Consider the following 48,365-nt stretch of genomic DNA (forward strand, 5'->3'; position numbering starts at 1 on the left):
CCTCCCCACCCCGGCGGCCGCGCCCCGGGGAAACCCCTGGGGCACACCCCTGAACAACCACTGAATCCAGCACCGTTGCTCCCCTTAGGGGATGTCACAGCTCGGCAGCAAAGCGGTGCGCGAACGTCGGCCCCGGCACGTCACTCGACGGGACCAGGTACGTTCGAAGACGTGGCTGGATTCAGGATCGGACGCGGCGGCCGGGACAACCGCGCCCCGCAAACGCGACCGCAACACCCTCCGTACGGGCAGCAGGCGCCCCAGGGACCGGCGCGGCCCTCGGGCCCGGCGGGTCCCTCAGGGCCCGCGGGCCCCTCGGGGCCGTCCTACGGCTACCCGTCTGCCCAGCAGCCGTACCCGCCGCAGCGGCCGCAGTACGGCGGCGCGGGGGGCGGCCAGTGGCCGCAGGCCAACGGCGGCGGTCACGGCGGCCGCAACGGCGACGAGCCGGAGTACTTCGGCGGCGACGCCCCCTACGGGGCGCCCGGCGGTCCCGGCGCCGGCGGCGCCCCGCACGACCCGTACGCCGCGAACAACCCGGGCCACACCCAGGCCTTCTCGATCGACGAGCACAACCGCTACGACCAGTACAACCAGGGCGGCACGTACCACGCCGGCTCGGCCCCGGCCGGCCCCGTCGGTCCGCGCCTGCACTGGAAGGAACTGATCAGGGGCGTCGTCCTCGCCCCCCAGCAGACCTTCCTGCGGATGCGGGACTACACGATGTGGGGCCCCGCCCTCGTCGTCACGTTCCTCTACGGTCTGCTCGCCGTCTTCGGCTTCGACGGCGCACGCGAGGACGCGATCAACGCGACCCTCTCCAACGCCATCCCCATCGTCCTGACGACGGCCGTCGCGATGGTGCTGAGCTCGTTCATCCTGGGCGTGGTCACCCACACCCTGGCCCGGCAGCTCGGCGGAGACGGCGCCTGGCAGCCCACGGTCGGCCTCTCCATGCTGATCATGTCCCTCACGGACGCGCCGCGCCTCGTCTTCGCGATGTTCTTCGGCGGCGACGCCTCGTTCGTCCAGCTGCTGGGCTGGGCGACCTGGGTGGCGGCCGGCGCCCTCCTCACCCTCATGGTGAGCCGCTCCCACGACCTCCCGTGGCCGAAGGCGCTGGGCGCGTCGTCGATCCAGCTGATCGCCCTGCTGTCGATCGTGAAGCTGGGCACCTTCTAGCACGCGGTCACCCGAGAGGCCCCCGAGGACGATGTCCCGGGGGCCTTGTCCATGCCCGGTTCCCCGCACACAGGATGACGCTCCGCAACTCACACACGCCCATTCAGGTCACATAAGCCGCATGTCGCATCACCATGACTACGGAGGGTCAGATAACGTGACCACTCCCTTCGCCTACCGCTCGTCTCCCGGGGAGTGCACGTGAAATCTCGCTTCGGCACAGGACGGTTCGGCTTCACCCGCTCGAGACGGTGGCCGGTGCTCGTCGCGGCCCTGCTGGTCGCCCTCGTCTCGGCGTTCCTTCCGGGCCCGGCCTCGGCCGGCACCGACGACGGCCGCACCCCGGTGGACCACTGGGGCGTGATCACGCGCAACACGATCGGCTCGCCCGTCGCCGCGCTCCGCAACGGCCCCTACGGCTCCTTCGACGTGACGGGCACCTCCGCGAGACCGCCGTACGGCCGGGGCAGCCTCGGCATCGAGGTCGCGGACAGATCCACCACGCTGTCACCGCCCAGCGAGAAGGTGGACTTCGGCAACGAGGTCGACTTCCGCGGCAAGTCGCTGCTGGGGCTGCGACGGGTCGGCTTCCACGTGTTCCAGACGGGCGAGAACGTCTCCTACGGCGGCCCGACGAACATGCCGAACATCAGGTTCGAGATCGACCCGAACGTGAACTCCACCGACGACTACTCCACGGCGGTGTGGGTGCCGGCCGCCTCCCCGGTGACCAACGCCTGGAGCCCGTTCCTCGACGCCACGACGACCGGCTACTGGTACCTCACGGGCAACACCGGCACCACCACGGGCTGCACCCAGGCCGCCCGCTGCACCTTCGCCGCACTGAAGGCCGCGTTCACGACCCGCAACGCCAGGCCGACCGTCTACACGGTCGCCGTGGGCAAGGGCCGCGACTTCCTCTGGGTCGGCGCGGTCGACGGCCTCCGCCTCAACGACTACGTCTACGACTTCGAACCGGACGGCGTCAGAACGCTGCACAAGAGGTGACGCCCACGAGCCCGGCGCCCGCCCGCCCGTCCGTCCCGGACGAACGCCCGGTCAGAGAGCTTCGCGGGACGGCGTGACCGGCTCCCCGGACCTGCGCACCACTGGCAGGACACTCCACGGGAAGTTGATCCAGTCGTCCGTGCGCTTCCACACGTACTCGCACTTCACGAGCGACTGGGTCTTCTCGTAGACGACGGCGCTGCGCACCTCCGCGACGGCGTCCAGGCAGAAGTCGCGCACCAGCTTCAGCGTCTTGCCCGTGTCGGCGACGTCGTCGGTGATGAGGACCTTCTTGTCGGAGAAGTCGATCACGTCGGGGACGGGCGCGAGCATGACGGGCATGTCCAGCGTGGTCCCGACGCCGGTGTAGAACTCCACGTTAAAGTCCAGAGGCGCAATCACCAGGCAGTTTGCCTAGCAATTGCGCCTCAACTCAGCACCTACTCAGCACACCTTGCCGAGTCAGCACCACCTACGCCGAGCGGATCCGGCTGAGCGACTCGGAGAGATCACGGGCGACTGCCCGCGCCACGGCGCCCTTGATCCGCTCCTCAGCACCGGGCAGAAGATGGATGTACACCGTCTCAGTGGTCTTGCTGCTGGCGTGCCCCATCCACACCGCAAGCTCCGGGAGCGGGACGCCGGCCGCGATCGCCACCGAGGCGAAGTAGTGCCGGAGGGACTTCGGGGTGAGGCCCCGATGCTTCAGCCCCGCATCCTCGGTCGCCTTGTTCCACCGGTCGGCGAAGGTCGTCCGCGACGGGAAGCGGTTAGCGTACGTCTCGGACTCGTAGAACCACCCCTCATCCCCCCAGGTGCCATACGTGGCGATGTGGGTGCGCCATGCCTCATCAGTGATCTCCGGAACCGGAACTCTGCGGCCCGTCCTGGACCACTTCACCTCTTCCCGGATCGCCGTTCCCCGTCCTGCACCCTCGTTCGCGCCGAACGTGGAGAGCTGGGCGTTGACCTTCACGAACCCGGTGCCTTGCTCCCACTTCTGCTCGCACAGCGCCAACGCCTCACCGACACGGAGGCCGCATCCCGCCATGCTCCAGACGACCGAACGGTAGTAGGGCTTGATCTCCTCGAAGATCGCCTCAACCTCACCGGTCGTCGGCACTTCGGCCGGATCGATCGGACGGTAGGCGGGTCCCTTGCGCTTACGTGCCTCTGCCTTCTTGCAGGGGTTGCGCGGGATGATCTCGGCCGTCCACGCGTACTTGAAGAGCGAGGCCAGGACGACCTTTCGCGTGTGGATGCCGTACGGCTTGTACCCCCGCTCCTTCTGAAGCGTCTCCCACCTGGCGATGTCGCTTGCCGTGATGGCACCGATGGGACGGGGGCCGAAGAACTCCGCGTAATGGTTCTTGAAGATGCTCGCGTACTGCGCGCGCGACGATGGGGCCAACTGGTCCTCGTCCGACCCCGCGTTCAGCCACTCGTCCCAGACGTCGGCGAACGTCCGCTTGGACTGCTCGGGTTCGATGTACGACCCGGTGTCCTTGTCGCGTTCGACCTTCCGTTCCCACTTGACGGCTAACTTCTTGCCGGTTGCCCCTGACTCGAACGACTTCTCCCGCTGCCGCCCCGAGCGACCGCCAGGCTCACGCCAGCGCGTTATCCAGGGATGCGGACACCGGTCCCATGCCGTGACGGGACAGTCGCATCGCTTGATGATCGAACCCATGAGAGGGCCCCCTTCGTTCGACCTACTCAGCACCAATATTCTATACGTGCTAGTTGACGATGCGTTGGCTTAACCAAGATTCCAAGTCCCTTTCGCGGAAGCGGAGATGCTTGCCAACGCGGTAGCCAGTCAGCCCCCACCTCCTCCAACTGCCGTAGAGGGTGTGCAGGGACACGCCCAGGAACTCGGCAGTCTGAGCAGGCGTCAGAAGCCGGTTCGAGCCGCCTCTCATGCGCGCTCACCCCCCTTGCACGCGTCGCGGGCGGCTTCTCGGTTGGAGGCGAGATCTTCGGCGACTCCGGCCGCGATGAGGGCCGCGCCGGGGGTGTGGCCGGAGCCGACGTAGCGCCAGTTGCGTTCTGTGATCGCTTCGGGGGTGTCGGAGTGGCCCACGTGATGGGCGCGTTCAGCGCGCAGCGCGGCGTACGTCGTGGAGTAGGCGCGGGATTTGGTGAGGATGTGGCCCCGGTAGCCGAGGGTGTGAGTCCAGGCCCGGAGACGGAGAGGCTCGTACTCGGGGAGGCCGCCAAGACGCCAACACGTCCCCATGAGCATGCGGACGTGTGCGCTGACAGGTGCCGACCTGACTTCGGCCCAGGTGGTGAGCGGATGGTCGAGGCCGGCGCCGGTCTCACTCGCCCCCTTGGTCACGTACTTGGCGACGTAAGCGGCCACAGCGTCGTCATCAGGCCCGTCACCGTCGCTGTGCAGTGGCCGGGCGTCGATCTGATCACCCCAACGCAAGGCCTGTTCACCAACTGCAGGGCTATAGGACGAGCAAACCAGGACCCGCCGGGCAGACTTGCGCACCGCATCGGTGAGGAGTCGCACGGTGGCCCAGGCGGGGGGTTCGTCGGCGGATCCGGCCGGTCCGTCGAGGCGGACAACCGCATGGACGTGGACGGCCGCCCGCTTCTGATACTCGGCGACGCGGGCGAAGGAGAGTCGGGCGTGGTCGGCGAAGTGGGACTGAACAAGGCCGACGGAGGAGGCGAGCCGCCGCCGCACGTCGATCACGAACCGGTCCCACAACTTGGAGGCGTACGCGTGCCAGAGGACGTGGCCGGTGTAGTCGTAGCAGTCGGAGCAGAGCGGTTGGCCCACGATCGGGGCATCCGAGGCGTGGAGCGTGCCGCAGCCGAGGGGGCGTCCGTGCTCACAGGTGCCGCCGTCGCGACGGGGGCGGCACTGTCCCCCAGCACGGTGGACGGGGCCGAAGGAGGGGGCAGTAAGGGTGACGAACAGCCGAGGCCGGTACCGGACGGCGGCGGGAACGCTCCTGCCGCCAAGGAGGCCGGCGCGGACGAGGTGATAGGTGTCTCCAGCGTGGAGGCGGGAGCAGGCCGGGCAAATGGTCGCGCGGCGGTTGCGGCAGCGGACGAGGAGCCGTTCGCCAGGTTCGTTGCTGGTGTCGTAGTGATGGAGGATTTCACCGGTCGCGCCGTCCAGGGTGGTGGTGTAGCCGGAGAGGTGGACGGGGTGAGCGCATCCGCCCGTGGCGGTGATCTGCTCCAGCCAACGGGAGAACTGCGGATCTTGTGCGAGGCGGATCGCGTCACGGTCGGTTTCGGGGAGCTGACGCAGGCGCGCCGCGCGGTCGAGAACGGCGCGCCTGTCAGCCGGGGTGTAGTGCGGGGTGATGGTGGTGGCCTTCCGGAGTGGGCCGCCGCAGCGGCAGGGATGTAGGTGGGTGGTGCGAGGAGGGGCATGGGGATCACTCCCTACGTCGTCGGGTGTGGTGGCGGGGGGTTCAGCGGATGGTGCCGGTACCGCGGCAGACGCGGCAGCGCCGGACCCGTCCGGTCCAGGTCTTGCGGGCACCGTCCCCCTTGCAGTGGGGGCACCTCACGCGAGGCATGGGCATGGTCGGGGTGTCCTCTCTGCTCAGGTGTGGGAGAAGCCGCTGATGAACCAGGTCACGAGCCCGTGGATGGTGAAGACCACAGGGGTCTGTCCGAGGTAGACGCCGAAGAGGCCGACGCAGACCGCTTCCCAGGCGCGTACGTCGCGGGAGCGGACGAGGAGGACGGTGATGATCCCGAAGATCACCGCGAACGTGAATGCCGTACCTTCGCTGATCACTTGCTCTCTCCTTCCAGGACCGCGAGCGCGCGGCCGACGAGGGGCAGTTCCGGGGTCATCGCGCTGTACTTCCGGGCCGTGGCCACGGCCTCATCGGTGGGGGTGAGGTGGGAGCGGGCACGGCTCCATCCGCCGTCCGGCCCGGTGCACACGGCCACCCCGCGCTCTTCCGGGGTGATGGCTTGGGCGACGGCGACGGCGTCTTTGTTGAGATCGCCGAGGGTCATTTCGGCGGTGCCGGGGTCGTTGACCCGGTGGCAGATCCGGCCCCCGAGCTGGGCCCGGAGTGCGGTGACGCCGGGGCCGAGGTCGGATCCGACGCGTTGGCCAGCCACGACCAGGTGAATGCCGAGAGCGGCACCGAGCTGGGCGAGGCGTAGCAGGAGGGTGGAGCACTGTTCGGCTTCCGCTTTGCTTTCGCGGGTGACGTCGGACAGGTACAGCTCTGCGATCTCGTCGATCAGGACGACGACCGGGACCGGGCGGAGCTTGTCCGGGAGCTCCCAGATGGAGCGGACCCCGGCCGACCGGCAGGCACTCATCCGGTCCTGCATGTCGACGACGAGGGCGGCGAGCACCGCGACTGCCTCACGGCGACACGTGGCCAGTGCGCTAAGTCGTCCGGCGAAGAGGCCGAGTTCCATGCCGCCCTTGCAGTCGATGCCGACCAGGGCGACGCGCTGTGTGGCGAGTTGGGTGATGAGCCGGGCCAACAACGTCGACTTGCCCGAGCGGGTAGCCCCGGTGATGAGCCAGTGCGGGACCAGGCGCAGGTTCATCACCCATGCCCCGCCGGTCTCCAGTGCGCCGATGAGGGCGGACAGGAGTTCGGCCGGGGCGGTAGCTAAGCCGGGCCGCTGAAGAGGGTCATGGGCCATGGCGGTCAGCAGCACGAGCCCGCGCTCGGGCGAGGTGACCCGCACCGCGTGCATCTTCCATGCGTGCACGAAGGCGTCCGCCGCCTTCAGGTACGTCGCCGGGGTCTGGCCCGCGTGCAGCCGCACCACCACGGACAACCCCATGGGGGTGACGCGCGGGAAGGAGCAGCGCGGAGCCACCGGGCGCACCGGGTCCCCCTTGACCAGCAGGTGACCGACGAGGGTCCGAGCCGGGAGCCGCGACACGGCCAGGTCGTTGAGGACGGCGACCCGCCGCCAGGTGAACACCACCCGCCAGGCAGTCACTGGGTAGCCGACGACGTACCAGTGCCAGACCGGGCGGTGCCGGCGCACCAGGTCACCGACGACGAGCATCCAGGCGAGCACGGCCAGGGCGAAGGCGAGCACGATCGGTCCCATCAGGCGCCACCGCCCTTGACCTGTGCCGCCGGGGTGCCGTGCACGGGGGTGATGGCGTCGGCTCGGAAGCTGACGCCGTGCCGGTCGCCCATGGCCCACATGAACGCCACCAGGCCGGTGACCTTCACGATCTGTCCCTCGTCGATGCCCTTCGGTTCGCCGCTGACGGCGATCTCGATCACGGAGATCCGCCGCCGGTCCTGCCGCACAGTTACGGCCACGGTGTAGACGGGGTTGCCGTCGCGGTCCTTCTTCACCTCCTGCGTCTCGGTGTTGCTGATCTTCACTTCCGGAGCGATGGCGCACCGCAGTACGCCCAGCCGCGCCGTGTCCACGGGAATGGACTGCATTTCTTCGGCCTCCCTGGCCATCAGACGTCGGTCATATGCTGACGTCACTTGTTCTTACGAGTGACGAGTTTGGAGTGCTGTACGGCAAGAGTGCAACTACTTATGCTGACGAGTGACGTCGCATGAGCGACGTGCCTACGACCCCGACCCGTCGGAGATGCCCAAATGTCGGAGATCCAGCGCCCCGGAGCCCTCTACCAGCAGGTGGCCGCGGCCATCCGCGAAGCGATCCTGTCGGGTGAGTTCGCCCCCGAGTCGCTGTTGCCGTCCGAAGCACAGCTCATGGCCCGCTACGCCGTATCCCGCCCGACTGTCCGCAACGCCATCGCAGCTCTGCGCGCGGAAGGACTGATCGCTGTCCAGCACGGCAAGGGCAGCTTCGTACGCTCCGACGGACAGCCGGCGCTGACGCTGGAACGTCGTATCAGCCGCACGTCGGATGGGAAGTTCGTCATGCCCAACGGTGACGTCTGGCAGGAGACCGAAGAAGCGAGCGCCTACCGGACCCACACCACCAAGGCCACCGGCCGACTTCTGCAACTCGCCAAAGAGGAAGCCCTGTTTGGATGTGATCGGCTGCTGTTCGACCCGAGCAGCGGCACACGGGCGATGCACCGCACACTCATCCCGTTCGCCGTCGCCGAAACGGTTCCGATGCTGGCCGAGGAGCCGTGTAAGCGCCCGGCCGCGTTCTACCGGCAGCTCACCGACGACGGCCACAAGCTCACCTGGTCCGAGACCGTACGCGCCCGCATGCCCCTGCCCGACGAGCGCACCACGCTCCAGCTCCCCGACGCGACCCCGATCCTGCACCTGGCCCGCGTCACCCACGACACCGACGACCGGCCCCTGATCCTCGAAGAACTCCGCATCGGAGCCGACCGTGCCGAACTCGCCTACCGGCTCACCGCCGACAAGCAGCCCGCACGACGCACCAAGGCCTGAGCGGCGAGCCCCATCGGTCGAAACAGCCTTTACTTCCTCAAGGGCGCGCCTGCGGCGCGCCGGGACGCCCGGCCGCCCCGGCCGGGCATGCGGCGTGACCGCCGGTCCCGGCCGAGCGCCGGACGCCCCACACGACGGCCCGCCCGAGGAGTCGAGGCGACGAACCGCAGCCGAAGGCCGGCGCCCACGGGGCTGGGGGTCGCCAGCCTCCGAGACTTTAGGCAGCCACCATGGGGCGAGCCTCGAAGAACAGGGGGCCAATCGGGCACAACCGCGGGCAGGTGGACTACCTGCCCGATTCGCCGGGCGAGCGTAAGGCCCCCTGTTCACTCGCCCCATGGCAGCTCCCGCCCAAAGTCTCTCCGGCCGGCGACGTGCCCACGCCCACCGCTCACCAGCAGAAATGCCCCTCACAGCTCACCGCCGTCACTGTCGACGAGCCCCGCGAGAAGCTCCGCGAGGCGCACGGCCGCACCGGGCGCGCCCACCAGACGAACCACCCCGTGCCCCACGTCGTCCGTCGAAGCGACAGCGCGTAACTGTGACGGCTCGAACTCCGCCGCGAGCAGCGCCAGGTTCACCTGATCGGCAGCCGCACGCGCCACACGCCAGCCCGCCATGTAGTCCACACCACGCACCCAAAGGCCGTGATCAACCCCTGTCATGCCGGGTCCGTCGTCCGGCCCGTTCTCGCCAACACCGATTGCCTTGCTCACTTGGACCCCGATCTAGGTAACGGATCGTCAACTTCCTTCGACCGGGGCAGAAACGCAGCACGACGGCCCCGGTACCATCAGGCACCGGGAACCGCGTGTTCCCAACCGGGTCACCCTCCGCTTTTCCAGGGCATAGGGGGTGGCCCGGTCTCGGTATGTGGTTGTGAAGCGCGGCCCCTGCTCAGAGGGAATGGGAGAGCCCCGAGAAGGGGCCGCGCCTCTTGGCTGGAGTGGTCACCTCCAGCCGGAGCCGGGCCGTCGTCCGCTCCCGATCGCGTGGGAGTGGCAGGGGTGACGGCCCGGAGATCAGCCGGACTTTCGCTCGGCGGTAGCGCCATCACGGTCGAATCGGCACCAGACGGTCTTGCCGCCCAGGTCGCCGGGACGCCACCACACCGACGAGGCCAGGCGCTGGACGATGAACAGGCCACGGCCGTTGTCCGGCAGAACCGCTTCCGACAGCTCACCGGCCAGACCGGGCGAGAACGCCTCTCCAAGCGGCAGGAGCGGGGGCGAGGAGTCCTCATCTGCAACGCCGATGAACACCCACTTGGGCCAGACCTTGAACGTCATGTCGATACGCCGGGCACCGCCGGGACGAGCGAGACCGCGTTCCGGCACCACGTGGTTCACCACGTTGCCGACCAGCTCGGACACGACCAGCCGGGCGTCATCCACGAACTCAGCCGCGCCCGCGTCCGTCAGGAACACGGCCGTCATGTCACGGGCGACCCGTGCCGTGTTCGGTGACTCGGCGAACAGCGAGGCCGTCAGGAAGTACCCACCGTCCGACGGATTCGACGCCGCGAACCAGTGGTCGAACGCGTCCACCTCGCGCGCAAGGCGTGCAGCTCTTCTTGCCTCCATCACGTCCCTCTCCGGGCCCTGTGCGACCCCTCATGACACCGCTTGCACACGCAAGCCAGTACACGGGCAGACAGGCGGGACCGGCAGCGTTCACCAGGGGGTTCACGTGAACATGGGCACGGTGCAAGGGGGTTCACCAATGAACCCCCTTGGGTGAAACTCCTGTGACAGGATGAACACTCGCCGTCATTCTCGGGTTGGCAGGGGAGCATGAACCGGGAGCCGAACGCGCACTTAATCGCAGCCATGACCGAGGCTCAGGTCTCGAACAAGGGCCTTGCCAAGCGCATGCAGGATGCCGCCGCCCAACGCGGCATCAATCTCGGTACAACCCACATCGCAGTCCAGAGATGGCGCGACGGCTCCGGCATCAAGCCCGAGACGGCAGCGATCATGGCCGACGTTCTCTCAGCCAAGCTCGGACGCCGCATCTCCCCCGGCGATCTCGGTTTCTTCGACCACACCAAGGCAAGCGCACCGGAACCGACCAGCTACCCGAGCACGCTCCCAGAAGCCCTTGACGTGCTCGACGGACTCGCCCAGGAGCGCGCCGACGCAACTACGACAGACCATCTGATCGTCTCGGACGCCGACCTCAGCTCAGCGGTCCTGTCATGGATGATCGCCCGTCCCGACGACATCGAGACCGATCGGCCGGCACAACAGCGCGTCGGCATGCGCGACGTGCGCGCGATCAGAGACGCCGCCGCCACCTTCATGCAGCTGGACTTCAAATACGGCGGAGGCCACGGCCACCGGGCATTGCGCCACTACTTCCGCTACGAGGTCCTGCCCCTGCTGAACGTGAGCTACAGCACGAAGGTGGGAACGGCCCTGTTCGGTGCCGCTGCCGAGGTCTCCCAGCTACTGGCATGGACTGCGTACGACACCGGCAACCACCGACTCGCCCACCGCTACCTCACGTCCACCCTGCGCCTGTCCCAAGTCATCGACGACCGCATGTTCGGAGCCCGCATCCTCGGCAACCTCAGCCACCAGGCGAACTATCTCGGCAACCACGCCCAAGCCATCCAGCTTGCCCGCGCCGCAGTCGAGGGTGCCAAGGGACGAGCCACCCCACGCGCCATGGCGAACTACGCAGCCATGGAAGCCCGCGCCCTGTCCAATGCAGGCGACCGCATCGCAGCCACCCGCGCAATGAACGAGGCCGCACGACACTTCGAGCGCGCCGACTCCGCCGAGGACCCAGCCTGGCTCGCCTACTTCGACGAAGCCGAACTCATGGGCGAACTGTGCCACTGCTTCCGCGACCTCAAGATGCGACGTGAAGCCGCCGAGCAGGCCCAACGAGCCGTGGACAGCACCGACCCGAAGTACGCCCGAACCCTCGGCTTCTGCCGCATGGTGCTGGCCCAGAGCCAGCTACTGAACGGTGAGGTGGAAGCCGCCCTCACTACCGCGAGCCTCGCAGTCGAGGGCGGCGACTCCCTTCAGTCCTCACGCTTCCAGCGCTACGTCACCGACTTCCAGCGCGAGATCGGCATACACGCGACGAGCCCGGCCGTGGCCGCCTTCAACGAGAGGGTGAGCGACGCGTTCGCCCGCCTGGACGAGGACGACTGACAGCTACCAGGGCCGCCAGTCCCGAGGCCCCTGATCATCCCGGAGGCCGGCGATGCGCCGCCGGTACTCAGCCGCAGTCTCCTCGTTCTCCCGCACGTTCTGCATGAGCCATGTCGTCATGCCGAACTCTTGCAGCCCACGCAGGGTCTCGTACCCGTGCCAGTCGTACAGGTCCCGCCCGTACGCGGCGACGAAGTCGCCGTACTGCGCATCGGTCTGCCAGCCGAGGCTGTGATGCTCCACCGCGGTCACCATGAGATCCCACTCAGGATGGTCGAAGCAGAACGCCTCGAAGTCGATCAGGACCACCCGTCCCTGGTCATCCACCATGAGATTCTGCACGTGCGCATCCCCGTGTACCGGCCCCTTAGGCGACTCGTACTGCAGCTCCGCGTACTTGTCCCGCAGCTCCCGCCACCGCTTCCGCAGGAAGGCCCGGTCATCCTCCGGGATCGCAGCCCTGTCTATCCGCAGTTCCTGCTTCCCGAAGGGATCGAACGACGGCAGGTCGAGGCCGACGGGAACTGTCAGGGAGTGCAGATCCCGCAGGACGGCGCCCAGCTCCCCGTACGTCGCCTTGCGGTCCCCCTCAACGATCAGATGCCAGAACGTCACAGGATGCCCGTCAATCAGGAGCGGCTGTTTCACCTCCTCAACGACGCGAGCAGCCAAGAACCCCTCCGCCGCCAGCCACCGGGCCACAGCCACCTCTTTGCGAGCCGTGGACACCCATTCCTTGCCCCGCGCGATACGCACGACCACTGGCGCTGACGCCAGCCGGAACAGCGCGTTCTCCCCGAAGCGGATTAGCTCCGCGCCCCTGTCGTCGAGCCCCGCCCTCTGGCACGCGGCACGTAACACCCGCGCAGCCCCAGCCGACGTGAACCCCTCATCCGTGCGAGCAGCGTCAAGCGCCATGCCCGTACCAGCTCCCCTAGTCGCGCGCGATCAACCAGCGCACGCCCGCAGGTGACCAACCCGGCGCACGCCAGACACGACAATGACCGTACCCACGGAGGCTTCGCCAACGCGAGCTACTAGCCTCCGCTTCAGTGCGTTGATCGCAACTTCCAGAAAAGGAAATCCCGGTCAGGTCAAGCTACTCTGTGTCAATATCGGCTACCCCTACCAACTCGATCGAATAGCGATCACTGTAAGAAGCTATAAATTTCTGCTCCCTTCGCGCAAGCTCATCGGCACGCAAATCGATGAATCCGGAATCATCGCCACGCCTCAGACAATCATAGGCTTCCTGGGGGATTCCGTGACTGGCCAGGGCTTCCCGCAAGTGCTCATCCGGGATTTCAAGCAACGCTCGCTTTACAGAGACTCCGGGACCTGTTCGCATTACGATTCTGTTTGCCGGACTCGAAACGCTCTCAAGGCCCCGTTGATTGCTGACATGTCGATAGGCAGCCGTGTCAGCCTGAGCTAGGAGTTCCACAGCGTCCAGCGAGTTCCCACCCGGGCTCCACCTCTGCGGAAATGCATGCAGTTCCCAGATCAGAAAAGACCGGATACGTGCGCTTCGAAGATCGAAACGGTCAGGGAAAGGGCGAGCCCGCTGCTCTGCTAGATCAAGTACGCCCTGACCGATGGCGAACTTTTTCATTTCACGAAGAGCTTGCTTAATCTGGGTAGTGTTGGCACCCGCGAAGAATCCAGACCATGACGTAACCCAAAACCAGCGGGTGAGGTCATTGATCTGCTCCTCGCTCGGATCAGGTCGCAGATCAAAGAATGCCGTCAACAACATCAATTGGGCATTGTACGGCACGAGGCGAGCAAGTGGCACGCGGACACATCGTTGAAGGAATTCAACAGCACGCCCAAGGGCTTTATCTGTCTTCTCCACCGCTTCGAGTAGGTCGCCCTCCACTCGTCGCGCCAAGGCGTCCCATCGGGCATCTTGGACGTCTTCTTCGCCAGTAACCGCGAGAATCGCTCGAAAGATTGTTGTTGACGAGACATCGCCAAATCCTGTACTTGCAATCCTTTCGCGAATTGCCTCAATTCGATCAGCCAGGCTATCGGGCCCGGTGGTTTCATACGTCAGGGCGCTGACCATTTGATCGGGGGTCATGGCCTGACCACTACTATTTACGCGCGAGAAGACTTCCACCGCTTGCTTCAGCGAGCCACCAACGAGCTTAACGACGGCCATTTTATAAGACTTTACACGCTGCGCAACCAATTCCGCTTCACTAACAAGATTGTCATAGTTTCCAGACGGTTCAACCCGAGATCCCAAGTCTCGCGCAAACGCAAGGAAATCCATAGTCCTTAGGATGGAGCGCATCGGCAAGTAATCTGCCGGCGGACTCTCGGCAGACTTCCAGTGGCGATACCTATTAGCCCGATCATCGCTTTCTCGCAAAGCTCTATACACCCACCACATCCAGTCATGCTGGTTGGCGGACCGCCGAGCATCTGCGGGACGCCGAAGGGTGCCAAAGAGAGTGGAAAGCCGCTGGTGACCATCGAGCAAATATGAAACGGTTGTGTTGGGCTTAGGAGACGGAACCCTCAAGCCGCCGATTTCATCAAGGCTTGCCAAGCGCTCGGTGGTCTCCCAAACAAGGAGGCTACCAATGGGATAACCTCGCTCGATACTGTCGAAGAGGTCCAACATTTGCTCGGGCCGCCACACGAACGAACGCTGAAATTTGGGAACACGTAGCTTTCCCGAAGCAATGTCACTTAGAACCGTTTCAAGGAGTTGGATTTCAGGCTGAACCGTGATCTCATCATTCTCGTTGCCCATGATGCTCTCCTAGACGATTTCTCTTACCATCTTGAGCAAACTATGAAGTTCGCTTGAAACGGATGCTCCAATTCCCGAAACGTGCTCCTGGCTGACTTTCCCAGTCTGCGTCTGCTTATCCAACTCCATATTCAACTGGGCACCGAACCCATGGGTTAGCTTCCTAATTACGTCACTCGGCACATTTTTGTAGAGGTCAACCTGCTGGTGAGGAACTACCGGCCGGCCCGCCTCGTCGACCTTGAACCCCTTCTTCATGTCGAAGTAGGCACGTTGCTCAGGTGACAACTTCTTGAGACTATCAATGAGCTTCGATTTTTCGCGAAATGGTTTGATTGCCTGAAGCACGTGATTGGGAACGTAATTTTCAGTCTCGCGATACTCAAGGACATGACTCTTCACGCCTCGTCGATTGAGACGCTTAGCGATCGCGTGACACTTAGTTTCTTCGGTCGCTGTCAGGCGATCGCTGTCAAGCATGATGGCCACACGAAGTATCTGGCTAAACTTTTCTACTTCTTCCCGCGCGCAAGCCTCTGCTCTATCCTTTCCACCGCCATGGCGCACTTGAAGCCAATCTGAATCGATCGCTTCGATGATCTCGGGATAATTAAATGCTCGCGCGACGGCTCGAATAAAGTAGCCGTCTGAGACGAAGTCCTCAACCACCAGAATCGCCGGTCGGCTTAGGTCTTCTACTTGTTCATCCAGAATTTCAGGCTCCAAATCGACAGGACCGGAAGCGCTATTTCTTGCCTGCCAAATCTGACTTACCGCACTCTCTTCAGCAAGCTTGATATATGCCTGAGCCATTGATGGGAAGTGAGTGTGGAAAAATGTAGAGACGTCGGCAAGCGCTCGTGGGTCCGACGCCCACTGATGCCGCCCTTTTGCAAATTGGCGGATAAGTGCGAGAAGCGTGTCAGGAGCCTCACATGAAGCAAAAATTGAGCCGCCGATCTTAACTCGCATTTGAATCCGTCCGGTCAATCTGAGCAGAAACAAGTGCGCGCGTTTCTTCAAGATCCTCGGAAAAGATCCCGCGGGGCCAGTAGTCCAGGTTCCCAAGGGGATCGATTTCGATCAGCCGAGCTGTTGCAGAGCCACCAAGGTCTTCCACGAAATAGATGGCGACGTTTTCAGGGGACAGGCCTTCGGCGATTCTACGTCGGAGCCGTAGCAGCAAAGTCTCGCTGTGCGTTTCGATAAGAAACCTTACGCCCGATGTACGGGCTGCAGCCAAGTAAAGATCTGCCAGCAAAGCGTGGGCGGAAGGGTGAAGGTGGAGTTCCGGCTCCTCAATGATCTCCAGAGTGTCGCGATTGGGTGGTTGAAGGACATCCATGGCTCGCTGTACGAAAATGGGCAGAGCCTGCGCCACTCCGGTGCCCACATCACTGACATTCACCGCGATGGTTTTATCAACTCTAGAACGGAACAGAATGGAATACATTTCACCACTCTCGGTCACCTCCACGGTCCAACCAGGTAGATTTTCACTCAGGAAATCATTCACCTGAGAAATCAGTTCACCTTGGCCGCGCGCCATGTCGTTAGCCAGCATTCCTGCAGCTGATTCCCCATGAGGTCCGACTTCTTGCGGCATTCGAGACGGCAGTTTGTGCAACCGTGCGGGACGCTCTCGAAAGGGACCCAAGTAGCGAACTCTGCTGAACTCAGACCTAGCTCGCGCTGCGACACTGATAACGGCTTCAGCTAGTTCGGACTTTTCAGCAATACCTACCGGAAGCAGCCCCTCGAATCTGATTGCCGTAGCAGCGATGCTACTGGCACCCGAGGTCACCTTGTAAACCCTTTCATCGGGCCGAGGATCACTCGTCGGAATCCATTCAAGGAAAATCTCGTGATCTGGTGTCGTAAGCTTTAGGGAACTTACCACTTGAAGCTTCCATTCATCGATGTTCTGAATCGAAGCTTCAAGATGCAAACTAGGGGAGCCGTCCCTCGTGAATTCGAGACCGATCTTAATGTTCCCGTGAGGACGCATTCCGTGGATCAAGTCGATGAAAGATGGGGCCGCAATTTCATTTTCCAGCTGATCCAAGTCAAGCGGCAGCGGTGAATCCGTCATGATTCCTTTGGAAAGCACAAGAGGTGACCTCGCCAGCGCACTCTTTCCAGAGTTATTCCTACCCAGAATCACAGTGATGGGTCGCAGCTCTAGGGCTTGCCTGGCAGCGAAGCAGCGGTAGTTTTCGATCGAGACACTGGCCAAGGTCATAGTTCATGCTATACGGCGGACCGCACTTGGGGCAGTGGTCACGGGGTGTCCCGACCCGCTAAAGAGCCGCGCCACGCCCAGCTTGAGTGCATGCCAGCATGTGATAGCCCAGGGGAGTCGCTCCCCTCACTGACCCTCTTCGAGCTGGCCACCGATCGGGTGACGGTGATGTAGCAGAAAGAGCAGTCCCCGAGCTCTTGACCGAGATGTCTGACATCTCAACCCCGCGGCTCGGAAGCTCGCGTTGGTCATCTATCTGGGCGCACTCGACCAGCCCCGGGCGCCCGTGCAGTGGGCCACGACATCAGATGTTGCGGCAGATTCGCGGTAACCCCAGAGTGATGCCGCCTCTCAGCGCACGCCTGCGCGCCACATTCAACCTGCGCCAGACACAACCATGACCGCCCTCAGACACGATGAGGGCGGTTTGAGCTGGCGCTGCCAAGTCAGCACCAGCTCAGCACATGGACCATGATCAGCAGCAATCAAGGCAAACGAACAGCAAGAGCAAACCAGACCTACAGATACCCTCATCTGCTAGTTTGCCAATGTCAGGCACTGACTGCTAAGCAGCCAGCCCGAAGTACTCCACGTTGACCAGGTGGATGTTCTTGCAGTCGAGGGCGTAGGCCAGACCACCGGCGACGAAGACGCCGCCGCGGGCGATGCTGAGGATGACGTCGGGGACGTAACCGTCGTCGGCGACGGCCTGGGCGAGCTCGCGGACGGCCGTCCCGAACTGCTCGTAGGTGAGGTTCTCCCGCGCCGGCTCGACACCGCCGCCCGCACCGCCGTCCCTACCGCCGCCGTCCCTACCGCCGCCGTCCCTACCGCTGCTCACACCTGGGTCCGGTGGAAGTTCATGAAGGAGCGGGAGGCCGTCGGGCCGCGCTGCCCCTGGTACCGGGATCCGTACCGCTCGCTGCCGTACGGGGACTCGGCGGGCGAGGTCAGCCGGAACATGCACAGCTGGCCGATCTTCATTCCCGGCCAGAGCTTGATCGGCAGGGTGGCGAGGTTGGACAGCTCGAGCGTCACGTGCCCGGAGAACCCGGGGTCGATGAACCCGGCGGTGGAGTGGGTGACCAGCCCGAGCCTGCCGAGCGAGCTCTTGCCCTCGAGCCGGGAGGCGAGGTCGTCGGGAAGCGAGATGACCTCGTACGTGGAGGCGAGCACGAACTCCCCCGGGTGGAGGATGAACGGCTCGTCGCCCTCGGGCTCCACGAGCCGGGTCAGGTCGACCTGCTCCACGGAGGGGTCGATGTGCGGATACCGGTGGTTCTCGAACACCCGGAAGTACCGGTCGAGCCGGACATCGATGCTCGACGGCTGCACCATGGATTCGTCGTAGGGATCGATCCGTACTCGTCCGGCGTCGATCTCGGCCCGGATGTCCTTGTCTGAGAGAAGCACGTCCCGAGGATACGCAAGGCGCGCGGAGCCGCCGTCATCGGAGGACTCCACGCGCCGCACCGCGAGACCGCCGGCCACCTGCCACGGCGACCGGGGCCGGCCGGCTCGCCGGACCCGCGGGCCCGGCGAGCCGGCTGCCGCCGACTACCGCTCTCCGGCGGCCAGGGCTTCCTCACGACGACGCCGGTCGAGCGTCACCGGCACGGCGTTGCGCAACCGGGCGCAACGAGGACACCGGACGAGCCGTCCGGGACCGAGCCGCAAGGCCTGCTGCATCGGGAACGAAGCGGTGCTGAACACGTGCCCATCGGCACAACGGACGAGGGTGCGCTCCATCAAGTCCTGTAGTCCCTTCCCCAAGAGCCGCGTCCGGCTGCTGCTCGCCGGACACTGAAAGCCACATTACGGGACGAACAGAACGACCTCGCAGGCGGCACTCCGGCCCCGCCGGCCCCACTCGCACCGCACCACCGTACGCCCCAACTCCAGCCTCGTGTAGCCGGATCCCTCCCCCTGAAACGCACTCGGACCCCGGGGCTTCAGCGCCCGAGGTCCGGCATGAGGTAGAGTGACGGAGCGTTCCGACACCGGTCCTGACCGGCGTCTTACGCGGGTGTAGTTTAATGGTAGAACATCAGCTTCCCAAGCTGAGAGCGCGAGTTCGATTCTCGTCACCCGCTCCACGAAGAAGGCCCAGCTCAGAGAGCCGGGCCTTTTTGCTGTCTTTTGCGATCACTCGCCGCGTGCCAGATTCGTGCCAGATTGCTTGTCCGGGGCCCTCCCGACTGCGGCTGCCCGCGCCTTCCGCACGGTGGCGTCGAGACCGGCGGCGACTTCCTGCTGTCGATCGTCGTCGGAGTGCTGATAGATCAGCGCGGCCTTCTCGGAAGACTGGCCGGCGCGGACCATCGTGTCCTTGAGGGTGGCACCGGATCGCGTGGACAGAGTGTGCCCCGTATGGCGGAGGTCGTAGAACCGGAAGCCCTCGGGCATGCCGACGGTCTCCCGAGCCTTACGCCACCTTCGCCCGAAAGTGCTGCGCCGGAAGGGAGCACCCTTCTCTCCCACGAACAGCAGCCCGTCGGGCCCCGGCTCCGCGAATGACTCCAGATGCCAACGGAGCTCCCGGTGGAGGAACGCGGGAAGGATCACAGTCCGGGTCCCGGCCTCCGACTTGGTGTCGCCCTGGACGCGCCGCCCGTTCATCCGTTCCGGCTCGGCGAGGCGTACACGGACGCGAAGGTTGTCGAGGTCGACGTCACGGCGGCGAAGGCCGGCCAGTTCCTCGGGCCGCATCGGACCGTAGGCACCGAGGTAGACCATGAGCCGCCATCGCATCCCCACCGCTTCGGCGAGCGCGTCGACCTGGGCGACAGTGGCGATACGCCGCTCAGCCGCCCTCTCCTTGCCTGCGCCCTTGATCCGGCACGGATTGCGCTGGATCAGCTCGTCGTCCACGGCCGTCTCCATGACAGCCTTGAGGAGCCGGTACGCCTTGGCGGTGATCGTCTTGGCACCCGTGCCCCGCAGCCGGTCGGCACGCCACTCACGAACGCGCGGGGCGGTGATCTCGTCCAGGTCCAAGTCCGCGAAGGCGAACAGGTGCTTGTCGAGGAGGTACCGGTACAGGTCCCGTGTGAGCGGGGCGAGTTCGCGTTCCTCCACCCACTTGTCCGCGTAGGCCCGGAAGCTCACCGCACCCGCTTCGGGGTCCCGCCAGTCTCCCCGACGGATCTCCGTCTGCTTCTCGGCAAGCCAGTCGTCGGCATCGGCGATCGTCTCGAAAGTGAACGGAGCTGGCCGCATGACGCCGTCCGGGCCGGGATAGCGCGCCTGGTACCGGCCGGAGGGAAGCCGCCGGATCGCACCGAAGCGGCGCCGCCGCCCCTTGTCGTTCGCCATCAGGCAGCCCTCCCGTAGCGGGCACGGGGCCGCCTCAACGGCTGCACCGTGTGCGAGTCGACGAACTCCGACACGGCGCTCTCGGGGATACGGACGTGCCGGCCGACCTTCACGTAGCGGATGCGCCGTTCCTCGATGAGCCGCCGGGGGAAGCGGGTGGAGGTGCCGAGCAGCTCGGCGACCTGGTCGACGGAGAGGTAGCGGTCATTCATGTAGTCGGTTCTCCTTCCGTTCCGGGAGCGGGTTCGAGGGATGCGGAAAGCCAGGCTTCGGCGCGGGAGAGGCCGGTTCCGGCGAAGGCCCAGTGCGAGAGGACGAGGGTCGTTTCCGTCGGCTCTGTCTCGACCACCGGGGCGACCTGCGCGCGTCGCCAGTCGGCACGGGCCGTGCGCAGCGCGCCGAGGGTGGTGGAGTAGCGGCGGGACTTGGTGGAGAAGTGGCCGCGGAAGCCGAGCATGTGGGCCCAGGCGCGTAGACGGAGATCGGCGAGTTCGGGGCGTGCGCCGAGGGTCCAGGCGACGCGGATCATGCGTCGGGCGTGGTCGGATATGCGTGCCTGGGCGAGCTCAGCAAGGAACTTCAGCGGGCGGTCGAGGGTGCCGGTCGCCGTCTCGGCACCCTTTGTCGCGTACTTCGCGATGTACGAGGCGACGGCCCGTTCGGTGAGCTCCTGGCCGTCGTCGAAGTCGGCGGATCGGATCGTGCGGACGTCGAGTTGGCGGCCGAAGGCGAAGGTGTGCGCGCGTCCGTCAACGGTCGGGCCGTCGACGCGGGCGGCGGTGGCCGCGGCCCGGACGGCGTCCGTCAGGAGCTCCGCCGTCGCCCAGGCGGGCGGAGCCGTGTCGCCACCATCCGGGCCGTCGATGCGGATGACGGCATGGAAGTGCACAGCCCCGCGCTTCTGGTACTCGGCGACCTTGGCGAAGGAGACGCGGGCATGGTCGCGGAAGGTGCGTTGGGTGAGGCCGGCGCGCTTGGCGATCTCCCGACGGAGGTAGATGGAGAAGCGCCGCCAAATGTGTCCGGCGTGGGCGTTCCAGAGCACGGCCGCTTCGTAGTCGTAGCGGTCCGGGTCGAGGGGCGTGCCTAATCTGCTGTCGTTCTCGTCGTGGCGGGCACCGCAGCGGCAGGGGTGCCCGTCGCTGCGGCGGTTGTGGACGGGGCCGAAGCCGGGGGCGGTGAAGGTGGCGAAGACGCGCGGATGTGTGGCGACCTGGTCCGAGGTGCCTTTGCCGCCGCGCAGTCCGGCGGTGATCAGGTGATAGGTGTCGCGGCGGTAGGTCTCGGCACAGGCCGGGCAGCGGGTCGCGCGGCGGTTGTTGCAGCGGACGAGGAGTTGGCCAGCCGGGAGGGCGGTCGAGTCGAGGTGGTGCAGGGTGCGGCCAATCTCGCCGGTTGTCGTGTCGACGGCGTATTCGGTGCGGTGGCCGTCGAGGCGGACAGGGTGGGTGCAGCCGCCCAGGCCGGAGAGTTGGCGGGCCAGTTCGGGCATGGTGCCGAGGGAGGCCAGCATGGAGAGTTCCGCCAGCGGGGGCGGAGTCTGCCGGGTGATGATGGTGGTTCCTTTCGGCTGTTTCTGCGGTTGGGAGGGATGGCCCCGGGGCGGCGGGATGCTTGGCGGCGTTTGCCGCCCCGGCGGCCGGTCAGCGCCTGTTGGTGCTCTTGAGGAGCGAGCGCAGGACCACGGCGGCGATGGCCACGGAGATGGCCGTGATGGCGACGGCCGCCAGGAGCGCGGTGAGGACGACTCCGCCGACGAGGACGGCGGCGACCGGGCCCGCGTAGGGGCTGAGCGAGCGGCCGGCGGCGGTCGGAGCCGGGTTGTGCTGGTGGTGCTGCTGCGGGATGAGGGTCGGCGGCGGAGTCGGGACGTCGGGCAGCTTGGGGCGGAACATGGCGGAGCTCCTTTCAGCGGTTGTCGCCGTTGACGACGCCGACCCCGGAACGGGTGCCGGACTCGATGGCGGGGGCGAGGAAGGTGTGGGAGAGCCAGAAGCCGAAGAGAGCGATCACGACGGCGACCCACATGCGCACGCCGAGGAACTTGATTGCGGCCCAGGCGATGACGCCCAGGACGAAGACGAGCGGGAGCGAGACGGTCACAGGGGTCTCCTCAGCGGACGCGGCAGCGGTGGGTGCGGGCGGCGAGCTCGGCGGCGGCGCGGGTGTCGAAGTCGTTGGAGAAGGCGCAGCGCGGTGCGGTGCAGACGGCGGTGTGCTTCTCGCGGCCGCGGCCGTCGTAAGCGGTGCCGACCTGGACGGGTCCGATGCGGACGACTCGGCGGAAGCGGCGGTTGGCGGGCATCAGGGCAGCTCCTTTTGTTCGTCGTGGTTCTGGTTCTCGTCGGTGAAGTCGGCGACGTGGTCGAGCAGCCAGCGCCGGATCTCCGCGCCCTCGTACTCGTCGGCGGTGAGGATCACGGGTTCGGCGATGAGCATTGCTTCGGTGAGGCGGTTCTGACGGGTCAGCTCGGCGGCGCGGTTGAGCGTGCGGAGCGTGGACGGGCGCAAGGTGGAAAGTCCTCCGGGGTCAGGTGAGTTGGGCGGCGATGGCTTCAGCGAGCGTGAGCGGAACGCCGAGGCGGGTGCGAAGGGTTGGGGTGTCGATGTCAGTCCCGGTCCGGGTCCGGTGGTCGTCGGCGACCTTGCGAGCGAGGGCGACGAGGGCGGGCGGGACGGGGGCGGCCGTGGGCTGCGCGGCCGGACGTGGAGCAGCGGCGGGCAGCTCAGGGGCGGTCGTCGTGACGGGCGTGGCGGGTGTCTCGTCCTGGTCCGACACCGGCGCCTCGTCGCGATCGGGGGTGCCGTGCGCGAGGAGTGTTCCGCCGAGGAAGGCGACCGCGGGCCATCCGGCGACGAGGATGCGCAGCCAGGCCGGGACGTCGCCGAGGTCGAGCAGGCCGGCGGTGGCGACGTTCGCGCCCAGCGACGCGACCAGGGCGACGACGAACCAGCACCAGCCCGCGGCTTTCGCCGTACCGGAGCGCAGCCGCCGCCAGGCCGCAACGAGGAGCAGGTCAACGCTGATCGGATAGGCCCACGCCTTCCAACCGTCCTGCCCGGCCGCCGCAGCGAGGTCGTGCAAGTGGGCGAAGGAGAGCGCCGCGGCGATGGCCGCTTGGATCAGGATGGGGTCCATGCGGATGCCGGGGGTGCGCATCGATCAGTCCCCCTGTGTGTCGGAGGCGAGGCGCGCGGTAGGTACCGGTTCGGGGCGGTCGAGGGCGACAGGCGGGACGTACGGCCGGAAGGGCGTGAGCGCCGGAACGTCCGGGGTGAGGTGGGCCGTCTCGCGGCAGGTGGCCGCAGCAGCGGCGAGGGACAGGTACGGGGTGCGGATGCGGGACCAGCCGCCGGAGGTGTCACCGGCCACAGCCAGGCCCGGCAGCTCGGCGGCGATGGCGCAGGAGGCCTCGACCGCTTCAGGGGCGATGTCCCCCAAAGCCATCTTGGCCGACGCTTCGTCGTTGACGCGGTGGCAGACACGGCCGGTGAGCTGGGCCCGGAGCATGGTGGCGCCCTTGCCCAGCTCGGCACCGAAGCGCTGCCCGCAGACCTCCAGGTAGATGCCGGCCGCCCGGCCCAGCTGGGCGAGGCGGATGAGGTGAGTGACCATCTCGTCGCGGCGTTCCTCGTCCTTTCGGGTCGCGACGAGGAAGAGTTCGGCCACCTCGTCGACGAACAGCACGATGGGGGTGGGCCGTTCGCTCTCAGGCAGGCCCCAGATGTCCGAGGTGATCTCCTCGTCGCGGGTACCGGGAGCGATGCCCTGCCGGAACTTGATGAAGTCGTATCGGTCCTCCATTTCCTGGACCAGGACGGGCAGCAGTTCGGCCGCCTCGTCCGGGTCGGTGGCCAGCGCGGTGAAGCGGGAGGCGAACGGGGCAAGCTCGACGCCCCGCTTGCAGTCGACGCCGACCAGGGCGACAGGCTGTCGCGCGAGCCCGGCAATGAGGTTCCGCAGGTACATGGACTTGCCCGACAGCGTCGCGCCGAGGACGAGTCCATGCGGCACAGCGCGGTAGTCCCGTAAGAACGCGGTCGCGTCCTCCCTCAAGGCCACCGGCACTTTGAGGAATCCGCCCTCGGTCCGCCGCGGCATGCGCACCTTGCGCAGGACGTCGAAGCCGATAAGGCACAGTTCGACGACACCGGGCTTGACGTCCTTCACATACACGCCGTGCACGCCCCAGGCGTGGCGGAGCCGTTCCGCCGAGGCGGCGACATCGGCCGGTTCCTGGCCGGGAGCGAGGCGGAGCCGGACGCGCAGGCCGGTCGAAGTGGGCCGGATTATGCCCCGCCGAGGCGGGACCGGCCGGATCTCACGTCGGCTGGTCGCCTTGATGGCTAACACCCGCAACCGGGACGGCTCGACGGTCAGACCGCAGGCGTCCATGGTCGAGGAGTACGAGGCCAGCAGCCGGGCCACCGAAACCGGCAGCCCGACCGTGGACCAGTACGCGGCCGGGTTGGCGTGCCGGACGTAGGCCGCGCCGCCTATCGCAGCGAGGGGCCCGCCCAGCTCGGCCAACGTGATCAGGTCCGTCACGACGATCAGCCCGCCTGAGCGACCGGGACCGGGAAGGCACCCGGCGCGATCGCGGTAGCGCGGTAGGCGATGCCATGCCGCTGCTGGCCGTTGAACACGCTCTCCCACGGCCGGGCGATGAGCCCCGGCAGGGACACGGGAGCGCCGACGGTCAGCCCCTCCGTCACACCGCTTTCGGGAACGGTGACTTGGATGAGCGACGAGTCCCCCTCGTCGATGAAGACGACGCCGACGGTCATCAGCGCCTCACCGCTCACGGCGTCCTTGGCGATCTCACCGGTCTGCCGGTCACGCACCTTCGGTGCCGGCGCTTCGGTGAGCAGGATCGTCGCGGTCGAGGCGTCAACGCGGATCACACGCACAGAGAGTTCTCCTTCTGAGATGGATCAACCCGTCACCTGACAGGTTGACTTAGCAAGTTCGAAGTTAGGGATGCCAAGTTGACTTGTCAAGTGGCTTAGGCGGTCGTCAACGAGCGGACGCGGTAACGCCAGCGCACCATGAAGCCAGCCACACGGAGGAGGGCGGACATGGGCGGAGAACGCCGTGCTCAGGAGCCGCAGTCGTGGGATCCACGCGAGCCGCAGACACCCGCACGGCAACCGGATGGCTGGGCAGCACCGCCACAAGGCCCCCAGGCGGGCAGTCCGCACCAGGGCGGAACACCGCAGCCAAAGAAGCGGCGCCGGATCTTTTTCTGGATCTTTCTGGCCATCCAGATCCTGTTTCTGATCTGGGTGATCTCAGGCGCCGCGAGCGGCAGTAGCACCCCCGAAGACTGCCGAGGGCTCACCGGCGACAACCTGAAGTTGTGCGAGGACGCCGACGACGTCGGAACCACTATCGGCGTGGGACTCATCATTGGGCTGTGGGCGGCAGTCGACGTCATCCTCGGATTTACCTACGTGGTGTACCGGCTCGCCACACGACGGGCGTGAGCATCAGCCGTCCCATCCAAGCCGCGGTGGGTGTCCCCAGGTTCAGCCGAGTCGGTACGTGTCTTCGAGTTCCTGCCGGTCAGCCGGGAGCAGCACGTCAGAGACTTGCAGCGCCTGACCTGAGGCGTCGCACGCGACGACCAGGACGCTGAGGACGGGCACACCCTCCGGGAGCTCCAGAAGATCGGCCTCAGAACGCTCGGCCAGTCTGGCCGACACCCGTTCCGTCACGTGATCGAAGCGAACCTTCTTCCGCGTCTCAAGGTGCGCACGGGTGCCGCCGGTCAGGAGATCGACACTCTGCAAGGCGGTGCCCTCGACCAGGCCGGCGGGGAAGTAGGACGAGACCAGTTCGACGGGTTCTCCATCCTCCACGACCAGGAAACGGCGCATGAGAACCTTAGCTCGCTTAGGCAGACCGAGCACCGAAGCAACGCGCGCGGGAACCGGGACCTGCTCAACAGCGATCAGGCGTCCTGAACTCTCCGATTCGTCGCGCTCCAGCACTTCCCGCCCGCGGCGGTCCCTCTGCTCGACACCGGCCGGCCGACCGCGCACGATCGTTCCGTATCCCTGCCGGGACTCCAGCCAGCCATCCCGCTTCAGCAACTCAAGGGCCCGCACGACGGTCGGCCGGGACATGCCGAAGGCCTGCACCAACTGATTCTCACTGGGCACCTTCGAGCCCGGAGGGTACGTGCCGTCCTCGATGCGGCCCTGGAGTGTCTGGGCGAGGCGTACGTACTTGGGTGCCTCCACTTCATACGCCATGAACGCCGCCCGTCGGGATTGGCCAAGTCAACTGGTCAACCAGACTAGCGCTCTCTATTGCGCGCGCAATAGCCGAAGATTCTTCAGGTCGGCCAGGCATCGGCCATCACGAAGGAGACGACCGTTCCGCCGAATCGACTCGACCCACAGTGCCAGGAGTCGGCGATCGAATCGACGAGGAGCAGCCCGCGGCCGTGCGCGTCGACCGCGTCCGGTCGCCGTAGCCGGACCCTCGCCGGGAAGCCGGCATTGTGCACCTCGACCTTGAGCGAGGCACCTTCCCGGAACCACTCCACTCGCACTCGCCAGACCTCGTCCGACTGGCCGTAGCGGATGGCGTTGGTGACCAGTTCCGAGATCATGAGCACGCAGTCGTCGACCGAGCAGGCCGGGTTGTACGGGGCAATGAACTTGCGGAACCAGCGCCGGGACAGGGCCGCGGACTCCGCGACGGGGTACAAGGTCATCGCCCCGAGTCGCGGTGAGTCCTCAGAGGGATAGCGGTCGATCATGTAGGCCATCCGTGCTCACTCCTTGCCGCTACCGTCGCAGTCGAGGCAGCGCCGTTTCGATGCGGCACGGGCGCGGTCGGTGACGACGGAGAGCGCCAGGGCGGAGCGCGAGCCGACCCGCTTCCAACCCCGACCACGGCATGCCCGGCAAGCTAAGTGCCCGCCCTGCACCGACCCCTGACTCGTCACGACCGCGCCCCCTTCTCCAAGTGGCCTTAGCCACTGAATGGATAGTGGCATTAGCCACTTGGGGGATGCAAGCCGTTCGCTGAAATGGCGCGATTCATCAGGTGAGGGGGTAGCCCTGCTCGAACGCCCAGCGCTGCGGCGGGTAGGTCGCTTCCGCGAATTCCAACGGCCGGTCCTGCAGATCGAAGACGACGTGGTGCACGACCAGGACCGGTGAGCCGGGGTCGAGTTGCAGGTCCGCCGACTCCTCACCAGTCGCCTGCCGAGCGCACATGCGGTCCTCGGCGTAACTCCCCTGCCGTCCGGTCGTGTTCTCGACGTACATCAGCGTGCCCTCTTGGATCCGCTCCGGATCGAGGAGCTTGGGCGCCCGCTGTCCGACGTCAGGCGCGAACCACGACGTGGAGAGCGTGATGGGGCCGTCCTGGTTGTTGGTGACGCGGCGGCGGTGCACTGCCCGACGATCCTTCACCAGCCCCAGCGCCTCAGCGACGTAGTCAGGAGCATCCAGCCACCCGGCCGAGGTGATGACCGCGTACTCGCCAGGGGTGTAGATCTTCCCGGTCTGTCGCGCCCGCCCATACAACTCCCGTGCGCGCCGGTTGACTTCAAGGCTGCGCACATACGTGCCCGACCCCTGCCGCTTCTCGACGAGACCCTGATGGCTCAGCGCCTCCAACGACCGCGCGGCCGTCGGCCTGGACACCTTCCAGTTCGCCGCCAACTGCCGCTCCGAAGGCACCTCGTCCCCCGCCCTCAGGTCGCCCCGAAGGATCTGATCGCGGATGTAGTGAGCGATCTGGAGATACTTCGGCTGCGCCTCTTCGATCTGAGGCATGTCCCCTCCTCGTCCAAGTGGCTATGGCCTCTAGCCACTATAGGGTGAGTGGCCAGAGGCCGAACCCGTAATGTTGAGCACATGACGCGGTTGATCGTCGCAGCAGGAGGAGGGGGCGACGCAGTCGCCGCCGCAATGCTTGACGCCGCCTTGTACGGCGACGAGGACCAGGCGGTGATCCTCACCTACGCGTGGGACCGCCTGTTGGTCGACCCGGTCCCAGGCCCCCGAGGCCCCTCCGACTTCACGGGACTCGAACCACTCACCGAGTCTGTCTGGTCAGTGCCGGCCGAGTCCCGCCCGGTCGCCCCAGCAGGCTCCACCCTCCCCCGGCTTGCGGCAGAACTCCCGCACACCTTCGCTCTAATCGACCCGCATCACGGCGTCGAGGGCGTCACCCGCCAACTCGAAGAGCTCGTGAGCTACTTGGAGCCGACCTCAATCGACCTCCTGGACGTGGGCGGAGACATCCTCGCGCGAGGCGAGGAGCCGACGCTCAAGAGCCCGCTAGCCGACGCACTCGCGCTGGCCGCGTGCTGCCAGGTGAACGTGCCTATTCGGCTACTGGTGGCCGGCCCCGGCCTTGATGGCGAACTCCCGCTCGACGAGGTTCGCGGTTTGTTGGGGCCTCTCATCCACACCTTCACCGCGAAGGACGCAGAGCCGGCCAGCTCGATTCTGGAGTGGCACCCGTCTGAGGCAACCGGGATGCTCGCTGCGGCAGCGCGAGGAGTACGAGGCATCTGCGAGGTACGAGACGCCGGACTCCCTATTCCGCTAACAGACGAGGGCCCGACGGTGCACGAGGTCGACCTGGACGAGGCCCTGAACCGCAACCAGTTGGCCCGCGCCATCCTGACGGCCACCACCCTGGACGAGGTCGAGGCGCACAGCCGCGAGGTCTGCGGCTACTCGGAGATCGACTACGAACGCAACAAGGCCGCATGGCTCAAGGACCAGCCAGCAGTAAAGCTCGATCCCGGCACCGTGCTGCCCCAGCTCGACGAGTTCGAGCACGAGGCCCGAAGCCGCGGAGTCACCTACACGACGTTCCGTCACCTCACCGAAGTGCTGAACCTTAGCGGCTCCCAACGGGACGATCTGCGCCGACTGCTCATCAGCAGCCGCCCGGAGCAGTACGTAGCGCCCTTGTGGCGGATCGCGTGAGAGATGATCACAAGTCGTCGTCCGGCAACGACTTGCCCGATCCGCAAGAGACACTCACCCGCACCAACTGGGCCGCGATGGACCATGCCTACGGGCGGGCCACGGACGCACCCAAGATGCTGGTCGCACTGCTGGACACAGATCAGAGCGTGAGAACTAAGGCGCTCGACGACCTGCACGGCGTCCTACACCACCAGAACACGATCTACGACGCCACAGTACCCACAGCTCTGTACGTGGCCGCGATCCTGCCCGACCCGAGGACAATTCGTCCGGTCGATAAGGACCACCGAGCCTTCCCTGGCAACATGCGCGCGGAACTACTAGCTTGGATCGCTTCGGTCTCTAACGAGGTCACCGATGCGGTCGATGCCATAAGTCGACGTCACGGATACTTTCTCAACGATCATCCGCCGACCGTCGGCATACGTGAGATCCGGCCGCTGCTGTTCTCAGCCGCTTTCGCATACGTGTATGACGCTGACCGCCACGTGCGCGAAGCGGCGATCGCAGCATGCATCCCGCTCCTGGACGATCCCAGATTGCTTCGCTACCGAGCTGAACTGGTACCGCTCGTCCTACAGATCCTCGGAACCAGCGAGCTATGGCAGCACCGAGAGCGGGCGATCGATGCCCTCGACGCGTGGGGCGAGGACTCCTCAGGGCTCGAAGGCCAGAGGAATCCCTTCCTGTTCTGCGACACCGATCAATCGCCGGACAGCTCCCCGTGGCGGACAGCTCCAAGCGAGGGATGGAGCGAGGAACCGCCGTTCTGACACGGCTCTTCCATGATCACCAAGCGCCGCCAGTCGCTGAGTAACAACCTTCTTCACGGGTTCAAGTCGCCGCGCAAGCGCGGCGTGCGCGGCCCGGCCCCCGGCCGGGCCTGCGCTCCTAATGGCGTCGTAAGACGTTGGTCTTGATCCTGCTGGCGAACGTCTTGAGCGAGCCGGCATGCGGTGATCCGTAGCCGCTCCTGAGGCCTGACCTCCCAAGACAGAGTCGGCCCCGCATGCCAGCCCGCTTGTTCGTTCCTCATCGTGCGGAGGGGGCGGGGGCGGCCCGCGCTCCTGCCTTCGTCCCGCGCGGACCGCCCCCGCCCCCTCCACCGAAAGACACAACAGCGGCATCGTTGGTCCGTGGTCCAAGCCGCCGCCAGGGAACACCTCTCACCGCTCGGCGAACGCCCAGTTCCGCAGCTGACCGAGACCCCTGACGACCGCTGGGATTGCGAACGACTGATCGGATGACGGGCCGTTGAGCCCTGCCATTAGGAAGACGCGCAACCCCTGCCCGGCGAGGACAAGCACACCACCGCCAATCAGAGGACACCCCCATGACCAGCGTGTTCTGCGGCATCGACTGGGCCACCGACCACCACGACATCGCCCTGCTCGACGAGAGCGGCAGCCTCCTCGCCAAGCTCCGCATCGACGACAGCCCCACAGGCCTCACCCAGCTCCTCGACCTCCTCGCCCGCCACGGCGACACCCCCGACAACCCGATCCCCGTCGCCATCGAGACCTCCCACGGACTGCTGGTCGCCTGCCTGCGCGCCACCGGACGGCCGATCTACGTCATCAACCCGCTCACCGCCGCCCGCTACCGCGACCGCTACGCACTCAGCCGCAAGAAGTCCGACCACCTCGACGCCAAGGTCCTGGCCCACATCCTGCGCACCGACCCGGCCGAACACCGCCCCCTGCCCGCCGACAGCCACCTCGCCCAGGCCATCACCGTCCTGGCCCGAGCCCAGCAGGACGCCGTCTGGGACCGCGTCCAGACCGGCAACCGACTGCGCTCCCACCTGCGCGAATACTTCCCCGCCTTCCTCACCGTCTTCCGGCACTTCCGAGAAGGCCTCGCCTCACCCGTCAGCCGCACCCTGCTGGCCGCGGCCCCCACGCCCACGCAGGCCGCCCAGCTCACCCGCACCCAGCTGCGGGCCATCCTCAAAAAGGCCGGCCGCCAACGCGAGATCACCGACGAGGTCGAACGCCTCCACGGCTTACTGCGCGAACCCCAGATGCACCAACTACCCCTGGTGGAACAGGCAATGGCAACCAAGACCCTCGCCCTGCTGCGGCAGTTCGAAGCGGCCTGCACCAGCGCCGACGAACTGGAGGCCGCAGTCGTCGACGCCTTCACCGCCCACAAGGACGCCGAGATCATCACCAGCTTCCCCGGCCTCGGCCACCTCACCGGCGCCCGCGTCCTGGCCGAACTCGGCGACGACCACACCCGCTTCGCCACCGCCCGCGCACTCAAGGCCTACGCCGGATCCGCACCCATCACCAGATCCTCCGGACGCAAGACCACCATCCTGGCCAGGCACATCAAGAACCAGCGCCTCGCCTCAGCCGGCTACAACTGGGCCTTCGCCGCCCTCACCGCATCCCCCGGAGCCAGAGCCCACTACGACCGCCGCCGCGCAACCGAAGAACGACACGTCGCAGCCCAACGCAACCTGTTCAACCGCATGCTCGGCTGCCTGCACCACTGCCTCACCCACCGCATCCCCTACGACGAGCAGACAGCCTTCCCCGACATCGCTTGACTGATCAACCGCATCGGATGTCTGTCTCCGCCCCGCTCCAGCCCGGCCGGTGTCCGTGCCGCGCGCGTGGACAAGCCGAGGGCCACAAGGTGAACACCTCTGGTGAGCCGCCAAGATCAGAACGATGCCTCCGGCGGGGGATCGGCCGGCACCGGGATGGACGGGGCGCCATCGCCGACTGCGGGTTCGTCGTGGCGTGCGCGGGGGCTTCCATCCCGTACGCCGGCAACCCAGGCAGAGCCGAGCAGACGCGGCCCCTGGCGTCCAGGTCGTTCGTACAGTGGCGCGCTCCACCTGGACGCCAGGAACCACGCCCGCTCCACGGTGTGTGGGTCGACGGCGTACGGGATGGAAGCTGGGGCCGGTGGGGGCTTAGGTTCCGTACGGCTGCATGTCGGCGCACCGAAGCCTGGACCTAAGCAGTTACCAAGATTCGACCGTCGGTGTGCCATCCGGCTCGAGCCCGTACGGCCAAGGGTCATCAAACCCTTCACGGCTTGCTCTCTCCTTCGAGAGCGCACGTACGGCACCTGCGTCCCCGGCATTAGCAGCCTGTAGCGCAATCTCGACCGCACCAGCGTGATCGCCCGTATCCTCTTTGAGCTCACTGAGTCGACACAGGGCATACGTATTTCCTGCCTCGATCGCCCGCCAATAAAGAGACTCAGCCTCTTTAAGATCTCCGGCCTTTTTCATCAAGTTGGCGAGGAGTGCTAGCGGAGCATCATTGCCCGACCCGATGAGCGCTCGATAAAGGGCTTCCGCTTCCTTTACTTTACCGTCCTTCTCTCGATTGTTCGCAAGCTCGATTAAGGCGTACGTATTCCCATCCCGTCCGGCACGCTCCAGCATCTTTTCAGCTTGATCATTATCTTCTGAAGCAAACAACAAGTAGTGGCACATAGTTCCATAAGTGTCACCATTGCGGCTGGCGTCTGCCACGGCATTAATAAATCCCCTAAGATCCCCTGTATCTCCCTTCTCTTCGATTTCAACAATTGGATTCGCTACTCTTTTCCCCGAGCCCCACGGCCTCATAGATGAGTACTGCACTCCCGTCACTCTGTCCATCCTCCCTATGGTTGCGCGTGCCCCTTGGCGCACCATCAGAAGAATTGAGCGAGTGAATAGAGAGATGGCTTCGACCTGGTCTCCACCTCTGTCGGACACGAGGCGGCCCAGGGAGCCCAGCGCTTCGGTATGCCCTAAATCTAGAGCTTGCCGGTACAACCTCTCCGCTTTTTCCGTATCCCCCAAATTCTCGTAAATCTCGGCGAGACGATAAGTGGCCTCCCCGTCGCCGGCTTCAGAAGCCTTCCGGTACCACTCTTCGGCCTCATCTTTGTCACCGGCGTCTTCACGGAGATATCCCACACTATTCATGGCGCGAGCATTTCCCATTTCGGCTGACCGTCGATATAGGGACTCGGCCAATTCGGGATGCTCTTCCATCCACATATCCGCTAGCTCAATCAGCGCAGAGGCATCCCCGTGTTCCTCAACCCGTCTAGTTAGGCGATGAGCCCAGTAAAGTCGGTGCCGATCGTGAGCAGCGCTGGCCAGATTTGCGAGCTCTACGGAATCCGTAAGGTACTCATCAGCCGCCTCCCAGAACGAAGCCGGCGGGCAGTATTGGTTACGCTCAAGTCGCCCCAGTTGTTCGAGCGAGTCAGCCAGGCGGTATTTACTGGACGCGATATTGTCTATCTGGTGCAGTTGATGCCGATAAGCCGCGCCGCGAATACGAACGGGCACCAGGGGCGCCAAGTTCCCATGCACTGGCCTATTGGATTCACAAAAGGCTTCGTAAAGCCAATTATCCCCAAGGGTCAAGTATTCGGGATCTGTGAGATAGTCCTCCGCCGCACGAGCAAGAAAATTTCCCGCTATGTGACTCCCGACACCGAATCGACGTCCGTCCATGGCGGCCTGAATCAACGCTCTCACGGCAGGGGCGGACATTCTGTATCGCTCAGACAAGGCTGGAGATCCTGCGAGATACTGAGTCAGGCGTCCATCTTGCGCTTGATTCAATGCTTGAGCCAGTTGCGGGTCGCCTGCGCTTGCCATGATCCGGGCATCTCTGATTGCGACTGTGTCAAAATTATCGGGAACTGAGATCAAGCGGCCCGCCAAAAGTTCACGCGTTTGCGGGTATGGATCCGGCTTTCCCGATGCGGGAAGAGTCGTGTATTCAGTCGCGTAGTTATTCCACAAAGTACCCAAAATCAGGATCGGGCTAGCCCTTCGGTTAAGCAGGAGAGATCGAAGGGCAGCCGCAATGTGCTCTCCCACCCCTTGGCCTGCACCAATGTAATGCTGAGTTTCGTTTAGCCATACCACGATGCGCGGCCCCACACTCTTGAGATCGTTCAAGGCGGCCTCAGCTCGTGTGGGATCGAATGGGTGCCAGAGGCGCCATCCCTGAGACGCTAGTGGTTGAATTGCCTCCCAACATGCGCGGGTCTTCCCTGTCGAGGACGGACCGACCAGCACGACCATCCCGCTTTGCCCGTCGGCTGCCGCCTTAACAAGAGCCTTTAGCTCTCCATCGTGGTTACGACGTACATAGCCGGGAAGCCGACGAGCCTGCATGCTCTTCGGTTCACTCAAAGCAGGTGCGACGTCAATGGCCGGATGAACTTCAAGGTCATGGGGGTCAAACTCAGCGATTGGCCGACCAATGCCCGCCTCTAAGGAGATCCCGTTCTCCTCTGAGAACCTGTGTTGAACACCAGCAGCGGTCGTCCGAAGCTTCAGGAGAGCCTCCACATCGAGGTGGAGTGCTCGGGCAAGCGCGCCAACGGTTCGGGCGGAGGGAGCAGGGGCGGACCTGTTGAACGCTTCACTGACAGCAGTTCGTCCCAACTTCGAGCGCCGTGCAAGGGCAGTCTTCGTTATGCCCAACTCTGCCAGGCCGTACTCCAGACGAGCACGTAGTTCAGCCAGAGCCGCCGCAGGCGACGAGTCATCCTCCATGGCCATGCCATCTCCCGTGGTCGTTCGCTCCTGTTCGTCTTCGACCAGTTCTACCGTCGCGGACCACGACGAACAGCAACTTGAGGAGATTGAGCGGCACAGGTTGACGCACCGATAGGAGACCGATCGTGTCTTACCACTCTGCTGTTGTTGTTCTGGGCTGCGCCGTGGCCGTATTGCTCGCTGTGCTTGTCGCGATTGCTACCGCAGTCTTCGCACTCCGAGATCGCGCCACTTACCCCGCAGCTTGCTCGAGAGCAGCCGCAGCATTCGGAACGGCCCTGACACTGGCTTGCAGTGTCACTACGGCGCTGGTGGCAGTCACACGCTGATCATGGGTCTCCAGCCCGCCGGAGCCCTTCCGACTGACTCGGCTGAACCCGCCGCCGTGCCAGATGCGTGCCAGGTAGTGCGGGGAACCACGGGGAACAGCAGTCACCCACCCAGCAGCCCGTAGGTCAAGACACCGCTTCTCAGCAGGTCAACAAGCCTGCCGGCCGCGCAGAACCCAAGCTTCCCAAGCTGAGAGCGCGAGTTCGATTCTCGTCACCCGCTCCATGGAGAAGGCCCAGCTCGGTGAGAGCCGGGCCTTTTTGCTGTGCGCTGCGATCACTCGCCGCGTGCCGGATTCGCGCCAGAAGGCTTGTCCGGAGCTCCGGGGGAGACGGCTTGTGGCGTACCTGGCCGTGACGCCTGCCGGCGCCCTGGCCCGCGGCGAACCGCGGTGACCGGGCCACGTTTTGCGGGTGCTGCCGTAGCTCGGGATCAGTGTGCGGGCCGGTGACCGGAGGGGGCGCGAGAACGGCGGATCGGGCCGGAAGCGGTTCGCCAGGGCGGCGAGGTGGATCGTCCGGCGGGTGATCTCGGCCTCGCTCGTGCGTGCCCCGGCGCTCGGACCGTCGGACGCCCTCAGGTGGTGCTCGTGTCGGGGTTCGGGGAGCCGGTGGGGGCGCGGAGGTCGATGGTGCGTAGGGCGGCGGGGAGGTCTGCCCGGTAGGAGATGAGGCCGAAGCGGCGGTGTTTGATCGTGGCGGCGACCGTCACGTGGGCCTGCACGGGTGTGCCGGCGGTGGCCTTGACGATCACGGTGAAGGTCTCGTCGCCGATCAGGGGGTGCCGGCTCGTCGCCTGGACGCGCCACTCCGGGTCGCTGTCCCGTTCGCCCATTCCGACGACGAAGAGTTCCTCCCGGCCCTGGCCGGGCGTGACTTCGAGCGTGGACTCGACGATGGCCAGCTTGGCGGTGAGGGCGACGGTGGTGGCCCGCTCCACCGGGTGGGACCGCTTCCTGGGGGAGATCGACCAGGCGATGGGCTGCCGGTCCGCGGGTTCGTCCGGGGACTTCAGCAGGATCCCGACGGCGGCGTCGGCGAAGGGGTCGCCGTTGGCCGGCGGGCGGAAGGCGCACGTGAGACTGAGGAGGAGGTAGTCGCTGTGCGCCGCCTCCGCGGTGAGGAAGCCGAGCCACTCCGCGTCGCCCGCGGCCGCCTCCTGCGGCGTGAGCGGGTGGACGACGGCGGTGCTGAGCGACACCCGCCCCGCGACCCGCTGCTGCGGGGCGGGCGACTGGAGGCGGGGCACCTCCATCAGGTCGATCTCGTGGAACGGGGTCGGGGGCAGGTCCATGTGGCTCACGATTCACTCCGTGGTTCATCCGGGTGGCGCCAGTCGCCGATGAAGCAGAACGCGCCCCAGTCCCGGTACGCCGGACGACGGTGGCGCACGGCCGTCTGCGCGGCCCGGAACGCCGCCCGCCGGTCGGATGTCCGCGCGAGGTGCTCGTAGAGCGTCCCGAAGAACTCCGTGGCGACCTCGGGGTGGACCGGCCACAGGCAGCCGATGACGGCCGAGGCGCCGGCGGCGAGGAACGCGGCGGGCAGACCGCGCAGGTTGTCGTTGACGTCGAACCGGCCGAGGGCGGACTCGCAGGAACTCATCGTCACGAGTTCGACGCCCCGCAGGTCGGCCCGGAGGATGTCGTGGGCGAAGACGCGGCCGTCGTTGTCCGCGTCGGGCGACAGGAACAGGCACTGGTACCAGGGCGCCCACTCGTTGTGCGCGCCGTGCGCGGCGACGTGGACGTAGCGGGCGTCGGCGAGGGCGCCGAGCAGTCGTCGCGGCGTCGCCCCCGCTCCCAGCACCGCGTGTCCGCCCATCGCCGCGGCGACGCGGGCGGTGTGCGTCTCGAGGGCCTCCTGCCCGGGGAGGCCGTGGCGGGCGCCGCCGGCCGCGGACGCGAAGGCCACGAGCCCGCCGCGGGACGGGCCGGAGCGGCCGGGCGCCCGGGTGCGCAGGAAGCCGAGGCTCGGCACCTGGGTCACGGTCCAGTCCTCGGCGAGGGGACGGCCGTCGACCTCCAGCAGGTGGTAAGGGAGGTAGTGCAGCGGGCCGTTGGGCCAGATGCACAGGTGCCGCCTGCCCCGGGCCCGCCAGCCCTCCAGCGCGGCGGCGAAGGCCGCGAGGTAGGGGGCGCTGTCGTCCCTGAGCCGGCTCTGCGCGGCGCGGCTGACCGGCCGGTGCAGCGGGTCCGCGACGACGGCCTGTCGTAGGGCGGCGACGTGCAGGGCCACCGGGTGCAGCGAGAGCGAGTGCCCGGCGCGTGTCAGGCGGATGAGCCCCGCTTCGAAGTCGGGCAGGAGCACGGTGTGGTGTTCCATGCCGTCGCGGGTCACCGCCAGGCCGGACAGCGACGTCACCGGCGCCTGGGCGCCGTCCCGTCGGGCGTGGCCGAGATACAGCGAGAGCAGCACCGTGTCCTCGGTCAGGGACGCCCGCACCTCGTCGGGGAACATCATCGGCATGCGGTCGGTGCGGCCGGAGGCGAGGAGTTCCTGGCTGATCCACCGGTCCGCGGCGCGCTGCATGTTGCGGTGCTCGGTCTCCGCGTCGCCGCCGGGCTCGGACTCGCCCGTGCCGACGTAGAAGAGCATCGCGTCGTCGGGGCCCGGCAGTTCGGGCCGGCCGAGCGGCTCCGGCAGCCGGGACTCGTCCGCTCCGACCCGCGCCAGGAACCGCGACAGCCGGGCGGAGGGCGTGAACGGGCCGGGCCGTCCGGTGATGAGCGTGAGGTCCATTCCCTTGGCCGCCTGGTGGATCGCCAGCATCAGGCCGTACGAGACGGTCGCGCTGCCGCTCAGTCGGACGGCCAACTGCTGGTAGAGATCGCGGAGTTTCCAGCCGACGACTTCGTCGACTCCGCCGCGCAGCCACACGGCGGCGGGGATCAGCGCCGCCACGGCCGCGTCGACGCTGTCCTCGTCGGCGTCCCGCACACCGCGCAGTGCGGCGTCGAGGCTGTTCAGCGCCATGTCCGTCTGGCCGCACCCGGCGTAGGCGGCGACCGCGTCGGCGAAGTGCCGTGCGGCGAGGGCGTGTCGGCCCGTGTCCGACGCGCGCTGTCCCATGTCGGTGGCGAGCCTGCCGTCGAGGTAGTCGAGCGCCGGGCGGTGCCGGTCGCAGAACCGCGGGGCGGCCTGCCGCGCTTCCGCGACGAGGGCGCGGCCGAGGTGTGCGTCGTCCTGTCCCCGGACGTGCGCCGCGAGGTGGACGAGGGTCGCCGCGCGCTGCTCGGCGGTCCAGCTCTCCCGTTCGGCGACGGCGCGGATCTCCGCGGCGGCCTCCTCGGGCCGCAACGGGCCCGGGGAGCAGCGCAGGCGGTTGTCCGCGAGGCAGTGCACCTCGCTGGCCCAGCGGCGCCGGCGGTAGGAGTCGGCGGGCAGGTCCGGCAGTTCGCGGTCGGCGGCCTCGATCAGCCGGAACTCCAGATCGGGCCTGCGGGCCTCCTCGGCGAGGGCGAGCGCCTCGGTGAAGACCCCTGCGGCGTCCCGCATCCCCTGCCGGGCGAGGACGGCGGACAGCGGCAGGGGCAGCACGTCCCGGACGTCGCCGGGCAGGGCCAGCTCGCCGAGGAGGCTCAGCACGCGCAGCAGGTACAGGCGGCCGAGGGGGTCCTCGACCGGGTCGAGCACGTCGAACGCCGCGCGGGCGACCGCCCGGATCTCCTCGTCGTGCGACTCCTGACGGAGTCCTGCCACCAGGGACAGGGCCTCGGCCAGCGCTTTGAGGGCCCGGCCTCGCGCGTGTCCCTGCGAGAGGTCGGCCGCCTCGCGCAGATAGCGGACCGCTTCCTCGCCGGCGACCAGAGGAGCGGGCATGTCCGCGGTCTCCGGTGGGACGGAGTCGTCGGGGTGGACGGCGCGCTGCCGGGCCCGGCGTTCGCGCCACAGGTCGTGGGCCGACTCGAAGGTCAGTCCCGACATGTTCCCCAGGTACGGACTCGTGCGGACCAGCCCCGCGGCGAACAGCGTCTCCGCGAGTTCGGCGACGTCCTGCGCGCGGTCGCCGGCGCGCAGGACGGCGATCTGTTCGTCCGCCACGGCGCAGACGCGGCGGTAGAGCAGCCCGTCGGCCGTCTCGATCAGCGCGAGCCGTCCCACCTCGACGTAGGCGTCGGCCGCCCACCACCAGGGCGTCCCCTGCCGGGCGGGCCAGCGGGCGCGGGCGGCCTCCAGCGTGAGGGTCAGCGCCGGGACCGCGACGGGCGCCTCGCCGGCGGCGACGAGGCGGGAGGCGCCCAGCACGACGGAGACCACGGCGTCCTCCGAGAGCACGAAGGACGGGTCCTTCACCCGGCGTACGGCCTCGCCCTCGGTGATCACCCGCGCGGCGAGGCGCCCGGCGAGGGTGAGGAGGGTGTGGGCCTGGCGTCGGACCTCCTCGCGACCGTCCGGACGGGACGCTCGGCCGTCCCCGACAGGAGCGTCCTCGGCCAGGGGGGCGTCGGCTGCCGAGGAGGCGTGGTCGGCCCGGGGAGCCCCGGCGGCCGCCCCGGCCTCCGTGTCCTCTCCCGCCTCTCCGGGCTCCCCCTGCTGCCCTGCCCTCCGGGCTCGGGACGTCCGCTCGAGGAGGAGCCTCATGACGCCGGCCAGGGCAGCCAGATACGCCTCACGCGGGGCGCCGTCCGTCAGGTCGACCGCCCGGCGCAGCCACCCCACCGCCTCGCGCAGCAGGGTCACGGCGTCGTCCTCGTCGCCGGCCGTCACGTCCTGCGCCTGCGCACGGCGGCCGAGAGCCGTACCGAGCCGGCCGGCGGCGCGCGCGTACGCGGAGGCGTCCCCGGCGGCGTCCACGAGGGCGGTACGGCAGACGTCCTCGGCCCGCGCGAGAGACGCGGGGTCCCCCGTGACGTCGAAGCGTTGGACGAGGGCGTCGGCCAGGGACGTCGAGCGGCTCGCGCGCCGCACGGCGGAGTCCTCCGGGAGGGCGGCCACCCCGGCCAGGAGTTCCACCGCGGCATCGGCGTCGGCGGCCCGTTCCGCAGCGGGCCGGTCGGGAAGCGCCGCGCGGCGGCGGAGCGCGAGGCCGTGGAGGGTGTCCCGGTAGGCGTGGTCACCGCTGTCCGCGACGGTCCCGATCAGAGCGACGGCCCGGTCGAGTGCGGCGGCGTCACCCGTCTCCTCGGCGGTGACCACCAGATCCGCCGCGTGTTCCAGCGGGTCGTTCCACGGGGCGCGGCCCGTCTCGTCGGCGAACCGTTGCCACAGCTCACGGGGCACGCGCCGGTGATCGACCAGGTAGAGCAGCCGGAACACGCCGACGGCCGTCTCGTGGTCCCGGGCGGCGGGGGCGCCGTCGCCCTGCGCCAGGGCGCGGGCCCAGTGGAAGGCGGCGACGGTGTGAAGGACGTCGGGGTCGGTCTCCTCGGGGGCTCCGGCGACCGAGGCGAGGAGATCCGCCGCGAGGGCCAGGGCGTCGGGGTCGAGCACGCGCCGCGGGTCTCCCCCGTCACCGACGTCCCGGACGCGGGAGGCCAGCTCACCGAGCCGTGCGTCGTCCACGGATCCCCCCGTCCCGTCCCCCGTTGGAGCACCCATCGTAGTAAGTGGCCCACGAACGGGTCGAGTTCGAGGCCGTGTGCGGGGCACGGCGCGACCTTGCGGGGGAGGAGGGGGCGGGGGCGAGAGCACGCCGTCCGCTGGGGCGCGTGCCCGCCCGGCGGGCGGACGACGGGAGGCGCGCGAGGGCAGGCGCGCGAGGGCAGGCGGCCCCGGACCGGTCGGGTCCGGTCGGGGGCCAGCCGTGGTCCGGTCGGGTCCGGTCGGTCCGGTCGGGGGCCTTCCGTCCGGCGTCCCGGCGGCCGGCCGCCCCACCGCGTGCGGGCCCGCCGCGGCCGGTCAGGCAGGGGCGCCGGCGTCGTCCTGCGTGACGGCCGCGAACGCCTCGGGGCCCTGTTCCACCGCCGCCGGGTCCATCCACATGACCTGCCAGCCGTGGCCGTCGAGGTCGTAGAAGCTGCGCGAGTACATGAAGCCGTAGTCCTCGGCGCCGTCCACCCCGGTGCCGCCCGCCGCGAGGGCGGCGGCGCCGACCTTGTCGACCTCCTCACGGGAGGACACGCTGAAGCAGTACAGCGCCAGCGTGTGCGTGGTGGGGTCGGCCATCGGCAGCTTGGCGAACTGGGCGAACTTCTCGCGGGTGAGCAGCATGACGAAGGCGTGCTCGCCGACGAGCATGCAGGCGGCGGTCTCGTCCGTGAACTTCGGGTTGAAGCCGAAGCCGAGGTCGGAGAAGAACGCCTTGCTGCGGTCGAGGTCGGCGACGGGGATGTTCAGGAACAGCATGCGGCCGGGGTGTGCGGGGTTCGTCATGGCGGGTCTCCAGTCGGCGTCTCGATGGCGTACGTGCTGTAGACCGGGCCCGGCGACGGAACTCATCGGTGGAATCTCGGCCGGCGTCACGCGGGGTAGAGAACGACGGCGAACTGCGGCAGCGCGGCGACGAGGAGGAAGGTCCCTCGTTCCACCCAGCGGTATTTCCTGCGGATGATGTCGCTGGTGACCATCAGGGACGACAGGATCGGCCGGACAGGGTCGCGCGAGGCGCTCTCGAAGGCGTGCCTCAGCCTCTGGCCCCCCATCTCCGCCGTGATGTGTCCGAAGTAGCCAGGGCCGGGGAGTCCTTGCCGTCCACCGTCACGATGGCGCGGCATGACGGCACACACGAAGCACAGGACGGCCAGGAGCGAGGTGACGACCGCGCTCGACTTCAGGATCTCGGAGCTCGGGGAGACACCGATGAACGCGCCGAGCACCGCTCCCGTCACCCCCAGCAGGACGGCCGCCTTCGTGTCGGCCCGTACCAGCTCCGCCCGGTTGGCCGTCATCACCCGCTCCATCGCCGCCAGGGTCTCCGGACGGCTCGGGAGAGGGACGCTCCTATGCGTGCGCGGGCGAAGGCGGAGACTTGTTCGGCGCGGTTGCCGGTGACGCTCCGGCGCAGGAGGGGCCGGCACCCTCCTCACAGCGCCTTCCCGTTCGCCGCCCCGTCCAGCCCGCTGCTGTGGGTCCATGCCTCCTGCTGCTTGGGCACGCGGCGTCCAAGAGCGTCAAGACGGTCACGCAACAGTTCGGACAGCTCCCGCCGCTCCTCGTCGGACAGCTTGCCCAACAGCCCCGCCATCTCGTCCTGCCATGTGGTCTCCTGCCGGATCAGTCTCTGGTTCTGCACGGACCAGTCCAATACCTGGTTGACCTGATCCGGATGTCTGAGAAGCCACAGGGCCGCGAGGGAGACGGGCCCGTTACGTACGGCCTCGAGGCAGAACCGGTATTCCTCCCGACGATCGGCGGTCCAGGCGAACGGGGCTTCGGCAGCACTCGCCCGTCCCAGTCGCACCTCGCCCTCCTCGTCCCGGGCCCGGACGTCCGTGACTCGGTAGGTGAGACCCGCCTCGTCGAGCGGGAACGACGCTGCCAGGTGCTGCATCATCACGGAGGCGCTGAGTCCTTGGCCGTCGGCCTCGCAGGATTCCTCCAATCGGCGCAGGCGCCGGTTGAGGTCCCTGCGTACGGTGTCCCAGCCGTCCGTCGGCCGGGTCCTCACGACCTGCGCCGGATCGTGCACCCACCACAACAGGCACACGTCCACCGGCTCGTCCCCGTACGCGGTCGCCAGCGTGACGGCATGGGTCGCCGAGCGCTCCGCCAGGTCCACGAGGAAGGCTCCGTCGTACCGGGCGAACAAACTCGGCGCCGGTTCGTCACGCACGATCGTCCCGTCCCGCTCGCCGGACCCCAGGACGTGGTGGACGCCGTTCGCGGCTACGAGGACCAACGTGCGGTCCCGGCGTCCGGACCAGCGTTGCCGAAGGATCTCCCGCCAGGGGGAGTGGGGGGCCCGGGCGCAGACGGAGCTTCTCTCGGTGGTCACAGTGTCCTCCCGTTCAGGGGCGTGCGGTGGGTGGCCGTCTCCGGGAACGGCGGAGGCGCTCCGTTGCGCCATGCGGTCAGAGCGCGGCGAGCGATGCCCTTTCCGGCGATGCCGGGATCTCCGTCTCGGTCGATCATGACGAAGAGGCGAAGGACGCCGTGGCGCATGTCCTGGGCGAGCGTGGTCAGGAGGGTCTCGGCGGCGGCCTTCTGCCGGTCGTCCCAGGCCGCCGCGCGACACCACAGGAGCACGGCCTGGCACGTCGCGTCGGAGAGTTGGGCGTCGTCGATGAGCAGACGGGTCCGGTTCACGACGGGGCCGGCGAACTCGCCGTCGGCGAGGAGTTGGTCCTGGCACCAAGTGCCCAGGACCAGCAGGTGGGGGAAAACCTCCAGCGACAGGCGCGCGACGTCGGCGCCCTCTGTCTCCGCCCATTCGGTGAGGTGCCTGAAGACCGTCGGTTGATTGCCCGTGGAGAACAGGTTCAGCAAGGAACGGCGGACGGCCGTCGCGACCACTCGCTCCTGCCGGCTCGTGCCGTTCCGGAGGACGTTGCGCAGCAACCGCATCGCCTGGTCCGGCCGGGCTGCGCCGAAGCCGGTCCCGCACGCGTGCGCGACCGTCCAGCGGACCTGCCAGCTCGAGTGAACGCTCCACTGGGCCAGGCGGTACTTGACCTCGCCGGCGAGAACGGGATCCTCGGCCGCCATGCCCAGGGCGTAGGCGGCCACAGCTCTGCCGGTGGCTCGGTCCGATCCCGCCAGTTCGCGGATGTGCAGCAGCGCCCTGCGCCCACCGCCCCATCGAGCTGCCATGCCCATGACGCGACCGGCGGGCCGCGTCACGTCGCTCTCCCCGTTGACCTCGCCCATCCAGCTCGTCAGGAGACTGGAGAGGCTGCCGTACTCGCGCCATACGTGACGCAGCACCGCTTCCCCCTGCCGGTGCCGTGTGAACCTCACTGGTTCCACCACGTAGGTGTACCCGTACGTCGCGTGATACTCCTTGCTCCCGTACTCGGCCCGCACCGTGCGCAACAGGTCCTCCAGAGAGCGCCGGAAGACGAACCGTGGGTTGGGCAGGGCCGTCTGCGGACTGCTCGCGGATCCGCCGGGCGTCGGCTGGACCGACGGTCCGGCTCTCCTGCCCGTTCCGTGGGCGGCGGCGACCCGGTCGTCGGGGTTCTCCGACAGGACGGAGTGCAGCCGGCCGTCGGCCATGTTCAGGAGGCGGTCCGCCTGCTCGCGCACGATGCGGTGGTCGAGACCCTCGAAGACACATGTCGCGAGAAGGAACGCGAGTCCGTCGGGGTCATCGCGGAGACTTCCCAGAAGGCCGGGGATCTCCTCATCAGCGAGGTAGCTCAGCCGGTCGCGGATGTCGCGGGACGTCATCCCCCCGTCGGCGGTCCTGATGACCGCGCCCACCAGTTCGCGCACCTGGGCGGGCACGAGCCGGTCCGTGAGCAGTTCGTCCAGCAGGCCGGGCTCCAGGCCGGCGAGCAGGCGGTCGCGCTCCGTCCGGTTCGGCACCTCGGCCTCGAGACGTGCCTCGAACAGCGCGCGCGGCGGAGGCGGCGCACATCGCACGGGTGTGACGTGGAGGTCGCGCGTCAAGCTCCGTACGACGACCGGGTCGTCGGGGAGCACGATCACCATGCGCGCGTCGGCTTCCTGTAGCAGGCGACGAAGGTTGCCCACCGTGCCGGGCTTGAGCGGGCGGGCCGGTAACAGGCCGTCCACGAGGTATCCGCGGGTGCCTGTGTCCGTGGGGTGCCAAGCCGCGAGGTCCTCGTCGTTGTCGACCGCCCGCAGGGCCATGCTGTGTTTCGTGTGCCGGTACAACAGGTTCAGCGCCGCCGTTCGGCGGCCGGAACCCTGCTCACCGGACAGGAACAGCACCCGCCCGTCGAGTTCCGCCAAGGCTGCCGGGAACCACTCCGGCTCGGCGAACCCGGTCACCGCGTCCAAGATCTCCGTGGGGGAAACGGGTCCCTCGTGAGCCACGAAGTGCGGGCCACTGCCACCGGCTCCGGGAGGGCCCGAGCCGTTCTCCACGTGCTGGCCGCCCTGCACGGAGGCCGTGTTGACGTTGCTGTTATAGATGTTGTAAGTGGCCCTCAGCCCGTCGGTGGTCGGGACTCCGAGCGGTTCTTCGTCGAACCCGTCGTCGAACGTCTCGTCGCCGGCCTTCTCGTCATCCGTGGATTCCTGCCTGGTGTCCTCGGGGCGGGCGCCTTTCATGGCCACGACGCCGGCTTCGGGCGGCCCGGCGTCCGGCTCGGTGACATCGGGGTCGGGCCCTCGGCCGGGCGGGACCGGCTCGCCGGCGCCGGCGCTCACCTTTCGCCCTCGTGCTTGTCGCCGTGGACGGTGCCGCCCTGGTCGCCATGGACCGTGCCCGCCTTGTTGCCGCGGACGTAGTCACCTCCGAACTGGTCTCGCCCCACGTCGGTGTTGCTGACGTGCTGACCGCCGTGCACCGTCCCGCTGTTGACGTTGCTGCGGTCGGCCCGTACCACCGACCGGGACGCGGTGGCCGACTCACGGCTGCCGCCGTGTGACCGGTTCCCCGCGCCGGACCGAGGCTGTTCCTGGTCGTCGATGACCTGGTCGCCGAGGATACGACGGTCGTAGAGGTTGCCGGAGGGCGTGGGCACGTAGAGCCATGCCCGCTGGCCGAAAGTCTTGCCTTCGACCGTCGCCGGCACCTCCATGAAGTGGTCCGGATGGCGTCCGGCATATCCACCCGCCACAACGTCCTGGTAGCACCGGTCCGAGAGGATGGCCGCCACCTGCGTGACATTGGCGCTCGACGCCGCCAGCACGGCTTTGACGGGGCGCGAGTCCAGCAGACGGTGGGTGTCGTTGCGCGGTGTGCCGTTGCCGTCGAACTCGTCGCCGGTGTCGGGCAGCGGGCCGATGTTGAGGCTGGCCCGCAGGCGGATGCGCACGACTCCCGCCGAGTGCATGTTGAACTCCGTCAGCACGTCCTGGAGGGCGGAGAGCCACGGATGGACGACGAACGGCATGAGCTCCGGGTCGAACCCGAACACGTAACCGTCGCCCGTCGAGTCGGGGAACCGCCGGTGCTCCCACACCTCCGCGATCCCGGCCCGCTCCAACGACTGGTTCAGAAGTTGGGGGATCGCCCGGCTGATCGGCCCGTGCTGAACGGCTGGATACCCGGTGAAGTCCTTGGCGTCGACGGCCAGGATGCCCCGGTAAGGGGGAAGCGGACGGCTGTGGGTGTAGGGCTGGTCGGTGTGCGGCACGGAAACTCCTCGCGTCGGCCTTCGTGCGTCGTGGGCAGCCCCGAGCCTGCCGGGAAGGGGGGTGGCGGTGTGCTCGCGGCGTGCATAAAGGACATGACGCAGGCCACACATGCCGTCAGCCGTTCGTCTTACGCCTCTCTGACGACGCAGAGCCGCAGAGCCGGCAGGTCATCGACGATGATCCGCTTGCGGCCCGCGTGTACGCCGCAGGAGGCGAGGGCACGCAGGGCGGCGGTGACGGTGTTGCGGGACGTCCCCAGGTGCTGAGCCAGCTCGTGCCGGGTGAGCGCGAGCTCGACGGGGCCGCCCGCACCCTGCGCGATGTGAGGCTGCGCCGAGATGTCGATCAGGTACACCAGCGCGGCGGCCAACCGGGCAGGGATCTCGCCGCCGCCGCGGGCCTCGTCCGATTCCCTCAGCCGCGTGAGGGCGTATCTCACGAGCGTCGGAAACAGCCCATGCCTGCTGACGAAGGCCAGGAACTCGGCCTTGGCCATGACCCCCACGACACAGGGAGAGATGGTTTCGACGCTCGCCGAGCGAACGCCGTCGTCCAGCACGGCCACCTCGCCCAGCAGTTCACCGGGGCCGCGGAAGGCGAGCAGGGACATGTCACCGCTCCGCTCCTGACGGATGACCTTGGCCACGCCGGTGATGACGGCAAGCACGTGTGTGCCGGGCTCGCCTTGCCGCAGCAGCACGCTGCCCGCCGGATGCCTCCGCTCGAAGGAACGCTCGAGGAGGGCGTCCCAGACGGTTTCTCCGGTGAAGTCACGAAGGCTTCGCTGTGCCGGCTCCCCTCCATCGTGCTCGGTCACGACATGACCTCGGTCGCCGCACCCCACCCGAAGCCGCCTGTCCGTGGGCTGGAGGTGAGAGAGGCAGGTCGGCGTGGAGCACAACTCCTGCGCGCCGGCCGACATCGCTGATGCAGCGTCATGTTGCCCATCATGCTTGATTGACAACGGAGTTCGGGTGAGGTTTCTCCGCCTTCGACCGACGAACGGCTCGATGGGCCGTGGACACAGGTCGGCCGGGCAGGCCGACGGCGTAAGCCCGGTAGATCGTCTCCAGCGAGCGGTTGCCGGCGGGGTCGGTCACAGGCCGGGGGCGGGGGCGCGATGATGGTGGGTATGCGCATTCGCATCGACGCCGTCGACCTGCCCGGTCTCACCCACCCCGGATCCGCCGACGGCGTCGTGCCCGCCCACGGCAACGTCCACGTCGCCGTCCAGCGCCGTGACCGTCCGGCCGAACTCCTCGACCCGCAGCCCGGTGACGCGCCGTCCGCGACCTGGACCCTGGAGTGCACCGCCCGCACCTCGCCGGAGGGCGTCGAGGTCCAGGGGCCCTATGTGCAGGACCGGCTGGGGCGACGGTTCGTCTACCTGTCGTGGGGGACGGTCGACGCGGCGGGCCTCTTCACCATGTTCCGCCGCGCCAAGCTCATGCTCGACGTCGTCCCCGCCGACGTGCTCGCCGCCGCCCGCCCGCGACGGGCTGCTGGTCGGGCGGCTGGGCCTGACCGACGCACGGGGCGGACCCCTGTGCGCGCGGGTCGAGCCCCCGCTGATCGCCTGGACCGCCGAACGCGAGGGCTAGGCCTGTCGTTCGGATCATGTCGGCGTCGCGGGGGCCGTCGTCCTCAGCCGGTGTCGCCCTGCACCCGGAGCCACTCGGTGCCGCCGAGCAGGTACTCGTAGACGGGACGGCCCCGGCTGCCGCTGGTGCGGAAGGGTTTCCCGTGGTCGTCGATGCGGACGGTCCCCTGACGGCCGCCGCTGGACCACTGCATCTCCACGTACCACTTCACGTCGTGGGAGCGGACGTCGGCGGTGATGTAGAGCACCTCGGGATCGGACCGGCTGACCTTGTAGGGGACGCCGCGCTGGCCGGCCCTCGGCACGATGGCGGGGTGGGCGGCGTCGAGGTCGGTGGCGAACGACCGCGTCTCCACGCCTCCGCCGCAGCCCGACGACCCCAGGTAGGCGTTCCAGGCCGGGGGCGCGCCCGAGTCGACCACGCGGACGTGCAGGGACTCGATGACGACGGTGTCGTCGCCGACGCCCTGGACGGTCAGCGCCACCCGCTGCCCGTCGGCCGCGACGGCGTCCTGCGCCTTCACCCAGCCCGGCACGTCCTGCCCCATCACCGGGGGCGAGACCTCACCGGGCGGCCGGTCGACCAGGTACTTCCCCTCGCACTGCGGGTCTTCCCAGGCGTACGTGCGGGTGCTCACCGTCAGCGGGGCCGCGTCGCCGCGCGGGGCGCGGCCCGCGTCCGCCCCGCTGCCCGACGGCGTGGCGTCGGTCGCCCCGGACGACGGGGTCGGGGTGGGGG

Annotated in this window: 44 protein-coding genes, 1 tRNA gene and 4 pseudogenes; 10 read left to right on the forward strand and 39 right to left on the reverse strand. The window is 67.5% G+C overall.

All coding sequences use genetic code 11. The features are described from left to right. Positions 1-171 precede the first annotated feature (171 nt). Positions 172-1,182, forward strand: coding sequence for a Yip1 family protein (locus tag KMS84_RS20125; protein ID WP_256917739.1), 1,011 nt, complete (start codon positions 172-174; stop codon positions 1,180-1,182). Between the two features lie 201 nt (positions 1,183-1,383). Continuing rightward, positions 1,384-2,190, forward strand: a complete 807-nt coding sequence (locus tag KMS84_RS20130) for a hypothetical protein (RefSeq protein WP_256917740.1) — start codon at positions 1,384-1,386, stop codon at positions 2,188-2,190. A 51-nt stretch (positions 2,191-2,241) separates the two neighbouring features. On the opposite strand, the pseudogene KMS84_RS20135 reads toward KMS84_RS20130, so the two are convergent. The 7 genes and pseudogenes from KMS84_RS20135 to KMS84_RS20165 form a co-directional block, all read right to left on the reverse strand. Further along, positions 2,242-2,571 (reverse strand): annotated as a pseudogene (locus KMS84_RS20135) (phosphoribosyltransferase); the annotation flags it as partial. A gap of 91 nt (positions 2,572-2,662) precedes the next feature. Further along, entirely contained in the window at positions 2,663-3,880 is a 1,218-nt protein-coding gene (locus KMS84_RS20140) for a tyrosine-type recombinase/integrase (protein ID WP_256917741.1), read from the reverse strand. A 49-nt stretch (positions 3,881-3,929) separates the two neighbouring features. Next, on the reverse strand, positions 3,930-4,112 hold the full coding sequence (locus tag KMS84_RS20145) for a helix-turn-helix domain-containing protein (protein WP_256917742.1): 183 nt from the start codon (positions 4,110-4,112) through the stop codon (positions 3,930-3,932). Beyond that, on the reverse strand, positions 4,109-5,464 hold the full coding sequence (locus KMS84_RS20150; RefSeq protein WP_256917777.1) for a replication initiator: 1,356 nt from the start codon (positions 5,462-5,464) through the stop codon (positions 4,109-4,111). The genes KMS84_RS20145 and KMS84_RS20150 overlap by 4 nt, the downstream gene beginning before the upstream one ends. Positions 5,465-5,764: 300 nt before the next feature. Further along, the gene (locus KMS84_RS20155; RefSeq protein WP_020130201.1) at positions 5,765-5,962 is read right to left on the reverse strand and encodes a hypothetical protein; all 198 of its coding nucleotides are present in this window, start codon (positions 5,960-5,962) and stop codon (positions 5,765-5,767) included. After that, positions 5,959-7,260, reverse strand: coding sequence for an FtsK/SpoIIIE domain-containing protein (locus KMS84_RS20160; protein WP_256917743.1), 1,302 nt, complete (start codon positions 7,258-7,260; stop codon positions 5,959-5,961). The genes KMS84_RS20155 and KMS84_RS20160 overlap by 4 nt, the downstream gene beginning before the upstream one ends. Then, positions 7,260-7,610, reverse strand: a complete 351-nt coding sequence (locus KMS84_RS20165) for an SCO3933 family regulatory protein (protein WP_256917744.1) — start codon at positions 7,608-7,610, stop codon at positions 7,260-7,262. The genes KMS84_RS20160 and KMS84_RS20165 overlap by 1 nt, the downstream gene beginning before the upstream one ends. Before the next feature lie 165 nt (positions 7,611-7,775). Here KMS84_RS20165 and KMS84_RS20170 point away from each other — a divergent pair, with 165 nt between their 5' ends. Next, positions 7,776-8,555: a GntR family transcriptional regulator gene (locus KMS84_RS20170; RefSeq protein ID WP_256917745.1), complete on the forward strand. Its 780-nt coding sequence runs from the start codon at positions 7,776-7,778 to the stop codon at positions 8,553-8,555. A gap of 410 nt (positions 8,556-8,965) precedes the next feature. Here KMS84_RS20170 and KMS84_RS20175 read toward each other — a convergent pair whose 3' ends face one another. Beyond that, positions 8,966-9,271 carry a hypothetical protein gene (locus KMS84_RS20175; protein WP_438818962.1) on the reverse strand — a complete coding sequence of 102 codons (306 nt, stop codon included), beginning with the start codon at positions 9,269-9,271 and terminating at the stop codon, positions 8,966-8,968. Positions 9,272-9,577: 306 nt separating this feature from the next. After that, a complete protein-coding gene (locus tag KMS84_RS20180) occupies positions 9,578-10,138 on the reverse strand; it encodes an ATP-binding protein (protein ID WP_256917779.1) in 561 nt (186 codons plus the stop codon). Between the two features lie 210 nt (positions 10,139-10,348). Between KMS84_RS20180 and KMS84_RS20185 the strand changes: the two genes are divergently transcribed. Beyond that, positions 10,349-11,722, forward strand: a complete 1,374-nt coding sequence (locus KMS84_RS20185; protein WP_256917746.1) for an NsdA family TPR-like regulatory protein — start codon at positions 10,349-10,351, stop codon at positions 11,720-11,722. Positions 11,723-11,725: 3 nt separating this feature from the next. Here KMS84_RS20185 and KMS84_RS20190 read toward each other — a convergent pair whose 3' ends face one another. From KMS84_RS20190 to KMS84_RS20220, 7 genes and pseudogenes are all read right to left on the reverse strand, one after another. Continuing rightward, positions 11,726-12,640 carry a phosphotransferase enzyme family protein gene (locus tag KMS84_RS20190; protein ID WP_256917747.1) on the reverse strand — a complete coding sequence of 305 codons (915 nt, stop codon included), beginning with the start codon at positions 12,638-12,640 and terminating at the stop codon, positions 11,726-11,728. Positions 12,641-12,821: 181 nt separating this feature from the next. Then, complete coding sequence (locus KMS84_RS20195; RefSeq protein WP_256917748.1) at positions 12,822-14,486, reverse strand: DUF262 domain-containing protein; 1,665 nt, start codon at positions 14,484-14,486, stop codon at positions 12,822-12,824. Positions 14,487-14,495: 9 nt separating this feature from the next. Further along, positions 14,496-15,458 (reverse strand): hypothetical protein, encoded by a 963-nt coding sequence (locus KMS84_RS20200; protein ID WP_256917749.1) that lies wholly within the window; start codon positions 15,456-15,458, stop codon positions 14,496-14,498. Next, positions 15,448-16,728, reverse strand: a complete 1,281-nt coding sequence (locus KMS84_RS20205; RefSeq protein WP_256917750.1) for an AAA family ATPase — start codon at positions 16,726-16,728, stop codon at positions 15,448-15,450. The genes KMS84_RS20200 and KMS84_RS20205 overlap by 11 nt, the downstream gene beginning before the upstream one ends. A gap of 580 nt (positions 16,729-17,308) precedes the next feature. Further along, positions 17,309-17,569 (reverse strand): annotated as a pseudogene (locus KMS84_RS20210) (phosphoribosyltransferase); the annotation flags it as partial. Continuing rightward, complete coding sequence (dcd, locus tag KMS84_RS20215) at positions 17,566-18,141, reverse strand: dCTP deaminase (RefSeq protein ID WP_256917751.1); 576 nt, start codon at positions 18,139-18,141, stop codon at positions 17,566-17,568. The gene dcd and the pseudogene KMS84_RS20210, both read right to left, overlap by 4 nt. A gap of 144 nt (positions 18,142-18,285) precedes the next feature. Beyond that, positions 18,286-18,477, reverse strand: coding sequence for a hypothetical protein (locus tag KMS84_RS20220; RefSeq protein ID WP_256917752.1), 192 nt, complete (start codon positions 18,475-18,477; stop codon positions 18,286-18,288). 273 nt (positions 18,478-18,750) lie between these two features. On the opposite strand from KMS84_RS20220, the gene KMS84_RS20225 reads away from it, so the two are divergent. Then, positions 18,751-18,824 (forward strand) — tRNA-Gly (locus KMS84_RS20225). Between the two features lie 49 nt (positions 18,825-18,873). Here KMS84_RS20225 and KMS84_RS20230 read toward each other — a convergent pair. The 10 genes from KMS84_RS20230 to KMS84_RS20275 all read right to left on the reverse strand — a co-directional run bounded on the left by KMS84_RS20230 (position 18,874) and on the right by KMS84_RS20275 (position 24,954). Then, positions 18,874-20,043 (reverse strand): tyrosine-type recombinase/integrase, encoded by a 1,170-nt coding sequence (locus tag KMS84_RS20230; RefSeq protein WP_256917753.1) that lies wholly within the window; start codon positions 20,041-20,043, stop codon positions 18,874-18,876. Next, positions 20,043-20,255 (reverse strand): excisionase family DNA-binding protein, encoded by a 213-nt coding sequence (locus KMS84_RS20235; RefSeq protein ID WP_256917754.1) that lies wholly within the window; start codon positions 20,253-20,255, stop codon positions 20,043-20,045. The genes KMS84_RS20230 and KMS84_RS20235 overlap by 1 nt, the downstream gene beginning before the upstream one ends. After that, positions 20,252-21,556 carry a replication initiator gene (locus KMS84_RS20240; RefSeq protein WP_256917755.1) on the reverse strand — a complete coding sequence of 435 codons (1,305 nt, stop codon included), beginning with the start codon at positions 21,554-21,556 and terminating at the stop codon, positions 20,252-20,254. The genes KMS84_RS20235 and KMS84_RS20240 overlap by 4 nt, the downstream gene beginning before the upstream one ends. Positions 21,557-21,686: 130 nt before the next feature. Beyond that, the gene (locus KMS84_RS20245; RefSeq protein WP_256917756.1) at positions 21,687-21,938 is read right to left on the reverse strand and encodes a SpdD protein; all 252 of its coding nucleotides are present in this window, start codon (positions 21,936-21,938) and stop codon (positions 21,687-21,689) included. Positions 21,939-21,951: 13 nt separating this feature from the next. Further along, complete coding sequence (locus KMS84_RS20250; RefSeq protein ID WP_037680541.1) at positions 21,952-22,146, reverse strand: hypothetical protein; 195 nt, start codon at positions 22,144-22,146, stop codon at positions 21,952-21,954. A 10-nt stretch (positions 22,147-22,156) separates the two neighbouring features. Then, positions 22,157-22,348: a mobile element transfer protein gene (locus KMS84_RS20255; protein ID WP_256917757.1), complete on the reverse strand. Its 192-nt coding sequence runs from the start codon at positions 22,346-22,348 to the stop codon at positions 22,157-22,159. After that, complete coding sequence (locus KMS84_RS20260) at positions 22,348-22,554, reverse strand: hypothetical protein (RefSeq protein WP_256917758.1); 207 nt, start codon at positions 22,552-22,554, stop codon at positions 22,348-22,350. The genes KMS84_RS20255 and KMS84_RS20260 overlap by 1 nt, the downstream gene beginning before the upstream one ends. A 19-nt stretch (positions 22,555-22,573) precedes the next feature. Next, positions 22,574-23,203 carry a DUF2637 domain-containing protein gene (locus KMS84_RS20265; protein ID WP_256917759.1) on the reverse strand — a complete coding sequence of 210 codons (630 nt, stop codon included), beginning with the start codon at positions 23,201-23,203 and terminating at the stop codon, positions 22,574-22,576. A 3-nt stretch (positions 23,204-23,206) separates the two neighbouring features. Continuing rightward, a complete protein-coding gene (locus KMS84_RS20270) occupies positions 23,207-24,592 on the reverse strand; it encodes an FtsK/SpoIIIE domain-containing protein (RefSeq protein WP_256917760.1) in 1,386 nt (461 codons plus the stop codon). A gap of 5 nt (positions 24,593-24,597) precedes the next feature. Next, entirely contained in the window at positions 24,598-24,954 is a 357-nt protein-coding gene (locus KMS84_RS20275) for an SCO3933 family regulatory protein (protein ID WP_057603435.1), read from the reverse strand. 168 nt (positions 24,955-25,122) lie between these two features. Between KMS84_RS20275 and KMS84_RS20280 the strand changes: the two genes are divergently transcribed. Continuing rightward, the gene (locus tag KMS84_RS20280) at positions 25,123-25,530 is read left to right on the forward strand and encodes an OPT/YSL family transporter (RefSeq protein ID WP_256917761.1); all 408 of its coding nucleotides are present in this window, start codon (positions 25,123-25,125) and stop codon (positions 25,528-25,530) included. A 42-nt stretch (positions 25,531-25,572) separates the two neighbouring features. Here the strand turns inward: KMS84_RS20280 and KMS84_RS20285 are convergent, their stop codons facing one another. The 3 genes from KMS84_RS20285 to KMS84_RS20295 form a co-directional block, all read right to left on the reverse strand. Continuing rightward, positions 25,573-26,301, reverse strand: coding sequence for a GntR family transcriptional regulator (locus tag KMS84_RS20285; protein ID WP_256917762.1), 729 nt, complete (start codon positions 26,299-26,301; stop codon positions 25,573-25,575). An 83-nt stretch (positions 26,302-26,384) separates the two neighbouring features. Then, positions 26,385-26,822 (reverse strand): ATP-binding protein, encoded by a 438-nt coding sequence (locus KMS84_RS20290; protein ID WP_256917763.1) that lies wholly within the window; start codon positions 26,820-26,822, stop codon positions 26,385-26,387. A 277-nt stretch (positions 26,823-27,099) separates the two neighbouring features. Beyond that, entirely contained in the window at positions 27,100-27,840 is a 741-nt protein-coding gene (locus KMS84_RS20295; protein WP_256917764.1) for a GntR family transcriptional regulator, read from the reverse strand. A gap of 81 nt (positions 27,841-27,921) precedes the next feature. Here KMS84_RS20295 and KMS84_RS20300 point away from each other — a divergent pair, with 81 nt between their 5' ends. The 3 genes from KMS84_RS20300 to KMS84_RS20310 all read left to right on the forward strand — a co-directional run bounded on the left by KMS84_RS20300 (position 27,922) and on the right by KMS84_RS20310 (position 31,564). Further along, positions 27,922-29,007 carry a DUF1152 domain-containing protein gene (locus KMS84_RS20300; RefSeq protein WP_256917765.1) on the forward strand — a complete coding sequence of 362 codons (1,086 nt, stop codon included), beginning with the start codon at positions 27,922-27,924 and terminating at the stop codon, positions 29,005-29,007. Beyond that, positions 28,992-29,783 (forward strand): hypothetical protein, encoded by a 792-nt coding sequence (locus KMS84_RS20305; protein WP_256917766.1) that lies wholly within the window; start codon positions 28,992-28,994, stop codon positions 29,781-29,783. The genes KMS84_RS20300 and KMS84_RS20305 overlap by 16 nt, the downstream gene beginning before the upstream one ends. A 560-nt stretch (positions 29,784-30,343) precedes the next feature. Beyond that, positions 30,344-31,564, forward strand: coding sequence for an IS110 family RNA-guided transposase (locus tag KMS84_RS20310; RefSeq protein ID WP_256917767.1), 1,221 nt, complete (start codon positions 30,344-30,346; stop codon positions 31,562-31,564). A gap of 423 nt (positions 31,565-31,987) precedes the next feature. Here KMS84_RS20310 and KMS84_RS20315 read toward each other — a convergent pair whose 3' ends face one another. The 9 genes from KMS84_RS20315 to KMS84_RS20355 form a co-directional block, all read right to left on the reverse strand. Continuing rightward, on the reverse strand, positions 31,988-33,940 hold the full coding sequence (locus KMS84_RS20315) for an SEL1-like repeat protein (protein ID WP_256917768.1): 1,953 nt from the start codon (positions 33,938-33,940) through the stop codon (positions 31,988-31,990). A 1,512-nt stretch (positions 33,941-35,452) separates the two neighbouring features. Next, positions 35,453-36,178, reverse strand: coding sequence for a hypothetical protein (locus tag KMS84_RS20320; RefSeq protein WP_256917769.1), 726 nt, complete (start codon positions 36,176-36,178; stop codon positions 35,453-35,455). Beyond that, positions 36,175-40,380, reverse strand: a complete 4,206-nt coding sequence (locus KMS84_RS41115; protein ID WP_256917770.1) for a CHAT domain-containing protein — start codon at positions 40,378-40,380, stop codon at positions 36,175-36,177. The genes KMS84_RS20320 and KMS84_RS41115 overlap by 4 nt, the downstream gene beginning before the upstream one ends. 336 nt (positions 40,381-40,716) lie before the next feature. Further along, positions 40,717-41,190, reverse strand: a complete 474-nt coding sequence (locus KMS84_RS20330) for a VOC family protein (RefSeq protein ID WP_256917771.1) — start codon at positions 41,188-41,190, stop codon at positions 40,717-40,719. Between the two features lie 86 nt (positions 41,191-41,276). Next, on the reverse strand, positions 41,277-41,705 hold the full coding sequence (locus KMS84_RS20335) for a Pycsar system effector family protein (protein WP_256917772.1): 429 nt from the start codon (positions 41,703-41,705) through the stop codon (positions 41,277-41,279). Between the two features lie 134 nt (positions 41,706-41,839). Next, positions 41,840-42,751, reverse strand: a complete 912-nt coding sequence (locus tag KMS84_RS20340; RefSeq protein WP_256917773.1) for a hypothetical protein — start codon at positions 42,749-42,751, stop codon at positions 41,840-41,842. Further along, positions 42,748-45,093: a hypothetical protein gene (locus KMS84_RS20345; protein ID WP_256917774.1), complete on the reverse strand. Its 2,346-nt coding sequence runs from the start codon at positions 45,091-45,093 to the stop codon at positions 42,748-42,750. Before KMS84_RS20345 ends, KMS84_RS20340 begins: the two co-directional genes overlap by 4 nt. Beyond that, on the reverse strand, positions 45,090-46,025 hold the full coding sequence (locus tag KMS84_RS20350; protein WP_256917775.1) for a hypothetical protein: 936 nt from the start codon (positions 46,023-46,025) through the stop codon (positions 45,090-45,092). Before KMS84_RS20350 ends, KMS84_RS20345 begins: the two co-directional genes overlap by 4 nt. Before the next feature lie 128 nt (positions 46,026-46,153). Further along, positions 46,154-46,843, reverse strand: coding sequence for a Crp/Fnr family transcriptional regulator (locus KMS84_RS20355; RefSeq protein WP_256917776.1), 690 nt, complete (start codon positions 46,841-46,843; stop codon positions 46,154-46,156). 303 nt (positions 46,844-47,146) lie between these two features. On the opposite strand from KMS84_RS20355, the pseudogene KMS84_RS20360 reads away from it, so the two are divergent. Beyond that, positions 47,147-47,627 (forward strand): annotated as a pseudogene (locus KMS84_RS20360) (DUF5990 family protein). Positions 47,628-47,670: 43 nt separating this feature from the next. On the opposite strand, the pseudogene KMS84_RS20365 reads toward KMS84_RS20360, so the two are convergent. After that, positions 47,671-48,365: pseudogene (locus KMS84_RS20365) on the reverse strand (transcriptional regulator); the annotation flags it as partial.

Source organism: Streptomyces hilarionis (assembly GCF_024539675.1).
In the GTDB taxonomy this organism is placed as follows: Bacteria; Actinomycetota; Actinomycetes; order Streptomycetales; family Streptomycetaceae; genus Streptomyces; species Streptomyces hilarionis.

Coding starts and splice junctions, on each gene's coding strand:
- KMS84_RS20200 (WP_256917749.1), bottom strand. CDS start 15,458: ATGCGAGTTAAGATCGGCGGCTCAATTTTTGCTTCATGTGAGGCTCCT.
- KMS84_RS20295 (WP_256917764.1), bottom strand. CDS start 27,840: ATGCCTCAGATCGAAGAGGCGCAGCCGAAGTATCTCCAGATCGCTCAC.
- KMS84_RS20220 (WP_256917752.1), bottom strand. CDS start 18,477: ATGGAGCGCACCCTCGTCCGTTGTGCCGATGGGCACGTGTTCAGCACC.
- KMS84_RS20190 (WP_256917747.1), bottom strand. CDS start 12,640: ATGGCGCTTGACGCTGCTCGCACGGATGAGGGGTTCACGTCGGCTGGG.
- KMS84_RS20335 (WP_256917772.1), bottom strand. CDS start 41,705: ATGACGGCCAACCGGGCGGAGCTGGTACGGGCCGACACGAAGGCGGCC.
- KMS84_RS20290 (WP_256917763.1), bottom strand. CDS start 26,822: ATGGCCTACATGATCGACCGCTATCCCTCTGAGGACTCACCGCGACTC.
- KMS84_RS20195 (WP_256917748.1), bottom strand. CDS start 14,486: ATGGGCAACGAGAATGATGAGATCACGGTTCAGCCTGAAATCCAACTC.
- KMS84_RS20165 (WP_256917744.1), bottom strand. CDS start 7,610: ATGCAGTCCATTCCCGTGGACACGGCGCGGCTGGGCGTACTGCGGTGC.
- KMS84_RS20245 (WP_256917756.1), bottom strand. CDS start 21,938: ATGTTCCGCCCCAAGCTGCCCGACGTCCCGACTCCGCCGCCGACCCTC.
- KMS84_RS20140 (WP_256917741.1), bottom strand. CDS start 3,880: ATGGGTTCGATCATCAAGCGATGCGACTGTCCCGTCACGGCATGGGAC.
- KMS84_RS20170 (WP_256917745.1), top strand. CDS start 7,776: ATGTCGGAGATCCAGCGCCCCGGAGCCCTCTACCAGCAGGTGGCCGCG.
- KMS84_RS20235 (WP_256917754.1), bottom strand. CDS start 20,255: ATGAATGACCGCTACCTCTCCGTCGACCAGGTCGCCGAGCTGCTCGGC.
- KMS84_RS20145 (WP_256917742.1), bottom strand. CDS start 4,112: ATGAGAGGCGGCTCGAACCGGCTTCTGACGCCTGCTCAGACTGCCGAG.
- KMS84_RS20230 (WP_256917753.1), bottom strand. CDS start 20,043: ATGGCGAACGACAAGGGGCGGCGGCGCCGCTTCGGTGCGATCCGGCGG.
- KMS84_RS20255 (WP_256917757.1), bottom strand. CDS start 22,348: ATGCCCGCCAACCGCCGCTTCCGCCGAGTCGTCCGCATCGGACCCGTC.
- KMS84_RS20240 (WP_256917755.1), bottom strand. CDS start 21,556: ATGCTGGCCTCCCTCGGCACCATGCCCGAACTGGCCCGCCAACTCTCC.
- KMS84_RS20310 (WP_256917767.1), top strand. CDS start 30,344: ATGACCAGCGTGTTCTGCGGCATCGACTGGGCCACCGACCACCACGAC.
- KMS84_RS20280 (WP_256917761.1), top strand. CDS start 25,123: ATGGGCGGAGAACGCCGTGCTCAGGAGCCGCAGTCGTGGGATCCACGC.
- KMS84_RS20160 (WP_256917743.1), bottom strand. CDS start 7,260: ATGGGACCGATCGTGCTCGCCTTCGCCCTGGCCGTGCTCGCCTGGATG.
- KMS84_RS20180 (WP_256917779.1), bottom strand. CDS start 10,138: ATGGAGGCAAGAAGAGCTGCACGCCTTGCGCGCGAGGTGGACGCGTTC.
- KMS84_RS20285 (WP_256917762.1), bottom strand. CDS start 26,301: ATGGCGTATGAAGTGGAGGCACCCAAGTACGTACGCCTCGCCCAGACA.
- KMS84_RS20185 (WP_256917746.1), top strand. CDS start 10,349: ATGAACCGGGAGCCGAACGCGCACTTAATCGCAGCCATGACCGAGGCT.
- KMS84_RS20265 (WP_256917759.1), bottom strand. CDS start 23,203: ATGCGCACCCCCGGCATCCGCATGGACCCCATCCTGATCCAAGCGGCC.
- KMS84_RS20300 (WP_256917765.1), top strand. CDS start 27,922: ATGACGCGGTTGATCGTCGCAGCAGGAGGAGGGGGCGACGCAGTCGCC.
- KMS84_RS20330 (WP_256917771.1), bottom strand. CDS start 41,190: ATGACGAACCCCGCACACCCCGGCCGCATGCTGTTCCTGAACATCCCC.
- KMS84_RS20205 (WP_256917750.1), bottom strand. CDS start 16,728: ATGACCTTGGCCAGTGTCTCGATCGAAAACTACCGCTGCTTCGCTGCC.